At 68.4% G+C, this 44,224-nt stretch carries 37 protein-coding genes and 1 tRNA gene; 19 read left to right on the forward strand and 19 right to left on the reverse strand.

Features of this window, described 5'->3' with window-relative positions:
* Positions 1 to 214 precede the first annotated feature (214 nt).
* From ABS64_RS10700 to ABS64_RS10710, 3 genes are all read left to right on the forward strand, one after another.
* Positions 215 to 290 (forward strand) — tRNA-Val (locus tag ABS64_RS10700).
* A 79-nt stretch (positions 291 to 369) separates the two neighbouring features.
* Entirely contained in the window at positions 370 to 804 is a 435-nt protein-coding gene (locus ABS64_RS10705) for a hypothetical protein (protein ID WP_292683487.1), read from the forward strand.
* 12 nt (positions 805 to 816) lie between these two features.
* Entirely contained in the window at positions 817 to 1,164 is a 348-nt protein-coding gene (locus tag ABS64_RS10710; RefSeq protein WP_292683489.1) for a YnfA family protein, read from the forward strand.
* Between the two features lie 24 nt (positions 1,165 to 1,188).
* Here the strand turns inward: ABS64_RS10710 and ABS64_RS10715 are convergent, their stop codons facing one another.
* The 4 genes from ABS64_RS10715 to ABS64_RS10730 all read right to left on the reverse strand — a co-directional run bounded on the left by ABS64_RS10715 (position 1,189) and on the right by ABS64_RS10730 (position 5,576).
* A complete protein-coding gene (locus tag ABS64_RS10715; protein WP_292683491.1) occupies positions 1,189 to 1,755 on the reverse strand; it encodes a type II toxin-antitoxin system PemK/MazF family toxin in 567 nt (188 codons plus the stop codon).
* Positions 1,756 to 1,846: 91 nt separating this feature from the next.
* The gene (locus ABS64_RS10720) at positions 1,847 to 3,118 is read right to left on the reverse strand and encodes an ammonium transporter (RefSeq protein WP_016465228.1); all 1,272 of its coding nucleotides are present in this window, start codon (positions 3,116 to 3,118) and stop codon (positions 1,847 to 1,849) included.
* A gap of 191 nt (positions 3,119 to 3,309) precedes the next feature.
* A complete protein-coding gene (gene zapE, locus ABS64_RS10725) occupies positions 3,310 to 4,338 on the reverse strand; it encodes a cell division protein ZapE (protein WP_292683494.1) in 1,029 nt (342 codons plus the stop codon).
* A complete protein-coding gene (locus ABS64_RS10730) occupies positions 4,335 to 5,576 on the reverse strand; it encodes an alpha/beta fold hydrolase (protein ID WP_005049508.1) in 1,242 nt (413 codons plus the stop codon). Before ABS64_RS10730 ends, zapE begins: the two co-directional genes overlap by 4 nt.
* 25 nt (positions 5,577 to 5,601) lie before the next feature.
* Between ABS64_RS10730 and ABS64_RS10735 the strand changes: the two genes are divergently transcribed.
* From ABS64_RS10735 to ABS64_RS10750, 4 genes are all read left to right on the forward strand, one after another.
* Positions 5,602 to 6,207 (forward strand): DUF3000 domain-containing protein, encoded by a 606-nt coding sequence (locus ABS64_RS10735; RefSeq protein ID WP_036290729.1) that lies wholly within the window; start codon positions 5,602 to 5,604, stop codon positions 6,205 to 6,207.
* The gene (locus ABS64_RS10740; RefSeq protein ID WP_292683498.1) at positions 6,200 to 7,396 is read left to right on the forward strand and encodes an HRDC domain-containing protein; all 1,197 of its coding nucleotides are present in this window, start codon (positions 6,200 to 6,202) and stop codon (positions 7,394 to 7,396) included. Before ABS64_RS10735 ends, ABS64_RS10740 begins: the two co-directional genes overlap by 8 nt.
* 72 nt (positions 7,397 to 7,468) lie before the next feature.
* A complete protein-coding gene (locus ABS64_RS10745) occupies positions 7,469 to 8,671 on the forward strand; it encodes a thiolase family protein (RefSeq protein WP_036290650.1) in 1,203 nt (400 codons plus the stop codon).
* A gap of 13 nt (positions 8,672 to 8,684) precedes the next feature.
* The gene (locus tag ABS64_RS10750) at positions 8,685 to 10,829 is read left to right on the forward strand and encodes a 3-hydroxyacyl-CoA dehydrogenase NAD-binding domain-containing protein (RefSeq protein ID WP_292683501.1); all 2,145 of its coding nucleotides are present in this window, start codon (positions 8,685 to 8,687) and stop codon (positions 10,827 to 10,829) included.
* A gap of 115 nt (positions 10,830 to 10,944) precedes the next feature.
* Here ABS64_RS10750 and pepN read toward each other — a convergent pair whose 3' ends face one another.
* Entirely contained in the window at positions 10,945 to 13,458 is a 2,514-nt protein-coding gene (pepN, locus tag ABS64_RS10755) for an aminopeptidase N (protein ID WP_292683502.1), read from the reverse strand.
* A 42-nt stretch (positions 13,459 to 13,500) separates the two neighbouring features.
* Between pepN and ABS64_RS10760 the strand changes: the two genes are divergently transcribed.
* Both ABS64_RS10760 and ABS64_RS10765 read left to right on the forward strand, forming a co-directional pair.
* On the forward strand, positions 13,501 to 14,181 hold the full coding sequence (locus ABS64_RS10760) for a TetR family transcriptional regulator (protein ID WP_036289870.1): 681 nt from the start codon (positions 13,501 to 13,503) through the stop codon (positions 14,179 to 14,181).
* Positions 14,178 to 14,681, forward strand: coding sequence for a hypothetical protein (locus tag ABS64_RS10765; RefSeq protein WP_292683503.1), 504 nt, complete (start codon positions 14,178 to 14,180; stop codon positions 14,679 to 14,681). Before ABS64_RS10760 ends, ABS64_RS10765 begins: the two co-directional genes overlap by 4 nt.
* A gap of 6 nt (positions 14,682 to 14,687) precedes the next feature.
* On the opposite strand, the gene dxs is transcribed toward ABS64_RS10765, so the two are convergent.
* The 5 genes from dxs to dut all read right to left on the reverse strand — a co-directional run bounded on the left by dxs (position 14,688) and on the right by dut (position 21,579).
* Complete coding sequence (gene dxs, locus ABS64_RS10770) at positions 14,688 to 16,667, reverse strand: 1-deoxy-D-xylulose-5-phosphate synthase (RefSeq protein ID WP_292683504.1); 1,980 nt, start codon at positions 16,665 to 16,667, stop codon at positions 14,688 to 14,690.
* 86 nt (positions 16,668 to 16,753) lie between these two features.
* Complete coding sequence (locus ABS64_RS10775) at positions 16,754 to 19,591, reverse strand: aconitate hydratase (protein ID WP_292683506.1); 2,838 nt, start codon at positions 19,589 to 19,591, stop codon at positions 16,754 to 16,756.
* A 202-nt stretch (positions 19,592 to 19,793) separates the two neighbouring features.
* Complete coding sequence (locus tag ABS64_RS10780) at positions 19,794 to 20,552, reverse strand: DUF3159 domain-containing protein (protein WP_292683508.1); 759 nt, start codon at positions 20,550 to 20,552, stop codon at positions 19,794 to 19,796.
* Positions 20,549 to 21,133 carry a DUF3710 domain-containing protein gene (locus ABS64_RS10785; RefSeq protein WP_005049491.1) on the reverse strand — a complete coding sequence of 195 codons (585 nt, stop codon included), beginning with the start codon at positions 21,131 to 21,133 and terminating at the stop codon, positions 20,549 to 20,551. The genes ABS64_RS10780 and ABS64_RS10785 overlap by 4 nt, the downstream gene beginning before the upstream one ends.
* The gene (gene dut, locus ABS64_RS10790; RefSeq protein ID WP_292683511.1) at positions 21,130 to 21,579 is read right to left on the reverse strand and encodes a dUTP diphosphatase; all 450 of its coding nucleotides are present in this window, start codon (positions 21,577 to 21,579) and stop codon (positions 21,130 to 21,132) included. Before dut ends, ABS64_RS10785 begins: the two co-directional genes overlap by 4 nt.
* Before the next feature lie 12 nt (positions 21,580 to 21,591).
* On the opposite strand from dut, the gene ABS64_RS10795 reads away from it, so the two are divergent.
* Positions 21,592 to 22,068 (forward strand): DUF3093 domain-containing protein, encoded by a 477-nt coding sequence (locus ABS64_RS10795; protein ID WP_005049489.1) that lies wholly within the window; start codon positions 21,592 to 21,594, stop codon positions 22,066 to 22,068.
* 43 nt (positions 22,069 to 22,111) lie between these two features.
* Here ABS64_RS10795 and ABS64_RS10800 read toward each other — a convergent pair whose 3' ends face one another.
* The gene (locus tag ABS64_RS10800) at positions 22,112 to 22,402 is read right to left on the reverse strand and encodes a DUF4193 domain-containing protein (RefSeq protein ID WP_005049487.1); all 291 of its coding nucleotides are present in this window, start codon (positions 22,400 to 22,402) and stop codon (positions 22,112 to 22,114) included.
* A 247-nt stretch (positions 22,403 to 22,649) separates the two neighbouring features.
* On the opposite strand from ABS64_RS10800, the gene sepH reads away from it, so the two are divergent.
* Positions 22,650 to 23,690, forward strand: coding sequence for a septation protein SepH (gene sepH, locus ABS64_RS10805; protein ID WP_005049486.1), 1,041 nt, complete (start codon positions 22,650 to 22,652; stop codon positions 23,688 to 23,690).
* A gap of 30 nt (positions 23,691 to 23,720) precedes the next feature.
* On the opposite strand, the gene ABS64_RS10810 is transcribed toward sepH, so the two are convergent.
* The gene (locus ABS64_RS10810) at positions 23,721 to 24,857 is read right to left on the reverse strand and encodes an alkaline phosphatase family protein (RefSeq protein WP_292683515.1); all 1,137 of its coding nucleotides are present in this window, start codon (positions 24,855 to 24,857) and stop codon (positions 23,721 to 23,723) included.
* A 72-nt stretch (positions 24,858 to 24,929) separates the two neighbouring features.
* On the opposite strand from ABS64_RS10810, the gene ABS64_RS10815 reads away from it, so the two are divergent.
* Positions 24,930 to 27,374, forward strand: coding sequence for a DNA topoisomerase IV subunit A (locus ABS64_RS10815; RefSeq protein WP_292683517.1), 2,445 nt, complete (start codon positions 24,930 to 24,932; stop codon positions 27,372 to 27,374).
* Positions 27,375 to 27,380: 6 nt separating this feature from the next.
* Here ABS64_RS10815 and ABS64_RS10820 read toward each other — a convergent pair whose 3' ends face one another.
* Complete coding sequence (locus ABS64_RS10820) at positions 27,381 to 28,043, reverse strand: response regulator transcription factor (RefSeq protein ID WP_061683142.1); 663 nt, start codon at positions 28,041 to 28,043, stop codon at positions 27,381 to 27,383.
* Between the two features lie 458 nt (positions 28,044 to 28,501).
* Here ABS64_RS10820 and ABS64_RS10825 point away from each other — a divergent pair, with 458 nt between their 5' ends.
* On the forward strand, positions 28,502 to 29,425 hold the full coding sequence (locus ABS64_RS10825) for a histidine kinase (RefSeq protein ID WP_292683520.1): 924 nt from the start codon (positions 28,502 to 28,504) through the stop codon (positions 29,423 to 29,425).
* Positions 29,426 to 29,714: 289 nt separating this feature from the next.
* On the opposite strand, the gene ABS64_RS10830 is transcribed toward ABS64_RS10825, so the two are convergent.
* Positions 29,715 to 31,790, reverse strand: coding sequence for a DNA topoisomerase IV subunit B (locus ABS64_RS10830; protein WP_292683534.1), 2,076 nt, complete (start codon positions 31,788 to 31,790; stop codon positions 29,715 to 29,717).
* A gap of 189 nt (positions 31,791 to 31,979) precedes the next feature.
* On the opposite strand from ABS64_RS10830, the gene ABS64_RS10835 reads away from it, so the two are divergent.
* Positions 31,980 to 32,198: a hypothetical protein gene (locus tag ABS64_RS10835; protein ID WP_005049478.1), complete on the forward strand. Its 219-nt coding sequence runs from the start codon at positions 31,980 to 31,982 to the stop codon at positions 32,196 to 32,198.
* A gap of 168 nt (positions 32,199 to 32,366) precedes the next feature.
* Positions 32,367 to 33,284 carry a sugar-transfer associated ATP-grasp domain-containing protein gene (locus ABS64_RS10840; RefSeq protein ID WP_363331284.1) on the forward strand — a complete coding sequence of 306 codons (918 nt, stop codon included), beginning with the start codon at positions 32,367 to 32,369 and terminating at the stop codon, positions 33,282 to 33,284.
* A gap of 66 nt (positions 33,285 to 33,350) precedes the next feature.
* Here ABS64_RS10840 and ABS64_RS10845 read toward each other — a convergent pair whose 3' ends face one another.
* From ABS64_RS10845 to ABS64_RS10855, 3 genes are all read right to left on the reverse strand, one after another.
* Positions 33,351 to 34,052: a coenzyme F420-0:L-glutamate ligase gene (locus ABS64_RS10845; RefSeq protein ID WP_061683148.1), complete on the reverse strand. Its 702-nt coding sequence runs from the start codon at positions 34,050 to 34,052 to the stop codon at positions 33,351 to 33,353.
* A complete protein-coding gene (locus ABS64_RS10850; RefSeq protein WP_292683526.1) occupies positions 34,049 to 35,380 on the reverse strand; it encodes an RNA polymerase sigma factor in 1,332 nt (443 codons plus the stop codon). Before ABS64_RS10850 ends, ABS64_RS10845 begins: the two co-directional genes overlap by 4 nt.
* A 206-nt stretch (positions 35,381 to 35,586) precedes the next feature.
* Positions 35,587 to 36,555, reverse strand: a complete 969-nt coding sequence (locus ABS64_RS10855) for a PAC2 family protein (protein ID WP_204947061.1) — start codon at positions 36,553 to 36,555, stop codon at positions 35,587 to 35,589.
* Between the two features lie 124 nt (positions 36,556 to 36,679).
* Between ABS64_RS10855 and ABS64_RS10860 the strand changes: the two genes are divergently transcribed.
* The 3 genes from ABS64_RS10860 (at position 36,680) to sucB (ending at position 41,334) form a co-directional block, all read left to right on the forward strand.
* Positions 36,680 to 38,149 (forward strand): leucyl aminopeptidase, encoded by a 1,470-nt coding sequence (locus ABS64_RS10860; protein ID WP_292683529.1) that lies wholly within the window; start codon positions 36,680 to 36,682, stop codon positions 38,147 to 38,149.
* On the forward strand, positions 38,146 to 39,525 hold the full coding sequence (gene lpdA / locus ABS64_RS10865) for a dihydrolipoyl dehydrogenase (protein ID WP_005049471.1): 1,380 nt from the start codon (positions 38,146 to 38,148) through the stop codon (positions 39,523 to 39,525). Before ABS64_RS10860 ends, lpdA begins: the two co-directional genes overlap by 4 nt.
* 102 nt (positions 39,526 to 39,627) lie before the next feature.
* Positions 39,628 to 41,334 carry a 2-oxoglutarate dehydrogenase, E2 component, dihydrolipoamide succinyltransferase gene (gene sucB / locus ABS64_RS10870; RefSeq protein WP_005049469.1) on the forward strand — a complete coding sequence of 569 codons (1,707 nt, stop codon included), beginning with the start codon at positions 39,628 to 39,630 and terminating at the stop codon, positions 41,332 to 41,334.
* A 28-nt stretch (positions 41,335 to 41,362) separates the two neighbouring features.
* On the opposite strand, the gene ABS64_RS10875 is transcribed toward sucB, so the two are convergent.
* On the reverse strand, positions 41,363 to 42,721 hold the full coding sequence (locus ABS64_RS10875) for a hypothetical protein (RefSeq protein WP_005049468.1): 1,359 nt from the start codon (positions 42,719 to 42,721) through the stop codon (positions 41,363 to 41,365).
* A gap of 143 nt (positions 42,722 to 42,864) precedes the next feature.
* Between ABS64_RS10875 and ABS64_RS10880 the strand changes: the two genes are divergently transcribed.
* Positions 42,865 to 43,575, forward strand: coding sequence for a DUF4191 domain-containing protein (locus tag ABS64_RS10880; protein ID WP_005049467.1), 711 nt, complete (start codon positions 42,865 to 42,867; stop codon positions 43,573 to 43,575).
* A 3-nt stretch (positions 43,576 to 43,578) separates the two neighbouring features.
* On the opposite strand, the gene ABS64_RS10885 is transcribed toward ABS64_RS10880, so the two are convergent.
* Positions 43,579 to 44,028, reverse strand: a complete 450-nt coding sequence (locus ABS64_RS10885) for an RDD family protein (RefSeq protein WP_005049466.1) — start codon at positions 44,026 to 44,028, stop codon at positions 43,579 to 43,581.
* Between the last annotated feature and the right edge of the window lie 196 nt (positions 44,029 to 44,224).

Raw genomic sequence — 44,224 nt, forward strand, 5'->3', positions numbered from 1 at the left:
GAACTCGCGACCCTCACCTTGGCAAGGTGATGCGCTACCAACTGCGCTACATCCGCGTGCTCCCTGGTTGCCCCGGGAACTTGATCGACTTTAGCCGACTATTCCGCCATCGCAAAACTGAGCGCGCCCCGCGCGTGTCCCGGTGTCGGATGCCGGACGATTCGTGCCGGAGCCCGGCATCCGGTAGCATCGAGTCTCGGCCCGCACGGGTCTTGGGCGATTGGCGCAGTTGGTAGCGCGCTTCCTTCACACGGAAGAGGTCATCAGTTCGAGTCTGGTATCGCCCACCATCGAACCCCCGGCTCAGCCGGGGGTTTTCTATTCACGGCGAACAGTCGAACACCCGGCGGCGCTGACGCGTAGACGCTGGTGGTCGTCGCCCTCTTCAGCCTGGTCTCGGCTCCCGCCGGTTGTGTGCTCCTCGTGGTCGCGGGCGGCGACAGTGTCGGAATGCCGAACGAATGGCTCGCGCGCACGCCTTTTCCCTCCTGGGCGTGGCCGGGACTCATCCTCGGTGTCATCGTCGGCGGCACTCAGCTGGTGGCGCTCATCGCGCAGCGACGACGGCACGTGCTCGCGTGGGGGCTGCACGCGGCATCCGGTCTCGTGATGATGATCTGGATATTCGTCGAGATCGCCCTGCTGCTGGGGTGGTCGCCACTGCACGGCGTGTACTTCCTCACCGGGCTGGTGCAGACGGTGCTCGCCGTGCTGGCGCTCGGTGCGTGGCCGCAGCCCTTCTTCGCGCGGATGCCGAGACGATCGCGCACGGGAGTGGGAAACACGACCGACACGCCAGCCTGACACACTGGCGTGATGACCACCGCCCGGATCATCGTTCTGTTCGTCCTCGCGGCGATCGCCGAGATCGGCGGCGCCTGGCTCATCTGGCAATCGGTGCGCGAGAATCGCGGCTGGCTCTTCGCCGTCCTCGGCGTGATCGCCCTCGGTGGCTACGGGTTCGTCGCGGCTTTCCAGCCCGACGCACACTTCGGGCGTGTGCTCGCGGCGTACGGTGGAGTCTTCGTCGCCGGCTCCCTTGCCTGGGGAATCGTCATCGACGGCTTCAAACCCACGCTCTGGGACTACATCGGCTCGGCTGTGGCGCTCCTCGGAGCCGCGATCATCATCTTCGCCCCCGCACTCCAGCGCGGGGCGGAGTAGCCGGCACCGGGTGCGCCGGGCCGCTCAGACCTCGCTCAGCCAGCCGTAGCGACCCTGAAGTGCCGCGGCGACCCCCGCGAACCGTCGACGGTCCAGGGCTGCGGCCTCGCGTCGCATCCCGCGCACGTGCACGCTGTAGAGCAGCTCGATATCGACCCACGACGGCCGGCCCTGCGAGTCCCACGCCCCGGTGCCGATGGAGAGGTAATCACGGTCGCCGTCGTGGGCCTTGCTGGTCAAACGCACCGCGAACACCCGGTCGGCGCCGTCGTGGCCGATCACCAGGACGGGGCGGTCCTTGCCGCGCCCGTCGTTCTCCTCGTACGGCACCCAGGTCCACACGACCTCCCCGGCATCCGGAGCCCCGTCACGCTGTGGGGCGTATCTGATCGTCAGACCGCCACGCGCCGGCGGGCGGACCTCGCGTGTCGCCGTCTGTCCGTCCTGACCGGGGCTGAGCGTCGTGGGGGCGGTGGGCCGCGACGGCCCCGGCGTCCTCGCGGGCGCCGAGGGGCGGGAGCGGCCACCGAAGAGGCCGAGAATCCCCCGGACGAGCGATGTCAGAGTGCCGCGTCCGTCGCGAGATGCCATGGCTTCACGCTACCAATCGCTGTCGGATGTGTTCGCACACGCCGAAGGGGCGCCGGATCGTGAGATCCGACGCCCCTTCGAGGGATTCGTGTCAGTCGACGAGCGCGTAGCCCTCTTCACCGTGCACGACGGTGTCGATGCCGGCGATCTCGTCCTCGTTCTTGACGCGGAAGCCGATCGTCTTCTCGATGATGAAGCCGAGCACGTAGGCGACCACGAAGGAGAACACCAGCACGGTGACGGCAGCGATCGCCTGGAGGATCAGCTGGTCGGCGTTGCCGCCGAGGAACAGGCCCGTGCCCGTGGCGAAGAAGCCGAGGTACAGCGTTCCGATCAGACCACCGACGAGGTGGACGCCCACGACGTCGAGCGAGTCGTCGAAGCCGAGACGCCACTTGAGCTCCACCGCGAGGGCGCACACCGCGCCGGCGATGACACCGAGCAGCAGCGACCAGCCCGGTGCCAGGTTGGCGCAGGAGGGCGTGATGGCGACGAGACCCGCGACGGCACCCGAGGCGGCGCCCACGGCGGTCGGCTTTCCGTCCTTCAGCTTCTCGACGATCGCCCAACCGAGGATGGCGGCAGCGGTCGCGCCCAGCGTGTTCAGGACGATGAGGCCGGCAGGCGATCCGACCCCGGCGATGCCGGAGAGGATGTCTCCCGAGGTGCCCTCGGGGGCAGCGTAGAAGGCCGCGGCGCCGGCGTTGAAGCCGAACCAGCCGAACCACAGGATCGCAGCTCCCAGCATCACCAGCGGCACGTTGTGCGGCTTGTGGATGCCCTTCTGGAAGCCGACGCGCTTGCCGAGCACCAGCGCGAGAGCGAGGGCGGCGGCACCGGCGTTGATGTGGACAGCGGTTCCACCGGCGTAGTCGATCACCTCGGTCGAGAAGCCCAGCGTGGTGCCGAGGTTGAAGATCCAGCCGTTGGTGTTCCACACCCAGCCGGCGACGGCGAAGTAGTCGATCGTCGCGAAGAAGAACGCGAAGATCATCCACGAGCCGAAGCGGGCGCGGTCGGCGATGGCGCCGGAGATGAGGGCCACGGTGATGATGGCGAAGGTGGCGCCGTAGGCGACGGCCGTGAGGTTCACGGTCGCGTTCTCACCGGTCGCCATCGCGCCGAGGCCGAAGTCGGAGAAGGGGTTGCCCAGGATGCCGCCCCACCAGTCGGCGGTCTGCATGTTGTATCCGTAGAGGATCCAGAGCACCGCGACGAGACCCATCGCGCCGAAGCTCATCATCATCATGCTGATGACGCTCTTCGCCTTGACGAGGCCGCCGTAGAAGAAAGCCACGCCCGGCGTCATAAAGAGCACGAGAGCCGTAGCGGCGATATACCAAGCGAGATTTCCGCTGTCCATGAAGGTCCTCACTGATGTGTTGTGTAACTCGGACCGGGGCGTCGCGGTTTCGGGGTCGGGACGTCCCAGCGCACTCAGTGTTGCGGTACGCGGTTACCGCCGGTACCCGCGTCGTGTTTCACGCTGGTTACGGCCGACGTGCCCAGGTAAACATCACGTTTCGGCGCGGCATCCGTCGCCCGTGAGAGCGGTCAGGAATGCGTGAGTGCATTCAGGCGGGAGATCGCTCGCAGGTACTTCTTGCGGTAGCCGCCCGCGAGCATCTCCTCGTCGAAGACCTCGTCGAGCGGTCGACCGGTCGCGCGCACGGGAATCTGCGCGTCGTACGCCCGGTCCACGAAGGCGACGAATCGCAGCGCCGCGGACTGGTCCTGCAGCGTGACGACGTCGCGTAGGCCGATCGTCGACAGGTTCTCGATCAGCCGCACGTAGCGCGACGGATGCACCGTCGCGAGATGGCGGATCAGTTCGGCGAAGGCGTCGTCCGAGACGACACCGGATGCCGCGGCGCCATCGATGGCCGCGCGGTAGGCGGCGTCGTCGCACACCTCGGCGTGCCCATCGAGGGCGCGCTGACGGTAGTCGGTGCCGTCGATGCGGATGGTCTCGAAGCTCGATGCCATGGCGTGGATCTCGCGGAGGAAGTCCTGCGCGGCGAATCGCCCTTCGCCGAGCGCATTGGGCGGGGTGTTCGATGTCGCCGCGAGCCGCGTTCCGGTGGGGACCAGCTCCCCCAGCAGTCGGGTCATCACCATGGTGTCACCCGGGTCGTCGAGCTCGAACTCGTCGATGCACAGCAGGTCCGCTCCGCGGAAGAGCTCGACCGTCTTCTGGTACCCGAGTGCTCCGACCAACGCGGTGTACTCGATGAACGATCCGAAGTACTTCCGTCGCGCCGGCATCGCGTGATAGATGGCCGCGAGCAGATGGGTCTTGCCGACGCCGAACCCGCCGTCGAGATACACGCCCGGCTTCATCTCCGGCACCTTCTTCGCGCGGCGGAAGAGTCCGCCGCGCTCAGCCGGACCCCCGCCGAGGCTGAACGCGATGAGCCGTTCCTTGGCCTCCTGCTGCGAAGGAAAAGACGGATCGGCGCGATACGTGTCGAAGGTCGCGCCGTCGAACTGCGGCGGCGGCACGAGTGCGGCGACCATCTCTGCGCCGGACACCGCCGGCTGACGATCGACGAGGCGAATCGTGCCGGAGTCGGTGGATGTCATCGTTCTCCCTCGTCGACCGCCGGTGCGCCCACCAGGTCGTGTGCGCGCAGCCAGTCGCCGATCGCGTCGGTCCAGCGCTGCTGGTCGTAGTTCCAGAGCTTCGTGTGACGCGCCGTGCGGAACACCTGCAACTCGACCAGGTCGGGTCGGGCATCGGCCAGGCGGTGCGAGGCGCTGGACGGGACGAACCCGTCGTCATCGCTGTGCAGGATGAGCACGGGATGGCGCAGTTCTGCGGCACGCGCCACGATGTCGAGTCGGTCGAGCGGAATCGCTCCGTCGGCGCCGATCGCGGGCGCCGCCCATCCCGTGCGCAGTGCTCCCATCGCCAGATCGGTGACGGGCGCGGGCACGTGCAACGCCTTGGCCTGATAGGAGAGGACGGTGCGCCAGTCCACCACCGGCGAATCGAGGATGACGCCGACGATCTGCTCGCGGTGCGCGGAGCCGAGCGACGTCTGCAGCGCGATCGCGCCGCCCATCGACCAGCCCATGAGCACGATGCGGCGGGCGCCGTGTCGCAGAGCCCAGCTGACGGCGGCATCCACATCGCGCCACTCGGTCGCGCCGAGCGCGTAGGCTCCGGCACGGCTGCGCGGAGCGTCGCCGTCGTTGCGGTACGACACGACGAGCGACGTGATGCCCAGAGCATGGAACACCGGCACGGCACGCAGGCATTCGGCACGCGTCGTGCCGCGTCCATGGATCTGGATGACCCAGGTCTCGTCGTCGAGGTCGCTCGACGGCTCTGCCGGGAACAGCCACGCCGGGCAGGCGCCGATCGCCGCCGGCACGTGCTCGCGCGTGAACGGCAGATGCAGTTCCTCCGGGCGCTGGTAGTACCAGCCGCTGAACGCCGCGTCGGCATCGAGGCTCGACTGACCGCCGACCTGCGTGAGCAGCTTCCGCTTGACGGTGTCGCCGTCGCTGGCCAGCACCGAGCCCACCTTGAGATAGTCGGCGGAACCGGTCGTGAACAGGCCGTAGCGTCCGGGCAGCACCGTGTCGGGCGTGCGTGCCAACGTGATCGTCTGCGCGGACACGTCGATGTCGACGATGCGCGTGTCGGGGACGCGCGTTGACGGGGTGACCACTCGACGTGCCATGCGCAGTGCGACGGCGAAAGCCATCGCGGCCGTCGCGAACAGGGCCGCAGCGAGGGAGAGGGCTAGCATCCGCAGGGTGGCCGGAGCGCCGATTCGTGAGGCGCCGAGGGCGGCGCGCCTGGGTGCCTTCATCGTGGGCCCATCCTAGTCTGTGACCGTGGATGACACCCGTCCCGCCGCTGAGACACCGGCCTTCGCACGCGCCGCAGAGCAGCTGCGGTCCCTGACTTTCCGGTCTGACTTCTCCGTACGCGAGATCGCCGCTCCGACGAGTCTCGCCCCGGAGGCGATCGCCTTCGCGGGTGACGTCCGTCCGGATGCGGACGGGCTGGATTCGCCCTACGGCACCGGGCGCTTCGTCCTCATGCACGACCCTGCCGAACCGGACGCATGGGGTGGGCCGTGGCGTATCGTGTGTTTTGCGCAAGCTCCACTCGAAGCCGAGATCGGCGTCGACCCGCTGCTCGCGGACGTCGCCTGGTCGTGGCTCGTCGATGCGCTCGAGGCGCGCGGCGCGGCCTTCCACTCGGAGTCCGGCACGGCGACCAAGACCCTGTCGAAGGGGTTCGGTTCGCTCGCCGCCGAGGGCGACGGGGCGCAGATCGAATTGCGGTCGTCCTGGACGCCCGCCGGTGACCTGACGGCCCACATCGAGGCGTGGGCGGAGCTCGTGTGCATGTTGGCGGGATTGCCGCCGGGATCAGAGGGCATCGCCGTGTTCGGCTCGCAGCGGGGTGCATCAGGAAGGGGAACGCGTGGCTGAGTACGACGTCATCACGGATGCCGCCGGCCTCGCCGCCGCCGCCGACGCGCTCGCCGCGGGCACCGGCCCGGTGGCCGTCGACGTGGAGCGCGCATCAGGCTTCCGCTACTCGCAGCGGGCGTATCTCATCCAGGTGTACCGGCGCGGTGCCGGCGTCTTCCTCGTCGACCCTCCTGCGGTGGGCGATCTGTCGCCGCTGCAAGAGGCGATCGGAGACATCACCTGGATCCTCCACGCCGCCAGCCAGGACCTGCCCTCCCTTCGGGAGGAGAACCTCGAGCCGCCTCAGATCTTCGACACCGAACTCGCCGCCCGTCTTCTCGGGCATGAGCGCGTGGGCCTCGGCGCGGTCGTCGAGGACACGTTGGGAATCACCCTCGCGAAGGCGCATTCCGCGGCGGATTGGTCGACGCGTCCGCTGCCTCAGCCCTGGCTCGAGTACGCCGCGCTGGATGTGCTGCACCTCGTGGATGTCTTCGAGGTGCTGCGCGACGAGCTCGAGGAGCAGGGGAAGACCGACATCGCGGCTCAGGAGTTCGAGACGGTGCGTACGCGGCCCGTGAAGCCCGCTCGCGAGGAGCCCTGGCGGCGCCTCAGCGGTCTGCACACCGTCCGCGGTCGCCGAGCGCTGGCGATCGCGCGAGCCCTCTGGATCGCCCGCGAGGAGTACGCGCGTGAGCAGGACACCTCGCCCGGTCGACTCGTTCCCGATCGCGCTCTGGTGGCCGTCGTCATCGCCGACCCCAAGACGAAGCAGGATCTGGCGCGCGTCAAGGACTTCACTGGCCGCGCGAGCCGCAGTCAGCTCGACCGGTGGTGGGCCGCGATCGAGGCCGGCCGCGCCGATCCCGCCTTGCCCGCGGAGCGCGCCTCCGGCGATGGAATGCCGCCTCCGCGGGCATGGGCGGAGCGCAACCCGGCGGCGGACCTCCGGCTGAAGGCGGCGCGCCCGCTCGTGGAACAGCTTGCCGTCGACCTGCGGATGCCGACGGAGAACCTTCTGACCCCCGACACCCTGCGGCGGGTCGCGTGGGCTCCCCCGGCCGAGATCGATGCGGCATCCATCGGCGAAGCGCTCACGGCCCATGGCGCGCGTCCGTGGCAGATCGAGACGACGGCGAGGGTCATCGCCGGCGCGTTTGTCGAATCCGTGCAGACCACCGAGGCTGCCTCCGACCTCGCGTCGTAGAATCGTTCCAAGCGTTTCCGTGAGACTGAGTTTCACCGTACGCTGGACTGAATCTCAACCCTTGGAGGCAGTGTGGCCGAGCTCTCGGACGTCTACTTCGTCGATGGAATGCGCACCCCGTTCGGTCGCGCCGGCGAGAAGGGCATGTACTGGAACACCCGCGCGGACGACCTCGCCGTGAAGGCGACGATCGGACTGATGGCGCGGAACACCGCGGTTCCCGCCGACCGGGTCGACGACGTCGCGATCGCCGCGACGAGTCAGACGGGCGAACAAGGCCTCACGCTCGGGCGCTCCGTGGCCATCCTCGCAGGCCTTCCGCAGACCGTGCCGGGCTTCGCGATCGACCGGATGTGCGCCGGCGCCATGACGAGCGTCGCCATGATGGGCGCCTCGATCAGCGCCGGCATGTACGACGTCGCCCTCGCCGGCGGCGTCGAGCACATGGGCCACTACCCCATCGGCGCAAACGCCGACCCCAACCCGCGGTTCGTGGCCGAGAGGATGGTCGACCCGGGTGCGCTGAACATGGGCGTGACGGCCGAGAGAATCTTCGACCGGTTCCCGCAGCTCACCAAGGAGCGCTCCGACCGCTTCGGCATGCTCAGCCAGCACAAGGCGCAGGCGGCATACGAGGCCGGCAAGTTCCAGCCCGATCTGGTGCCCGTCGCGGTGAAGGATGCCGAGGGCAGCTGGGGCCTGGCGACGGAGGACGAGGGCCGTCGCCCGCAGACCACGATGGAAGACCTCGCCGCGTTGAAGACCCCGTTCCGTCCCCACGGGCGGGTCACCGCCGGCACGTCCTCACCGCTCACGGACGGGGCGACGATGTCGCTGCTCGCCGGGGGCGGCGCCGTCAAGGAACTCGGTCTCACCCCGAAGATGCGCATGGTCTCGTTCGCCTTCGCCGGAGTGCAACCGGAGATCATGGGCATCGGCCCGATCCCCTCCACCGAGAAGGCGCTCAAGAAGGCGGGTCTGACCATCGCCGACATCGGGCTGTTCGAGCTCAACGAGGCCTTCGCGGTGCAGGTCATCTCGCTTCTGGATCACTTCGGCATCGCCGACGACGACCCGCGCGTCAACCAGTGGGGCGGGGCGATCGCCCTCGGCCACCCGCTGGCCGCGTCGGGCGTGCGCCTGATGATCCAGCTCGCCGCGCAGTTCGCCGAACGCCCCGACGTCCGCTATGGCCTCACGGCCATGTGCGTGGGGCTCGGCCAGGGCGGGTCGGTCATCTGGGAGAACCCGCACTACAACGGTCGCAAGCGCTGAGAGGACGACGGACATGACGAACTACGACGAGATCGACTTCTCCCCGCTCACCGCACTCGCAGACGGTGAGGTCGTGACCCACTCGCGCGTGCGTGACATCACGTTGCCCTCGGGCAAAGTGCTCGCACTGATCACGCTTGACAACGGTCGCGACCACACGCGCCCCAACACCCTCGGGCCGGCGACCCTCACCCAGCTCGGAGAGACGCTGGCGGCACTCAAGGCCCGCGCAGCCGCCGGCGAGATCCAGGCCGTCGGCATCACGGGCAAGCAGTACATCCTCGCCGCCGGCGCCGATCTCTCCGACATCACTCGGGTGGGCTCGAAGGACAACGCCCGACTGGTCGCGCAGCTCGGCCACAAAGTGCTCGGCTCGCTCGGCGATCTCGGGGTGCCCTCCTTCGCCTTCGTGAACGGCCTCGCTCTCGGAGGCGGCCTGGAGATCGCGCTGAACTCGACGTACCGCACGGTCGATGCCTCGGCAGCCGCGATCGCGCTGCCCGAGGTGTTCCTGGGCATCATCCCCGGCTGGGGTGGCGCGTACCTGCTGCCCAACCTGATCGGCATCGAGAACGCGCTCGAGGTCGTCATCAGCAACCCGCTCAAGCAGAACCGCATGCTGAAGCCGCAGCAGGCGTTCGACTACGGGATCGTCGACGCGATCTTCCCCGCGGCGACCTACCTCGAGAGCTCCCTGGCCTGGGCCGACGCGGTGCTCACGGGCGCCGTCAAGGTCGAGCGCAAGAACGAGCCGGGCAAGATCGAGCGCCTCACCAAGTGGCCCATCGCCATCAAGATGGCCCGCGGCATGCTCGAATCCAAGATCGGCACCGTCCCCCGCTCCCCCTACGCCGCGCTCGAACTGCTCGACAAGGCCAAGAGCGGCACGAAGGCCGAAGGCTTCGCGCGGGAAGACGAGGCTCTGGCCGATCTCGTCACGGGCGATCAGTTCGCGGCATCCATGTACGCTTTCGACCTCGTACAGAAGCGGGCGAAGCGACCCGTCGGCGCCCCCGACAAGGCACTCGCGAAGAAGGTCACGAAGGTCGGCATCATCGGTGCCGGACTCATGGCGAGCCAGTTCGCCCTGCTGTTCGTGCGCAAGCTCCAGGTGCCGGTGCTCATCACCGACCTGGATCAGGCTCGCGTCGACAAGGGTGTCGCCTACATTCACGACGAGATCGGCAAGCTCGAGGCCAAGGGCCGCCTCGATGCCGATGCGGCGAACAAGCTGCGCGCGCTCGTGACCGGGACGACCGACAAGAGCTTGTACGCCGATTGCGACTTCGTCATCGAGGCCGTCTTCGAGGAGGTCGGCGTCAAGCAGGCCGTCTTCGGTGAGATCGAGAAGATCGTCGCCGAGGATGCGATTCTCGCGACCAACACCTCGTCGCTGTCGGTCGCGGAGATCGGCTCGAAGCTCGCGCACCCCGAGCGGCTCGTCGGATTCCACTTCTTCAACCCGGTCGCGGTCATGCCGCTGATCGAGATCGTCAAGACGTCGGACACGACGGATGCCGCGCTGTCGACCGCTTTCGTGGTGGCGAAGGGCCTCGGCAAGAACGCGGTGCTGACCGCGGATGCCCCCGGCTTCGTCGTCAACCGTCTTCTGGCCAAGGTCATGGGCGAGGCGGCCCGCGCCGTCTATGAGGGCACTCCCGTCGCGGATGTCGAGAAGGCGTTCGCGCCGCTCGGCCTGCCGATGGGGCCGTTCCAGCTGATCGATCTCGTCGGCTGGAAGGTCGCTGCGCACGTCCAAGACACGATGGTCCATGCGTTCCCCGACCGCTTCTACGCGAACGAGAACTTCCATCAGCTCGCAGAGCTGCCGGAGGTCGTCGAGAAGGACAAGGGCGGACGGGTCACCGGTTTCACCAAGGCCGCCGAGAAGGCGCTGAAGGGGCATGTTGCGTCGGCCCCGGCATCCGCCGACACGATCCTGCGCCGCGTGCAGGACGGCTTGGCCACCGAGATCAAGCTGATGCTCGACGAGGGTGTCGTGCCCGAGGTCGAAGACATCGACCTGTGCCTCATCCTGGGCGCCGGCTGGCCGTTCATCGACGGCGGCGCCTCACCCTACCTCGACCGCGAGGGCGCGTCGGAGCGGGCGTTCGGCGACACCTTCCACCACCCGCCGATTCGCGGTATCGGCGGCTGATACTGCCGGATCCGTCGTCACGGATTCGGAGGAACGCAACGGAATCGGATGCCGCACGTCGCGGCATCCGATTCCGTTCTTCATGTCCGCGTCCGGTGGCGACGCCCGGGTAGGCTCAGCGCGAGGGCTGTGCCGCCCGCACGCGCAGATCGCGCGCGAGGCCGTCGCGCTGCTCGATCACGAGACGACGGAGGGCCCCCGGCGCGTCCGGGTGATCTCGCAACCAGGCGTCGGCGGCGTCGAGCGACGGGGATGCCGGGAACAGGCCGATCACCAGACGACGGGCGATCTCGATCGACCGTGACTGCCAGGTGGGCAGGATACGTGCGAAGTAGTCGTCGTCGAAGTCGGCGACCAGGTCACGGCGTCCGCCCGCGCGCACGCCGGCGATCGTGGCATCGAGGTGATCGTTGGTCAGCGTCTCGTCGCTCCATGCCGCCTGCCACGCCGCGGCGCGGACGGATGCCGCGGGGTGAGCGGTCCGCGCGGTCCGCGCGGCCACGCGTCCCGACGCGGTGTCATCGGTGCGCAGCTCGCGTGCGATGTCTGCCTCGTCGGCGTCTCCGCTCGTGGCGAGGGCGATGAGCCACGCCCAGCGGAGCTCGGGGTCCAGCGGCAGACCCGCCGGCGGCGGGATGGCTCCGGACAGCGCTGCCCGCAGGTCGGCGGCGCGGTCGCCGCAGACCGATGTCGCGGTGCCGACCGTACGTGCCCAGATGAGCTGAGCGTCAGAGCCCGGTGTCGCGTGGCTCAGCGCATTCCACGCCGTGTCCAGCCACTGCGCGGCCAGCGGGGCGCGGTCATCATCCGCGGCGAAATGGCCGATCGTGAACGCGGCGCGGGCCGTCGCATCCGTCAGCAGCGCCGCATCCGTCTCCTCCGGCGCATGGCGCGCGACGATGTCGATGTAGCGCCGCGCGGGCAGGATGCCGTCGCGCGTCGCATTCCACAGTGCCGCCCAGATCACGGCGCGCGCGAGCGCGTCGTCGATCGTCGACAGACCGCGGGCGACGGCCGCGGTGGACGCGGCATCCAGACGGACCTTCGCATAGGTGCGATCGTCGTCGTTGGGGACGACGAGGACGACGTCATCACGCCGGGCCCCCTCGAGCGGCGTGCGCGGTGCGACGACATCGGTCGCGATCTCGCCGCGGCGCACGAGACGCCCGCCCGCGTCGCCGTACAGCCCCACGGTCACCCGGTCGGGGCGTACCGTCGAGACGTCCAGCTCCAAGCCGTCCGACGTGCGCTCGGCACTGAGCTCGGTGACACCGGTCGTCTGCAGCCACGCTGCGCTCCACGCCGCCAGATCACGCCCCGACGCCTCCTCGAGAGCCGTGAGAAGGTCGGGGAGGGTCGTGTTGCCGAAGGCGTGTCGGGCGAAGTAGCGCTGCGCTCCGCGGAAGAAGGCCTCCTCCCCCACGAAGCCGACGAGCTGCTTGAGCACCGACGCGCCCTTTGCGTACGTGATGCCGTCGAAGTTGAGCTTGGCGGCTTCCAGATCAGGGATATCGGCGACGATCGGGTGCGTGGTGGGCAGCTGGTCCTGCGTGTATGCCCATCCCTTGCGCCGGGTGGCGAAGCTGACCCACGCGTCCGGGAAGCCCCCCACGGCCGCGGCAGCATGCGTGCCCATGTAGTCGGCGAACGACTCCTTCAGCCACAGGTCATCCCACCATCGCATCGTCGCCAGATCGCCGAACCACATGTGGGCCATCTCGTGCAGGATCGTGTTCGCGCGGGCTTCGTACTGCGCGGTCGTCGACGCACCGCGGAACACGTACGCCTCGGTGAAGGTCACCAGTCCGGGGTTCTCCATGGCCCCGAGGTTGTACTCGGGGACGAAGATCTGGTCGTACTTCCCCCAGGGGTACGGGAAGTCGAACGCGTCCTCGAAGAACGACAAGCCCCGTCGGGTGATGTCGAGGATCTCGTCGGCGTCCAGGTGAGCGGCGAGCGACGCGCGGCAGAGCACACCGAGAGCGATGGGGGCCTGCGTGCCGCGATGCGTGCCGTCGACGCGATGGTAGGGACCCGCGGCGACGGCGGTGATGTAGCTCGACAGCGGCAGCGTCTCGGTGAAGTGCACGCGCACTCCCCCGGCGACCTCGTCGCGCGAAGTCTCGGCGCCGTTGGACAACACCTCCCAGCCCGTCGGGGCGGCGACGGTGAAGCGCCAGCGCGCCTTCATGTCCGGCTGCTCGAAGCACGGGTAGACGCGACGGCAGTCGGCAGGCTCGTACTGGGTGTACAGATAGGTGGCGTCATCGACGGGGTCGCGGAAGCGGTGCAGACCCTCACCGGACGTGCTGTACCGCGCCGTCGCGTGAATGCGCACCACATTCGGCGTCGTCGCGTCGACCACGAGTCCCCGCAGACGGATGCGCGCACCGTCCCACTCGACCGGTTGCGCACGGTCGTTGACGATCACCTCGATGACGCTCTCACCGATGAAGTCGACCCACGTGGTGTCGGTCACTGCCGTGAACGCGAACGTCGACCGCGTGGGAAATGTCGTCGCCGCGGCATCCGGGGCTGAACGCAGGTCGAGGTCGACCTCGACGGTGTGCAGTCGGATGCCGGCGGCGCGAGCCGCCGTCTCTTCGCGAGTGAGGTTGGCGGAACTCATTGCTCCATGCTGTCACGCCGGACGTTGTGATATTTTCCGAACATGTTCACTTCTGAAGGGCCCGCGTCTACGAAAAGCGAACGCACGCGTGCCCGGCTTCGCGAGGTGGCGCTCGCCTCGTTTCGCGAGCGCGGATACGAAGCGACGACCATGCGCCTCATCGCGCAGGAGGCGGGCGTGTCGGTGGGTAACGCCTACTACCACTTCGCCACCAAGAACGACCTGGTCCAGGAGCTGTACCTCGACGTGCAACGCCGCCATCGGGCGGCGGCCGAACCGACCCTCGCCGACACGGACGATCTCGTCGAACGCATCGCCATCGTCTACCGCACCGGGCTCGACGAGCTGACGGCGTACCACGAGCATGCGGCGGAGTTCCTCTCTGCTGCCGTCTCCCCACGCTCGGAGATCAACCCGCTCGCCGAGGCGTCCGGCCAGGCGCGCGCCATCACGGAAGCACTCTTCGGGGAAGCGGTGGACGGCGCACGTTCCGGAACCGTCCCGAGCGATCTCCGTCAGGCGCTGCCCACGGTGCTCTTCCTCGGGCATCTCCTGCTGGCGCTCTTCTGGGTCTACGACCGCTCCGACGGTCAGCAGCGGACGCGGCGCCTGCTCGATCGCGGCCTGGCACTGCTGCGGACGACGCTGCCGCTTGCACGATTGCCCATCGTGCGCGGCGTCGTCCGCGAGCTTCTGGAGCTCATCGCCGAGGCCGGGCGGTGAACCCTCCGTCGGCAGCGGGCGCGTTCACGCGCGACCAGCTGTGGCGCGGTGCGCTGCACGCCTGGCTCGGGTTCGTGACGCTGCTCACGATCGCTGCTTTCGTGTGGGCAGCGCTTGCCAGCATGAGGCCCTTCACCCCGCCAAGCGTCGGCGCGGCGGTCTACGCTGCCGGCTGGGTCGCCGCTGTCGGCGGCGTCGTCTCGATCTTCGTGACCGTCCTGGGACTGCCCGTCGCCGCGCTTGTCGGCTATGCGCTTCGCGGCGTGCGTCGCCGATGGGTTCATCTCAGTGCGTTCGCTGCCTTCGGCATCGCCATCGGTGCGACGGTGGTGAGCATCTTCACTGCGATGTCGCGACCGGCGATGCTCGATCCTGTGATGGTCGGCGTTGTCATCGCGGTGTGCGCGGGCGCGACGGTCTACGGCCGATGGCAGGCCGACCGAACGCCGAATCGACGTGATCCCCCGATCGAGGAGGAGGATCGCCCGCTCCGCGGCTGACGGGGTTCAGCCCCGCGCGTCGCCGTGGTCGGCGTGTTCGGAGCTGTCGGCGCCGCCCCGCACGGTCCAGATCGCCCCAGTATCGGTGGACGGACGGGCGATCGGAATGCGGGTGCCGAGCACCTGCGCGACGACGTCCTGCGCGATCTTCGCGGCCGACAGGCCGGCGTCTTCGAGGATCTGCTCCCGGCTTGCGTGATCGATGAAGGCATCGGGCAGGCCGAGCTCGTCGACTGCCGTGTCCACGCCCGCCTCGCGCAGCACCTGACGCACGCGCGTTCCGACACCACCCACGCGGATGCCGTCCTCGATCGTGATCACCAGGCGATGGGCGGCAGCGAGCTTCACGATCGAGGGCTGCACGGGCACGACCCAGCGCGGGTCGACGACGGTCGCTCCGATCCCCTGGGCACGGAGGCGCTCGGCGACCTCCACCGCGAGCTGCGTCATCGGGCCGATGCCGACGAGCAGAACATCCTCGGCGCCGTCCTGCCACAGCACGTCGACACCGTCGGAGAGGCGTTTGAGGGCCGGCTGATCCACCGCGACGGCGCCCTTCGGAAAGCGGATCACCGTGGGCGCGTCATCGACGGCGATCGCCTCGTCGAACTCCTCCCGCAACCGCGCCTCGTCGCGGGGCGCGGCGATGCGGATGCCGGGCACCAGCTGCAGCATCGCGAGATCCCACACACCGTGGTGGCTGGGGCCGTCGGGTCCGGTCACACCGGAGCGATCGAGAACGAACGTCACGCCCGCGCGATGCAGGGCCACATCCATCAGCACCTGGTCGAAGGCGCGGTTCATGAACGTCGCATAGATCGCGACCACCGGGTGCAGTCCGCCGAAGGCGAGGCCTGCCGCCGAGGCCACCGCGTGCTGCTCGGCGATGCCCACGTCGTAGACGCGGTCGGGGAAGTGCTGCGCGAACGGCTGCAGGCCCGTCGGACGCAGCATCGCCGCCGTGATCGCGATGACATCGTCACGTCGCTCCCCCGCCGCCACGAGGGCGTCGGCGAAAGCGTCGGTCCACGCGACGGCATCCGAGGAGCCTAGCGGCTCGCCCGTCGCCGGGTCGATCTTGCCGACGGCGTGGAACTGATCGGCCTCGTCGTTGCGTGCGGGCTCGTAGCCGCGGCCCTTCTCGGTGATGACGTGCACGATCACCGGGGCACCGTAGTCCTTGGCCAGCTGCAACGTCTCCTGCAGCGCGACCAGATCGTGCCCGTCGATGGGACCGAGGTACTTGATGTCGAGGTTCGAGTACAGCGCCTCGTTGTTCGAGAAGCGCGAGAGGAATCCATGCGTGGCGCCGCGGACACCACGGTAGACGGCGCGCCCCATGGGCCCGAGTCGACGGAAGAAGGATGCCGAACTCTTGCGCAGGCTCTCATAGCCCTCGGTGGTGCGCACCCGGTTCAGATAGCGAGCCATCCCCCCGATCGTCGGAGCGTAGGAGCGTCCGTTGTCGTTGACGACGATCACCAGATTGCGATGGTTGTCGTCGGAGATGTTGTTCAGTGCCTCCCAGGTCATCCCGCCCGTCAGCGCGCCGTCACCGACGACAGCGACGACGTGGTGATCCTTGCGGCCGGTGCGGGTCAGCGCGCGCGAGATGCCGTCCGCCCAGCTCAGCGAACTCGACGCGTGCGAGGACTCGACGACGTCGTGGACGCTCTCCGCGCGTTGCGGGTAGCCGGCGAGTCCGCCGCGCGAGCGCAGGCCGCGGAAGTCCTGGCGGCCGGTGAGCAGCTTGTGCACATACGACTGATGGCCGGTGTCGAAGACGAAGGGGTCGTCGGGTGAGTTGAAGACCCGGTGCAGCGCGATGGTGAGCTCTACGACACCGAGGTTCGGTCCGAGATGACCGCCCGTGCGCGCCACGTTCTCGACGAGGAAGTCACGGATCTCGTGCGCGAGCTGCTCGAGCTGCTCGGTGGACAGGGAGTCCAGGTCGCGCGGACCGGTGATCGAAGCGAGCAGACTCATCCTCCGAGTCTACGTCGCCCAAACGCCGACGCCCCGGCATCGGCGTCCCCTTGCGGGGACCGATGCCGGGGCGTTATAACCGGCGCTCAGACCAGCGAACGCAGCACGTACTGGAGGATGCCGCCGTTGCGGTAGTAGTCCGCCTCACCGGGGGTGTCGATGCGCACCTTGGCGTCGAAGACGATCGTCTCCTTGCCGTCCGGCGAGAACTCGCTGGGGGCCGCCGTGACCTTCACGGTCTTCGGGGTGACGCCCTCGTTGAGCTTCTCGAGGCCCTCGATCGAGACGATCTCGGTGCCGTCCAGGCCCAGCGACTTCCAGCTCTGGCCCTCGGGGAACTGCAGCGGCACGACGCCCATGCCGATGAGGTTGGAGCGGTGGATGCGCTCGAAGCTCTCGGTGATGACCGCCTTGACGCCCAGCAGCGACGTGCCCTTCGCGGCCCAGTCGCGCGATGAGCCCGAGCCGTACTCCTTGCCACCGAAGACGACGAGCGGGGTGCCTTCGGCGCGGTAGTTCTCGCACGCGTCGAAGATGTACGACTGCGGGCCGCCCTCCTGCGTGAAGTCACGGGTGAAGCCGCCCTCGACGATCTGACCGTCGTTGACCGCGGCGACCAGCTCGTTCTTGAGGCGGATGTTGGCGAACGTGCCGCGGATCATGACCTCGTGGTTGCCACGACGCGAGCCGTAGGAGTTGAAGTCCTTCTGCGCGACACCGTGCTCGGTGAGGTACTGCGCGGCGGGCGTGCCGGCCTTGATGTTCCCCGCGGGCGAGATGTGGTCGGTGGTGACCGAGTCGCCGAGGGTCGCCATCACCCGAGCGCCGTGGATGTCCGTGACCGGGGTCAGGTCCATGGACATGCCCTCGAAGTACGGCGCCTTGCGCACGTACGTCGAATCGGCATCCCACTCGAAGATGGGGCCCTCGGGGGTGGGCAGGCTCGTCCAGCGCTCGTCACCGTCGAACACGGTGGCGTACTGCTTGATGAACTGGTCGCGCGAGATCGACGAGTCGATGACCTCCTGGACCTCGTCCGGCGAGGGCCAGATGTCCTTGAGGAACACGTCGTTGCCCTCCGAGTCCTTCCCGAGCGGATCGGTCTCGAAGTCGAAGTGCATCGAGCCGGCGAGGGCATAGGCGACGACGAGGGGCGGCGAGGCGAGGTAGTTCATCTTCACGTCGGGGCTGATGCGGCCCTCGAAGTTGCGGTTGCCCGACAGCACGGCCGTGACGGCGAGATCGTTCTCGTTGATCGCCGCCGAGACCTCTTCGATGAGAGGTCCGGAGTTGCCGATGCAGATGGTGCAGCCGTAGCCGACCGTGTAGAAGCCGAGGCCTTCGAGGTCCTTGTCGAGGCCGGACTTCTCGTAGTAATCGGTGACGACCTTGGAACCGGGGCCGAGCGTCGTCTTCACCCACGGCTTCTGCTTGAGGCCCTTGTTGCGCGCCTTGCGGGCGAGAAGGCCGGCGGCGATCATCACCGACGGGTTCGACGTGTTGGTGCACGAGGTGATCGCGGCGAGTGTCACCGCGCCGTTGTCGAGCAGGTAGGAGTCGCCCGCGGGCGACGTGACCGGCACCGGGTTGGATGCCGCGGCGGGGGCGCCGCTGGAGATGCGTACGTCGCGCGTCGCGGGCTCCTCCTCGCCCGGGGTGGAGCCCGGGTCGGATGCCGGGAACGAGTGGATCGAGTCGAGGTCGACGATCGAGTTGGACACCGACGGGGTGGTGTAGTTGACGATGTCCTTCTCGAACTGCGTCTTCGCCTCGCTGAGGAGGATGCGGTCCTGGGGACGCTTCGGGCCGGCGATCGACGGCACGACCGTCGAGAGGTCGAGCTCCATGTACTCGCTGAAGACCGGCTCGCTGTCAGCGTCGTGCCAGAGCTTCTGCTCCTTGGCGTACGCCTCGACCAGGGCCACCGCCTGCTCGTCGCGTCCCGTGAGGCGCAGGTATTCCAGCGTGACGTCGTCGATGGGGAAGATCGCCGCGGTCGAGCCGAACTCCGGGCTCATGTTTCCGATGGTGGCGCGGTTGGCGAGCGGGACGGAGGCCACGCCGGCACCGTAGAACTCGACGAACTTGCCGACGACGCCGTGCTTGCGGAGCATGTCGGTGATGGTGAGCACGACGTCCGTCGCCGTCACGCCGGCGGGGATGTCGCCGGTCAGCTTGAAGCCGACGACGCGCGGGATGAGCATCGAGACGGGCTGGCCGAGCATGGCGGCCTCGGCCTCGATGCCGCCGACGCCCCAGCCGAGCACGCCGAGACCGTTGACCATGGTCGTGTGCGAGTCGGTGCCCACACAGGTGTCGGGGTAGGCGCGCAGCACGCCGTCCCTGCCCGTGCGGTCGTAGATGACCTTCGCGAGGTGCTCGATGTTCACCTGGTGGACGATGCCGGTTCCCGGCGGGACGACCTTGAAGTCGTCGAACGCGGTCTGGCCCCAGCGCAGGAACTGGTAACGCTCGCCGTTGCGCTCGTACTCGATCTCGACGTTGCGCTCGAGTGCGTTCTCGGTGCCGAAAAGGTCGGCGATGACGGAGTGGTCGATGACCATCTCGGCCGGCGACAGCGGGTTGATCTTCGCCGGGTCGCCACCGAGGGCCGTGACGGCCTCGCGCATGGTGGCGAGATCGACGATGCAGGGCACGCCGGTGAAGTCCTGCATCACGACGCGCGCCGGGGTGAACTGGATCTCGGTATCGGGCTCCGCATCGGCATCCCAGTTGCCGAGGGCCTCGATCTGCGACTTCGTGACGTTGGCGCCGTCCTCGGTGCGAAGGAGGTTCTCGAGCAGCACCTTCAGGCTGAACGGGAGCTTCTCGTACCCGGCGACGGTGTCGATCCGGTAGATCTCGTAGTCGGTGCCACCGACCGTGAGGGTGCTCCTGGCTCCGAAGCTGTCAACAGTGGACACGTCTGCTCTCCTTCGTTGGGAGTTCCTGAGGCCGCGGGCTCAGTCGGTCGGCGGGGTCAGGGTCGGGCATGGACGGCCGTCGCCTGATTCTCCATCATCCCCGCCGCCGCGGCGGCGGGCTAGTGAGGTTGTCCTTACCCGTGGATGGCGCCTCTGGCGCATCACGGGCGAAGGAATTTATCTTGATGTCAAGATAAATCTATCACGCCTCGGATGCCGCGCTGGCGTCATGGTGGCGCGGATAGACCGCCCGCACGGCCAGCCAGGTGACGGCGACGAGCGGGGCGAACAACGGCAGTCCCATCACGAGCTTCAGGGTGCCGAGCGTGGTGACATCGCCAGCGAAGTAGAAGGGAAGCTGCACCGCGAGGCGCAGGTAGAACAGTGCGGCCCAGGCGATCGCCAGCCAGAAGAACACCCGGCGCTTGCGCGGATCGCTGCGCCAGCGTGTGCTCTCGTTCATGAGGAAGCCGACGGCCAGTCCGATCAAGGACCACCCGACGAGAGCCGAGATCAGAAACGCCGTCCCGTAGGCAGCGTTGGTGATGAGGCCCGGGACGAAGTTGTCCTGTCCTCGGCCGGTCCACAGTGCGAGGGCGGCGGCGGCACCGGTGGCGATGAGTCCTCCCAGTGCGGCACTGACGGGCGAGCGCTGGATGAGGCGGACGATCGTGAAGATCGCCGCTGCGCCCACGGAGATCGCGAGCGAGAGCGTGAGGTCAGCCGTGGTCGTGAACAGGATGACGAACGCGAGTCCGGGCAGCACGCTCTCCAGCACGCCTCGCCAGCCGCCCATGGCGGCCCAGACGACGTGTCCCGTGTGCGACTGTCGGGACGGATCGAGGCCGGCCCGTCGCGCCGCATTGCCCAGTGCGCTTCCGAGAAGATCCGACGCCGACGGCGGTGGCGGCGTGAGCGGATCGGATGCCGCGTCCTCGGGCTCCTGCGCGGGCGAGCTCATGCGGTGCCGGGGGCGGCGGGCATCTTCAGCGGAATGAGGTCGCGCGGCGGCATGGGGCTGCCGCCTCGCACCACCACGATCGAGCGGAAAAGATCCTCCACACGCGCAGCCGCCTCGACGTCGGTCGTGGCCGCTCCCCCGATCACACCGCGCAGGAACCAGCGGGGTCCGTCTACGCCGACGAACCGTGCCAGGCGCTTGCCGGCCACCGCGTCGGGCCCGCTCACCACGGGAACCTCTGCGAGCAGTTCGGCGCCGAGCGGGCCGTGGCGCTCCTCCACCCGCCCGCCCTGCTGGCGGATCTGCTGGCGGATCTGGTCGCGGGTCTCCTCCCACAGTCCGCTGGAGCGCGAGGCGGCGAACGGCTGCACCTGCAGGGTCGAATCGGCGTAGTCGAGCCCGACCGCGACGATGCGCTTGGTCTGCTCCTCGACTTCGAGGCGAAGGTTCAGTCCCTCGCGCGGGAGCACCTTGATGCCACCGAGATCGATGTAGGGGCGAACGGGGTTCGCCTCCGCCTCGTCGAAGGGGCCCGTCGACGCGCGGTCGCCTGTGCCGGTGGGCTGCAGTTCATCGCTCATGCGGTGACTCCTGTCTGATAGCCCGTCGAGCCGAACCCGCCCTCGCCGCGTGCGGTGTCGGGCAAGTCGTCGACGGGGAGGAAGCGGACGCGGGGAACGGGCATCACGATCAGCTGAGCGATGCGGTCGCCGGCGGCGATGTCGTACGCCTCGCGCGTATCGGTGTTCAGGAGCGCGACCTTGATCTCACCGCGGTACCCCGCGTCGATCGTTCCGGGCGCGTTGACGATGGTGATGCCGTGCTTCGCGGCCAGACCGCTGCGGGGCACGACGAAAGCGGCGTATCCGTCCGGCAGGGCGATGCGCACGCCCGTGCCCACCAGTGCGCGGGCGCCCGGTTCGAGTCTCACGCTCTCGGAGGAGACCAGATCTGCGCCGGCGTCGCCGGGATGTGCGTAGACGGGAACCTGCGGCGCGATAATGGGAACGTCCACGGATTCGATCACTCCACGAGGGTAATGCACATCGCCGCTCCAGCCGCTCCCGTTTCCGACGTCCGCTACCGCGAACGGCTCAGTCCGTCGCTGTGGACGCTGCTCAGCTCGGCGGTGGTGGCGCCGATGGTCGCACTGGTGTTCGTCCCGCTGGATCCGACCATCGCCCTCGCCGCGGGAATCGCCGTGGGTGCGGTCCTGATCTGCCTGCTCGTCTTCGCGTCTCCGGTCGTGGAGGTGCGAGGCGGCGAGCTGCGAGTCGGTCGCGCGCATATCCCGGTCGATCAGCTGGGCACCGCCGAGCCGTTGTGGGCAGACGAGGCGCGTGCTGCGCGTGGTCCTCAGCTGTCCGCGAAGGCATGGCACATGTTCTGCGGCGGGATCGACCCCGTGGTTCGCGTTCCCGTCCTCGATCCCGGCGACCCCGTCACGGAGTGGGTGTTCGCGACGCGCACGCCTGACCGGGTGGTCGCCGCGATCACGCGTGCGCAGTCGCGCTGAGATCAGCTCGACAGCGGGATCGGCTCTGCGGGGCCGAGGGTTCTCAGGCGCACTCGATGCAGACGGCGCCGCCCGCGATCTCGTGGTCGATCTGGGTGCGGTGCTTCACGAGGAAGCACTCGACGCAGGTGAATTCGTCTTCCTGCGGCGGCAGGACGACCACGTCCAGCTCCAGGTCGGAGAGGTCGGCGCCGGGCAGCTCGAAGCCGGAGGGGTTGTCGGCATCCTCGACGTCGACGGCCCCGGACATCTTGTCGGGAACGCGCTCCTTCAGAGCCTCGATCGACTCGCTGTCGTCGTCGGTCTTACGGGGGGCGTCGTAATCGGTCGCCATGCTCTCAACTTCCAGGTGTGTTGCCAAAGTGCCGACTCGCGGCCGGGGGGACCGACGTGGGGCGGCGATAGTTTGCACGACGGGTTCGGATTTCGCAAATGATCGTCGTGTGCGTGCCCGCTTCCGGCGGGTGCGTCGCATGGAACTCGCGGCGCGCCCGCGATATTCCCGAGTGCGGCGAAGTGCTGTGACAGCATGGCCCCGGCAATCGAATCGTGCCCGAACAGGGAACGGGAGGGTGTTTCGCATGGAACAGCTCAAGGTGATCGGAACCGAGGAAGGTGTCCTCGTTCTCGCCACGGAGTCCGGCGAACGGTACGCGCTGCCGATCGACGAGACGCTGCGCAGCCAGCTGCGCCGCGCACAGCGCGACAACGAGCCGCGTGCAGCGCGACCGAGCCCTCGCGACATCCAGGCGCATATCCGTTCCGGTATGTCGGCGCAGGAGGTCGCGGAGCTGCTCGGCGCTCGTCTGGAGGACGTGCAGCGCTTCGAGCGTCCCGTTCTCGCCGAGCGTGAGCACATCGTGGGCCAGGCGTTGGCCGTCCCGGTGCTGATCGCGGGAGAGCTCGATGCCGCGGCGCAGCCGACGTTCGGTGTCGCGGTGCGGGCCAAGCTCGCCGAAGCGGGCGCGAGCGGTGAACGGTGGACCAGCTGGAAGGACGAGGACGGCTGGGTCGTCAAGCTCGAGTTCACGGCGAACGAGGTCGACCACGACGCACGGTGGGGCTTCGACCCGCGCCGCAGCAGTCTCGCTCCGCTCAACGCCGATGCGACCCAGCTCTCTCGTCAGGGGTCGCTCCCCGAAGGACTGATCCCCCGCCTGCGCGCGCTCGATGCGTCGCCGCTGAAGGATGCGTCGCGGTTCGACTCCGGTGCGTTCGTCCCGCGGCGTCTGGACGCCGATTCCCTCGCTCCCGAAGCGGACATCACGCGGCCGGACGTGCGCGTGCCCGTCGCGCCCGCGGTTCAGGATGCCGCGATCAAGCGCGCTCCCGACCACGCGGTCACATCGGCCGAGACAGCAGACCTCCTCGAGGCGCTGCGCCGCCGTCGCGGCCAGCGTGAGCCCATGCCCGCGGAGGAGTCGGCCACGGAGCGTCCGCACTCCCCCGTGGCCCTGTTCGACGCACTCGAGCCCGGCTACGACGAATCGGCGACGGATGCCGAGGACTCGGCATCCGCGATGGAAGACACCGTCATCAGCGATTCGTCTCGCCGCAAGGGGCGCACCTCGATGCCGTCGTGGGACGAGATCGTCTTCGGAGCGCGCACCGAAGACGGGTGAGTCGCGTCGAGGTCGGCGCGGGACGGATGCTCAGCCCTTCGCGAGCGCGCCGAGTCTGATGAGCGGGACGATGCGTTCCTGATCGGTCAACGATCCGTGCTGGCCGATCATCCGCTGTGGCTTCTTGTCGGCCAGGCGGTCGTCGTAGTAGGCCACCGCGCTGCGGGCCGCGACGAGCACGTCGCCGATGCGGGGGCGGACGTCGGGGTGCACCGCGGCGCCGTACAGGCCGGCATCGATCGCTTCGTCGCGCGTCATCACCCACGAGCGCGACTGCTCGGCCTCACTCCAGCGCTCCGCGACGGCGCGAGACTCGCGGTCCTCCGTGTAGAGCTGCAGCATTCGAGGCTCCCCCGCCACCAGCCGCACACCCTGGAGCAGCGGATCGCCGTCCCGCAGCAGCACCTGCCGATGAGCCGGCACGTCGACCATGCCGTGGTCAGCCGTGACGAGGGCGCCGACACCCGGGGCGAGCTGAGCGTCGAACCGGCGAAGGTCCGCGTCGAGCTCCTCCAGTCCTTGCAGCCACTGCGCGGACTCCCACCCGTAGGCGTGTCCGAGGGTATCGAGCTCCGGGATGTACACGTAGACCAGTGCGCCGGGGTGCGCGGACGCGCGCGCCGCGGCAGCGGCGAGACGCTCGGACGGCGTCGCGGCGGCGACGAACTCCGCCCCGCGCTGGATCGCCTGCGTGAAGCCGCTGTCGCGATACAGCCCCTTGGTCACCACGAAGGTGGGACGTCCGGCGTGGGCTTCCCGTTCGAGCAGGGGCGCCGAGCGCTGCCAGGTCATCGGGTCGAGTCCGTCGCTCTCCCACCCCTTGAGCTGGTTGGGCGCGATATCGGTCCCCGGGATACGGGCACGGTATCCGACGATTCCGTGGGCGCCGGCGTCGGTCGCCGTGAGAAGCCCGGTGAGGGCCGTGGCCGTCGTCGAGGGAAAAGTGCTGCGCGCGGCATCCTTCTTCGTCATCGCGCCCGTCAGAAACCGGGCGTGTCCGGCCCGGGCAGTGAGGTTCCCGCGACCGAGACCGTCGACGAGGATCAGGATCGCCGATCGGGCCGGCGCGAACCAGTCACCGTCGCCCGTCAGCGACGCAAGCAATTGCGGCACGATGGCGGTGAGGCTCCGGGCTGTGGGCGGGTCCGCGGGTAGGCTGAACGACATCGGGGCCAGTCTCGCACATGGCGCGCGGCCCCACTTCCCGGCCCACCCGAGCACCGAGGGAACCGCAGATCCATGGCAGCTTCGCGCACCGCGTCCATTCCTGAAGACCACGGCCGCATCGAGGATGTCGATGTCTCCGCCGAGATGCAGGACTCGTTCCTGGAGTACGCGTACTCGGTCATCTACTCGCGCGCTCTCCCCGATGCCCGCGACGGTCTCAAGCCGGTGCAGCGGCGCATTCTGTTCCAGATGGCGGATATGGGGCTGCGACCCGACCGGGGGCACGTCAAGAGCGCCCGCGTCGTCGGCGAGGTCATGGGAAAGCTGCACCCGCACGGCGACTCGGCGATCTACGACGCGCTCGTGCGCCTCGCTCAGCCGTTCGCGCTGCGCGTGCCCCTGGTCGACGGCCACGGCAACTTCGGTTCGCTCGACGACGGGCCCGCGGCGGCGCGGTACACGGAAGCGCGCCTGGCTCCGGCCGCGCTCGCTCTCACGGAGAACCTCGACGAGGACGTCGTGGACTTCGTGCCCAATTACGACGGGCAGTTCCAGCAGCCGGCCGTCCTCCCCGCCGCCTTCCCCAACCTGCTCGTCAACGGCGCCTCCGGCATCGCGGTGGGCATGGCGACCAACATGGCTCCGCACAACCTCAACGAGGTCGTCGCCGCTGCGATCCATCTGCTCGAGAACCCCGACGCCACCACCGCCGAGCTCATGGAGTTCGTCCCCGGACCGGACCTCCCCGGCGGCGGCATCATCGTCGGACTCGACGGCATCACCGAGGCGTACGAGACCGGACGCGGAACCTTCCGCACGCGGGCGAAGACATCGATCGAGTCGCTCGGCCCCCGCCGCACCGGCATCGTCGTGACGGAGCTGCCGTACATGGTGGGCGCCGAGCGCGTCATCGAGAAGATCAAAGACGCGGTCAACGCCAAGAAGCTCACGGGCATCGCGGACGTCAACGATCTCACCGACCGCAACCACGGCCTGCGCCTCGTCATCGGCATCAAGACCGGCTTCGATCCCGCGGCCGTCCTCGAGCAGCTCTACCGGCTCACCCCGCTGGAGGACTCCTTCGGCATCAACAACGTCGCCCTCGTGGACGGGCAGCCGCAGACCCTCGGTCTCAAGCCGCTGCTGCGGGTTTACCTCGATCACCGTATCCAGGTCGTGACGCGCCGCAGCCGCTACCGCCTCGCGCGCAAGCAGGAACGCCTCCACCTCGTCGAGGGTCTTCTCATCGCGATCCTCGACATCGACGAGGTCATCCAGGTCATCCGCACCTCCGACGACACCGAGCAGGCGCGAGCGAAGCTCATGAGCGTCTTCGACCTGTCGCAGGTACAGGCCGAGTACATCCTGGAGTTGCGCCTGCGGCGTCTCACGCGTTTCTCCCGCATCGAGCTGGAGTCCGAGCAGGACACGCTCAAGAAGGAGATCGCCGACCTCCAGGCTCTGCTGGCCAGCGATGTGCTCCTCCGGCAGCACGTCGCCCGAGAGCTGGATGCCGCGGCCGAGACCTTCGGCACACCCCGTCGCACCCTTCTGCTCAACGGCGGACCCGTCGCGCCGCGCTCACGCAGCGCCGCACCGGTAGACCTGCAGATCGCCGACTCCCCCTGCCGCGTGCTCCTGTCCGCGACCGGGCGGATGGTGCGCGCCGAACTCGGCGAGTCCGGCGAGATCGTCGCTCCGACGCGGCGGGCGAAGCACGACGGCATCCTCTCCGCTGTGGACACGACCACGAGGGGCGAGCTCGGCGCCGTGACGACGCGCGGCCGGCTGGTGCGCTTCTCGCCCATCGATCTGCCGTCGGTGCCGGCCAATGCCGTCCAGCTCGCAGCGGGCACCCGCGCCGACCAGTACCTCGGTCTGGGATCGGGTGAGCACGTCGTGGCCGTCGTGCCGTTGGGTGACGTCGTCATCGCGCTGGGCACCGCACAGGGAGTCGTCAAACGCGTCGCGACCTCGGAGCTCGCGCCCGGAAAGCACGAGGCCGAGATCATCGCGCTGAAGGACGGCGACCTCGTTGTGGGTGCGGCCGTGGCCCCCGACGGCGCTGAACTCGTCTTCGTGGCCTCCGACGCTCAGCTCCTGCGCTTCGAGGCTGCGAGCGTGCGGCCGCAGGGGCGCGCGGCGGGCGGCATGGCCGGCATCCGTTTGAGCGCGGGAGCCGCCGTCGTGGCCTTCAACGTGGTGACCGAACCGGCCGATGCCGTGGTCGTCACGATCGCCGGTTCATCCCAGGCGATCGCCGGGACCGACGCGGGCAGCGCGAAGGTGTCGATGTTCGACGAGTTCCCGCCGAAGGGTCGCGCGACCGGCGGCGTGCGCGCTCAGCGTTTTCTGAAGGGCGAGGACGTCCTCACTCTCGCCTGGATCGGTGCGCAGCCGCGGGCATTGGCGGCGGACGGCGCCGTGCGTACCCTGCCGGAGCCGGGGGCGAAGCGGGATGCCTCCGGACAGCCACTGGATGCGGTCGTCGCGGCCGTCGGCACGGCGATCGCCTGACGGTCGTCAGCCCAGAGAGACGAGACCGTACTGGGTTGCGCGGATCAGCACTTGGATGCGATCGCGCACGCCCCACTTCGCCGTGATGCGGCCGAGGTGTGACTTGACCGTCGCTTCGGACACGAACATCGCCGCGGCGATCTCCGCGTTGGACATTCCCAGCGCGAGAAGCGTGACCACTTCCAGCTCCCGTTCGGTGAGCTCCTCCTCTCGGCCCAGCTGGCGCGGCGCGGGAGGTTCGTTCTGCTGCACCGAGCTGACGAGTTCTTTCGCGACGCGTGGCGAAAGCACGTAGCCGCCCTCGTGAGCGAGGCGCGCGGCGTCGAGGATGCGGTCGGGCGACGTGTCCTTCACCAGGAAGCCCGCGGCGCCGGCACTGAGCATCGGGACGATGACCCGCTCCGAGGAGAACGTGGTCAGCGCCACGATCTTGATCCCGGGAAACTCCCGCGTGAGGCGCTGGGTCGCCTCGATGCCGTCCATCTTGGGCATCTGCACGTCCATGAGCACGACATCGGGGTGCGTGCTGCGCACCAGCGCGATGGCGTCGATGCCGTTGTCGGCCTCGCCGACGAGATCGAACCCGTCTGAAGAGTCCAGGAAGACGCGCAGTGCGGCGCGCACCAGCGACTCGTCGTCGACGATGATCACGCGAATCGGTTGGGTCACAGCACCATCTTACGAACCGCGCGATGTGCACTCTTCCGATCGATGTCGACGAAAGTCGCCATTGATGTAGCCATACGTCGGTCGTGCGAGATGACCTCCGTTTGAAGAATCGATTCGAGAGATTGCAGGAGGTGAAACACATGTGGTACTGGATCGGACAGCAGCTGGGTCTCTGGAAGTAAGTGGCGGCGCATTCGCGAGATAATCGCGATGTGACCTCCGTCCGTCAGAACCTGCTCCGTTATGTGCGGACGCCCTTTTGGGCATACGAGCCACTACGCCCGTTGGCGCGTCGGCTTGTCATTATTCTTGTCGCTGCGGCGGTTGTGATCGACTCGCTTTTCCGGGCGAGTACGGGAATCGCCACCAGCGTGGTTTCAGCAATCGTGACGACGACCATCACGTTGGCTGTCGCTATCTTCGCGTGGCGGCCGCCGGTCGCGACAGTCGTCCTCTCCGTGGCTGCTCTCATCGCCGGCATCACCGGAGTCTCCGACAGCCTCCTTGCGGGGGCAGCAGTCGTGGGGCTGGTTGCGTTCACCTGCAGCGCGATGCTCACCGCCGTGTACGTCGTGACATTGGCGGCATGGCTCGCCGCCGTTCTTGCTCGGCCCGAGACCGGGTTCCAACCCCTCGGCGCCTTCGTCATAGCCCTCCTCAGCCTCGTCAGTCTCTCGATCGGGCTGGCGATCCGGCGACAGTTCGAGAGGGCTCAATCTTTGGCATTACAACTCGAGGTGAGCGAGCGAGAGGTCGCGGAGCAGCTCAAACACGAACGAGACCTCATCGCGGACGAGCTGCACGACATCGTCGCGCACGAGATCACCATCGTCGCTCTGCACGCCGCGGTCCTGGACCGCACCGAAGACATGCTGACGCGGTCGCAGTCGCAGACGGCGATCCGCGAAGCGGCGGTGCAGGCGCTCACCGACATCCGTCGCGTGCTCGGGATGGTTCGCGGTGAAGAGAACCTCTCCCCCGAACGTGTGTCTTCGCCGGACGGGATCACGGGCACCATCGCTGCCGTCACGAAGGAACTCGGACAGGCGGGTATTGCGGTCACTGCGGACGTGCCCGCCGACCTCCGACTGCCGAGCGCATCCCTTGTTGCGCTGACCCGTGTCATCCGCGAAAGCGCGACGAACGTGCTCAAGCACGCCACCGGCGCCCACACGGTCTCCATCGTTCTCCGTGTCGAGCGCGGTTGGGTGCACCTCACCTTCGCTGACGACTCACCGCCGGCGCGCACCGCCGGACTCCCGGCGTCGGGCTACGGCATCATGCGTCTTCGAGAGCGCTTCCGACTGTTCGGCGGCACCTTCGAATCGGAACGGAAGTCCCAGGGGTGGGTCGTGAGCGCGTCACTGCCCCTTTCAGGCTGATCAGGAAAAAACTTACGCATACGCGTCGAAGTAGACGAAAGTCGCAGTCGGTTCCACCGATGGTTCACGTTGGCGCCGCCTATGCGCGCCTAACCTTTTGCTAGCCGAAGAACTGATCCCCAGTCGGTTCTTCACAGGGCACGGCGCGAGACGTCCGTGATTTCGGGGACGAAGAGACCGTTCGGGGCTCGACGTCATCCGGATGTCCCCCGTAGCCGCGGCGATGGCCCGAGACCGAATCCCCCCCAGATCGGTCTCGGGCCCCGCGTCGTTGAGGGTCCGGACGAGCTCAGGCGTCGATGGCCTCACGGTCGAGTCGGTCGCTGGAGGTGACGATGAAGTCGCGTCGCGGTGCCACATCGCTGCCCATGAGCAGTTCGAACACTCCCGAGACCGCCTCGGCATCCTGAACGCGTACGCGCCGCAGCAGTCGCCCCGCACGGTCCATCGTGGTCTCGGCGAGCTGATCGGCATCCATCTCGCCGAGTCCCTTGTAGCGCTGCACCGGCTCCTGCCAGCGCCGTCCCGACTTCTGCACCTTCGCCAGCAGCGTGTGCAGCTCCTGCTCCGAGTAGGTGTAGATCGTCTCGTTCGGCTTCGAACCGGGATTGACCACGATGACGCGGTGCAGCGGCGGGACGGCGGCATACACACGCCCCGCTTCGATGAGGGGGCGCATGTAGCGGAAGAACAGCGTCAGCAGGAGCGTGCGGATGTGCGCGCCGTCGACGTCGGCGTCGCTCATCAGGATGATCTTGCCGTAACGCGCCGCTTCGAGATCGAAGCTTCGGCCAGAGCCCGCGCCGATCGTCTGAATGATCGCCGCGCATTCCGCGTTGGAGAGCATGTCGCTGATCGAGGCCTTCTGGACGTTGAGGATCTTGCCGCGAATGGGCAGCAGCGCCTGATACTCACTGTTGCGCGCGAGCTTCGCCGTGCCGAGGGCCGAGTCGCCCTCGACGATGAACAACTCCGACTGCTCGACGTCCGAGGTCCGACAGTCGGCGAGCTTCGCGGGCAATGACGACGACTCGAGGGCGTTCTTACGGCGCTGGGTCTCTTTGTGCGTGCGGGCCGAGATTCGCGCCTTCATCTCGGACACGACCTTGTCGAGCAGCAGCGCGGTCTGTGCCTTGTCGTCGCGCTTGCTCGAGGAGAATCGCTCGGCGAGCTCCTTGGCGACCACATTCGCGACGATGGCGCGAACAGCGGGCGTGCCCAGGATCTCCTTCGTCTGGCCCTCGAACTGGGGTTCGGGCAGTCGCACAGTGAGAACGGCCGTCAGACCGGCGGTGATGTCGTCCTTCTCGAGCTTCTCCCCCGCGCCGACCTTGAGGCGTCGAGCATTCTGCTCGACCTGACTGCGGACGACCTTCATCAGGCCCTGCTCGAAGCCCGCCTGATGCGTTCCGCCCTTGGGTGTCGAGATGATGTTCACGAACGAGCGCGTGACCGTCTCGTAGCCCGTCCCCCAGCGCAGCGCGATGTCGACCTCGCATTCGCGCTCGACGTCGGTCGGTACCATCGCTCCGCCCGCCTGCAGCACGGGCACGGTCTCAGTGAACGTGCCCGACCCGGTCAGTCGCCAGGTGTCGGTGATCGCCGCATCGGGCGCGAGGAAGTCCGCGAACTCGGAGATGCCGCCGTCGTAGCGATGGGACGTTTCGACGATCTCCTCTCCGCGCTGATCGATGATCGCGATCTCCAGACCCGGGATGAGGAACGCCGTCTGACGCGCCCGCTGCTCCAGCTCCTCGGCGTGGAATGTCGCATCCTTGGTGAAGATCTGACGGTCGGCCCAGTAGCGGATGCGCGTTCCGGTGACGCCCTTGGCAGCCTTGCCGACGACCCGCAACTGCGAGGCCTTCTCGAACGGGGTGAACGGCGACTCGGGCCCGGGCCCCGCGAACTGGCCGGGCTCTCCACGACGGAACGACATCGCATAGGTCTTGCCGTCGCGATCGACTTCGACATCCAGGCGCTCGGACAAGGCATTGACGACGGAGGCGCCGACGCCGTGCAAGCCACCCGACGCCGCGTACGAGCCGCCGCCGAACTTCCCGCCGGCGTGCAGCTTGGTGAAGACGACCTCCACGCCGCTCAGCCCGGTTCGCGGCTCGACATCGACCGGGATGCCGCGCGCACGGTCGCGGACCTCGACGCTGCCATCGGAGTGCAGGACGATGTCGATTCGCGAGCCGTAGCCCGCGAGGGCTTCGTCGACCGAGTTGTCGATGATCTCCCAGACGCAATGCATGAGCCCGCGCGAGTCCGTCGAGCCGATGTACATGCCGGGACGCTTGCGGACAGCCTCCAGGCCCTCGAGCACCTGGAGGTGGTGGGCGGAATACTCGGCGGTCACAATCCTCAAGCGTATCCAGCCCCGCGGACACCTCGGCTGCGACACACAGAGGCCCCGACGACCGCGGACGATGAGCGCGGGGGCGGGGTACGCGCACAGCGAAATGTGACCGGATCGCGGCATTGCTGACCCCACGGCGTGGTTATATGTCATGACATCGCACCGCATCTCATGTACCGAGGAGGAACCGAAATGAGCATGTCGACCACCGCTGAGCCTGACGTCCTCGAGTACCGACTGACCGCGACGGACCGTTGCGACTCGTGCGGAGCCCAGGCCTACATCGCGGCCGAAGTCAACGGCAGCGAACTGCTGTTCTGCGCGCACCACGGACGCAAGTACGAAGAGAAGCTGCGCGCAATCGCGACGTCGTGGCACGACGAGACGGCTCGTCTGGCCGACGCGCGCTGAGCCCTCACACGTAGACTGGCGGAGTTCTCCTTTTCCGTCCGTCCCCGGAAGGACTCTGTCATGGCGCCTCGAGGCCTTCCTCTCCTGCATCGTTTCGAAGTGCTCTTCGAGCGTGCCCGCGGGCTCGATATCGCATCGGTGCGTGAGAGGGCGCGGTTCACTGCGCGCGTGCACGGGAAGAGCTATCCGCTGGTGTTCGTCGACATGCTCTGGTCGGCGGCGCGCCATCGCGTCGGATTCAACGACTACATGGAGTTCGATTTCGCGATCCTGACACGCGCCGAGCGGGCCACCTGGGTCACCAGTCCCCTCGCGCTGGAGCTCTCGAACCGTTACGACGATCCCGCCCAGGTGCATCGCTTCCACAACAAAGTCGACTTCAACCGCGACTTCGACCGTTTCCTGGGACGTCAGTGGCTGGAGCTCGTCGATGGCAACGCCGACGAGCTGGAGGCCTTCGCCCAGCGGCATCCCGTGTTCATCGCCAAAGTCCCCGTGAGCAAGTCCGGGCTCGGGGTTCGTCGTTACGATGCGAGCGCCGTCAGTGATTGGCCCGCGTTCCACGCCGAGCTGCTGGCGAAGGGTGAGGTGCTCATCGAGGAGCGCATCGTGCAGCACCCGGACCTGGAAGCCATCGCTCCCGGAACGGCGAACACGACCCGAGTCACGACGTTCGTCAAGGACGACGGCGCGGTCGAGATCATCAACATGGCGCAGAAGTTCGGTCGCGGTCAGGTCAGCGACCAGGCGTCGTTCGGCGGCTTCTACACCGCGCTCCACGAGGACGGGCGAGCCATGGGCATGGGCTACTCGACCGCGGGCGAACTCTTCGAGACCCACCCCGACACCGGCTTCCGCATCGCCGACTACCGGCTTCCGATGATGGAAGAGGTGCGTGCGCTCATCACCGACGTCGCACTCGTGATCCCCGAGGTGCGCTACGTCGGCTGGGACGTCGTCGTCACCCCCACCGGACCAATCCTGGTCGAGGGCAACTGGGGCGCGGGTGTCTTCGAGAACAAGCCTTCCGCGACGGGGATCCGCCACGGTCACCTTCCTCGCTACCGCGCCGCGATGGGCTTCTGATCGCCGACGCGAAACGCCGGCGCTCTCACACGAGGTCGCCGGCGTTTCGCGTCTGTCGGCGCGGTCTCACGCCGCCCGGATGATTCCGAGGGGGGTGGATTCGCGACCCTGGCCCAGAGGGTTGTCGGCAAGGATCCGCACGAGCCGACGCTCCCCTGCCCTGTCGAGTGTGGAGCCGAGAATGTTCCCGCCGATGTCGTTGATGTCGACGACCGCGACCTGCACGTTCCGGCCGAGCAGCGACTTGATGCGTGCGGCCACTTCGGCCGGGCGCGTCGGGCCCAGAACGACCGCACGGTCGTAGGGCGGGATGGTGCCGTTGGTGGGACCATCGATCGCGCGCGCCTTGTCGCCGGCGATGCGGTAGAAGTCGCCCCGGCGTCCGAACGCCTTCGTCATCGCGCTGATCGCCGCGGCGAAGAGGATGCGCGGGGTACCGCACTCCCGAAGGGCCATCTCCATCGTCTCCGGCATGCCGAGCCCGATGCCGTAGGAGGTCTTCGTCACGTACTTCGACAGGAAGCGCGCCAGGCGGCGGGGGCGGATCTCGTCCAGCGTGTACGAACGGCCCTGCGTGATCGCGACGATCTTCTCGGTGATGAACAGCAGGTCGCCGTCCGTCACCTGGTCGGCCGCGTACTCCGCGATCACCTCATCGAGGCTGTCGCCGGGCATGACGACGCGCGTGCGGATCGGAATCCGTGCGAACGTCGTCCCCTCGATGGTGACGGTGAGCGCCTTGCCGTCGTTGGGAAGCTCCCCGCTCATTCGAGGTAGTCCCGCAGCGACTGCGATCGCGAGGGGTGTCGGAGCTTCGCCATGGTCTTCGACTCGATCTGACGAATGCGCTCGCGCGTGACGCCGAAGGTATCGCCGATCTGGTCGAGCGTCTTGGGCTGTCCGTCGCCCAGGCCGAAGCGCATGCGGATCACACCCGCCTCGCGCTCGCTCAGTGAGTCCAGGAGCGACTCCAGCTGTCGCTGCAGCATGGTGAAGCCGACGGCATCCGCCGGGACGACGGCTTCGGTGTCCTCGATGAGGTCACCGAACTCGCTGTCGCCGTCCTCGCCGAGCGGGGTGTGCAGCGAGATCGGCTCGCGGCCGTACTTCTGCACCTCGATGACCTTTTCGGGGGTCATGTCCAGCTCGCGCGAGAGCTCCTCGGGCGTGGGCTCGCGTCCGAGGTCCTGCAGCATCTGCCGCTGCACACGGGCGAGCTTGTTGATGACCTCGACCATGTGCACCGGGATACGGATGGTGCGTGCCTGATCGGCCATCGCGCGCGTGATCGCCTGACGGATCCACCACGTCGCGTACGTGGAGAACTTGAAGCCCTTGGTGTAGTCGAACTTCTCGACCGCGCGGATCAGACCGAGGTTTCCTTCCTGGATCAGGTCCAGGAACTGCATGCCGCGGCCCGTGTAGCGCTTGGCGAGGGAGACGACCAGGCGCAGGTTGGCGCCGAGCAGGTGGCTCTTGGCGCGCTGGCCGTCGCGTGCGACCCACTGCAGGTCCAGGCCGAGCTGGCTGGACTTCTCCGACGCCGACATGTGTGAGAGCTTCTCTTCGGCGAACAGTCCCGCCTCGATCCGCATTGCGAGTTCGACCTCTTCGGCCGCGTTCAGCAGCGGCACCTTGCCGATCTGCTTCAGATAGTCCTTGACCGGATCGGCGGTCGCACCGGTGATCTGCGTCGAGTAGACAGGGACATCGTCTTCGTCGCTCGAGGAGATGACGATGGCGCCGGTGGGAAGGGGCTCGGAGAAGGCCGGCTTCGTGGCGCCGTCCTCATCGTCCTCGTCGTCATCGCCCTTCTTGTCGGCCCCGGTCGATGACTCGGCGGCGTCGTCGCCGGAATCGTCGTCCGATGCGTCCTCGATGTCGGTGTCGTCGAGATCGACGTCGTCGTCGATCTCCTCGTCGTCATCGGACGCCGTCTTCTTGGACGCCTTCTTCGGGGCCGCCTTCGACTTGGCCGGAGTCTTCGACGCCGCCTTCTTGGCGGCGGTCGTGGTCGTCGCCTGTTCCGTGGCGGACTCCGTGGCTTCCTCCTCCTCGACCTTGCGGGAGCGGGTGGTCTTCGTGCCTGAGGTCACGTCTTGCCTTTCACCGACGCAGGCGTCGGGTTTTCGGACAGGAGTAAGACCCTTGTCAAGTCCGTGGTCGCCTCGTCACGAGCCGACCGCGATTCGACAACGGGTCAGGGATCCATTGTCGCATACATCATCTGACAGACCGTGCGCAACAGTCCATCAGGATCCCCACAGCATCCATAACGTCGCGGGGACGGTGGGCATTCCGCTCAGCGTCGACCGCGGCGGTCGTCGCCTCGCCACTCGTCGCCGCGGCGGTCGTCGTCCCGGCGGTGATCGTCGGTGCGACGGTCGGCCAGGAAGCGCTCCAGCTCTGCGGCGAGCTCGTCCGCGCTGGGCAGATCGCCGGGGTGGATGATCGGCTGGCCGAGGTTCGATCCGGCCATGTAGGCGTCGTACCGCTCTTCGAGAGCGTGCAGCATGGAGGTCAGTTCGGCGTTGCCCTCCACCTGGTCGTCCACCTTCGCGACGTATTCCCGGTTCTCCTCGCGCACATCGTCGACGTTGAAAACGAGGCCACTGGCCACCGACAGGCTGTCCAATCCCGCCAGTGCGGCGGCGGGGTAGTCAGTGTCGGCGAGGTAATGGGGGACCAGAAGGACGAATCCTGCGACGGAGGCTCCGCTCTGCGCGAAGCGGTGCTCCAGGAGATGACCGACCGTCGCCGGCACCTGCGTGTGAGGCTGCCACACCGAGTGCGCCTGTGTCAGGTCGGCGCGCGTCCCGCTCACCGTCGTGCCGATCGGGCGCGTGTGCGGTACAGGCATGGGAATGGCGTGCACCCACGTCACCGACGACACCTGCAATCCTTCGGCCAAGCCCACGACCGTCTCGGTGAATGCTTCCCAGGCGAAGTCCGGCTCGTACCCCGCCAGCAGAACGAAGGGCTGACCGAGCGCGTCATGCGCGAGCGAGAGCTCCAGGCGCGGCGGGCGGTAGTCGGCGAGATGGTCGGCGTCGAAGGTGATCGTCGGGCGGCGCGCGCGGTAATCCAGCAGCACGTCGGCCGAGAAGGTCACGATCGGCGCGGGCTCGAGGTCGTCGCGGAACATCTCCACCATCTGCGAGACGGCGCCCCCGGCATCCGTGAACCCGGTCAGCACGATCACCAGCGGAAGGTCGGCAGGGACCGGCGGGGACGACGCCACACGCTCGTACAGGGGACCGCTCAAGGGCATGAGTCCACTGTACGAGCCTTCCCCGGGCGCTGGTCCGCGTGCCGCTGACAGCGAACACGCGGGGTGCGGCTCGCCGCCCTCGGGCGTCGCCGACCCCGGACGACGCAAACCTAGGATGGAGGTCATGGCGTTTCCCGAGCTGTCGTACACGACCGATCCGCTGCGTGAGACGAAGGCCGATGCCCTCGTGCTCGCCCTCCCTCCCCTCGATCACGATGCGGGTGCTCTCGACCAGTGGCCGGGGCTGGCCTCGGCTTTGAACGGCGTGGGTTTCTCGGGCGCGCTCGGCGCAACGGTGCGCGCGTACGCGCCGGAGGCGACGTCGCTGCCCCTGATCGTCGTCGGCACCGGGCCCGCGCCCGACACCGCGGCGCTGCGTGAAGCGGTCGGCGCCGCTCTGAGAACGACGACCGGCTTCGACACCGTGGCCGTCGAAGCCCCGGCAGTCGATGACGACGGGTGGCGAGCCGTGGCGGAGGGCGCCGTGCTCGGCGCGTATCGCTTCGATGGATACAAGTCGGTTGCCGCTGCTGCTCGCGCGTCACACGTGGTCATTCGCGGTGAGCGGCCCCCCGCCGCCTCGGCGCTGGCGCGAGCGCAGGCCGTCGGCGACGCCGCCGCGCTCGTCAAGGATCTCGTCCACACCCCGGCCGAGTGGCTGGCGCCGCAGGACGTCGCGGATGCCGCTCGGGAGGCGCTGGCGGAGCTTCCCGTGGACGTCGTCGTCCTCGATGAGAAGCAGCTCGCCGCCGACGGCTACGGGGGCATCCTCGGCGTGGGGCAGGGTTCGGACCGACCGCCCCGTCTCGTGCGACTCGACTACGCCCCTGCGGATGCCGAGCGCCATGTCGCGATCGTCGGCAAGGGCATCACGTTCGACACCGGTGGGCTCTCGCTCAAGCCGCCCGCGGGAATGGTGGGCATGAAGTACGACATGGCCGGCGCGGCGACGGTGCTGGCCGTCGTCCGTGCGGCCGCGCAGCTGCGTCTGCCGGTGCGCTTGTCGGGATGGCTCTGTCTCGCCGACAACATGCCGTCGGGACGAGCAACGCGTCCCGGAGACGTGCTGCGGATTCTGGGCGGCACCACTGTCGAGGTGCTGAACACCGACGCCGAGGGACGGCTCGTCCTGGCCGACGGTCTCGTCGCGGCCAGCCGCACGCACCCGGACGTGATCGTCGACGTCGCCACGCTCACCGGAGCCATCTCGGTGGCGCTGGGCTCTCGCCACACCGGTGTCATGGGCTCGGAGGAAGCGGTTGCCGAGTACCTGGATGCGGCGGAGTCCGCGGACGAGCTGGCCTGGCCGCTCCCGCTGCCGGCGCATATGGAAGAGGAGCTCGACTCCCCCATCGCCGACCTCGTCAACGCGAAGATCGGCGACCCGACGGGCGGTTCGCTGTTCGCCGGACTCTTCCTCCAGCGGTTCGTCGGGCGTGTCTCCGACGACGCGGACGCGCCTCGCATCCCCTGGGTGCACCTCGACATCGCCGGCAGCGGGAGCACCAAATCCGCGACCGGTGCCACGGACAAGGGCCCCACCGCGGCCACCGTCCGATCCCTGCTCGCATTCGTCGAAGGAGACGCACGATGACCGCACACCACTCCGATCTCGTCGTCCTGGGCGGCGGATCGGCCGGATACGCAGCGGCGATCCGCGCGGCCGAGCTCGGTCGCTCGGTCACCCTCGTCGAGAAGGACAAGCTCGGCGGCACGTGCCTTCATCGCGGCTGCATCCCGACCAAGGCGATCCTGCATGCGGCAGAGATCGCCGATGCCGTCCGTGACGCGTCGAGCGTCGGCGTGGCGGCGACGTTCGAGGGCATCGACGTGGCGGGGGTCACCGCTTTCCGCGAGGGCATCGTCGCCAAGAAGTTCGCGGGACTCACCGGCCTCATCAAGGCGCGCGGGATCACGGTGGTCACCGAGGAGGGACGGTTGGTCGTCGACGACGACGGTCCCGCCGTCGCGGTCGGCGAGGACACCTATCGCGGCGCCGACGTCCTTCTCGCCACCGGCTCGCACACGCGCACCCTGCCCGGCATCGAGATCGGCGGCCGGGTCCTCTCCAGCGAAGAGGCCCTCGCGCTCGCAGAGGTGCCCGCGTCGGTCATCGTCCTCGGCGGCGGGGTCATCGGCGTCGAGTTCGCGAGCGCGTGGCGATCGATGGGTGCGGAGGTCACGATCGTCGAGGCGCTCGACCACCTCCTGCCCGCGGAGGACATCTCCTCGAGCAAAGCCCTGGAGCGTGCCTTCCGCAAGCGCGGCATCGTCTCTCGACTCGGTTCCCGCTTCGCCTCCGTCTCGCAGACGGATGCCGGGGTCACGATCGTCCTGGCTGACGGCAGCGAGCTGAGCGCGGACTACCTCCTCGTGGCCGTCGGACGCGGTCCGTCGACGGCCGGGATGGGCTTCGATGAGGCGGGGGTGGCTCTCGAGCGCGGCTTCGTGAGCGTGGACGAGCGCCTGCGGACATCGGTCCCGCACGTCTGGGCGGCGGGCGACATCGTCCCCGGCTTGCAGCTGGCCCACCGTGGCTTTCAGCAGGGGATCTTCGTGGCCGAGGAGATCGCGGGCCTCGGCCCCGTCATGGTCGCGGAGCACACCATCCCGCGGGTCACGTACTCGCACCCCGAGGTGGCCTCCGTCGGCATCACCGAGGCAGCCGCGCGTGCCGCGCACGGCGACGCGGTCGCCGTCTCTGAGTACAACCTGGCCGGCAACGGCCGTAGCGAGATCATCGGCACGGGCGGCATCGTCAAGATCGTCCGCCTGGTCGACGGGCCCGTGATCGGCGTCCATCTGGTCGGCGATCGCGTCGGCGAGCTCATCAGCGAGGGCCAGCTGGCCGTCGCCTGGGAAGCGCACCCCGAAGACATCGCGCCGTACGTGCACGCGCACCCGACGCAGAGCGAGGCGCTCGGCGAGGCGTTCCTCGCCCTCGCGGGCAAGCCTCTGCACGCCCTCTGAAAACCCCCACCATTCCTCCCCCGTCCGACACGTCACCGCTTCGGCCCCGTGAGGGTCACTAAGCTAGTTGTCGGACATCGAACTTCTGAAGGAGACACAGTCATGAGCACATCCGTGGTCCTCCCCGCGCTCGGAGAGAGCGTCACCGAGGGAACGGTCACCCGTTGGCTCAAGAAGGTCGGTGACACGATCCAGGCCGACGAAGGGCTGCTCGAGATCTCGACCGACAAGGTCGACACCGAAATCCCCTCTCCCGTCAGCGGCGTGATCGAGGAGATCCTGGTCGCTGAGGACGAGACCGTCGAGGTCGGCGCCGTTCTCGCGAAGATCGGAGACGGCTCGGCTGCCGCACCGTCCGACGATGCGCCCGCCGCGGAGCAGCCCGCCGCTGAGCAGGCTCCGGCCGAAGCGGCTCCCGCCCCCGAACAGGCTCCCGCGGCTCCTGAGGCCACCGCTGCGCCGTCCGGCGATGCGAAGGACGTCGTTCTTCCCGAGCTGGGTGAGAGCGTCACCGAGGGAACGGTGACGCGTTGGCTCAAGCAGGTCGGCGAAGAGGTCGCCGTCGACGAGCCGCTCCTCGAGATCTCGACCGACAAGGTCGACACCGAGATCCCCTCTCCGATCGCCGGCACGCTGCAGGAGATCCTCGTCGCCGAGGATGAGACGGTCGCCGTCGGCGCCGTGCTCGCGCGCATCGGTTCGGGTGCCCCTGCAGCCGCTGCTCCGGCGGCAGCTGCGCCTGCTCCGGCTGCCGAAGCACCGGCCGCTCCGGCTGCCGAAGCGCCGGCCGCTCCTGCTGCCGCTGCCGCTCCTGCTCCCGCTGCGGCGCCTGCTCCCGCTGCGGCGCCTGCACCGGCCGCTGCTCCTGCTCCCGCTGCCGCGCCTGCCGACGACGCGGCGACCTACGTCACTCCCCTCGTGCGCCGACTCGCGCAGCAGCAGGGTGTGGACCTGGCGTCCGTCACCGGGACCGGTGTCGGTGGTCGCATCCGCAAGGAAGACGTGCTCAAGGCGGCCGAGGCTGCCCAGGCCGCTCCTGCAGCCGCGGCTGTTACGCCCGCTCCGGCGGCGGCCGCCCCGCTCGAGGTTTCGCCCTTGCGCGGCACGACCCAGCCGATGTCCCGTCTTCGCAAGGTGCTCGCCGAGCGCGCGGTTGCCTCGATGCAGCAGACGGCCCAGCTCACCACGGTCGTGAAGGTGGACGTCACGAAGGTCGCGTCGTACCGCACGGCGGTCCAGAAGGACTTCGTCGCGAAGACGGGCGGCAAGCTGTCGTTCCTGCCGTTCTTCGTCCTCGCTGCCGCCGAGGCGCTGCAGGCGTTCCCGGTGATCAACGCCACGGTGGACGGCACCGACATCGTCTACCCCGCCACCGAGAACATCTCGATCGCGGTCGACACCGAGCGCGGCCTGCTGACCCCCGTTCTCCGTGACGCGGGCGCCAAGACGCTGGCGGGGATCTCGTCCGAGATCGCCGACCTCGCCGCTCGCACGCGCGACAACAAGCTGAAGCCCGACGAGCTCGCCGGTGGCACGTTCACCGTGACCAACACCGGCTCCCGCGGCGCCCTCTTCGACACCCCGGTCGTCTTCCTTCCGCAGTCCGCGATCCTCGGCACAGGCGCGGTCGTGAAGGAGCCCGGTGTGGTCAAGGTCGACGGCGTCGAGGCGATCGCCGTGCGCTCCTACGTCTATCTGGCACTGTCGTACGATCACCGCATCGTCGACGGCGCCGACGCGGCCCGCTTCCTGGGTGCGGTCAAGACCCGCCTGGAGACGGCGGACTTCGAGGCCAACCTGGGGATCTGAGCGCGCGCCCGGCCAACGGGCTCGCATGTCATGGCTGATCCGCGACGTCGTACACGTCGCGGATCAGCCATTTTCCGTCGACCTGCACGAGAACGAGCACCTGGCTGGGCTGCTGTCCGCCGGAGACGCGATAGGCGGCCACGCCGCCGTACTCGTCGAGGAGGGTGACCTCGCGCAGTTCAGCGTCCTCGACGACGACGCTGTCAGGAACGCCGGCGCTCGGGTCCTCCAGAATGTCGGAGCAGTCGGCGACCTGCTCCCGGGCGCATGACGCGAGATCGGCAAGCAGGCGGCGCGCGATGTCGCCTTCGTCGGCGCTGTGCGACGGCGCAGGCGCTGCGGCATCCGACGCGCCGGAGTCGAGGGTCGCCGCCGGGGTGGACACGGCGCCGCTGTCCAGCGACGGTGTGGATGCCGCGGGCGTCGTGGATGAAGCGCTCTCGTCGACCGGCCACGCGAGACCCACGGCGATGATGATCGCGGCCGCGGCAGCGGCCACGAGCAGCGGGGATCGCCGGCGGCGGCGTGGCGCACGATCCTTGTGCGCCCGTGTGGTCGTCGCCGACAGGGCGCGGCGTCCGGCCCGGTCTCGTACCGCCGTCAGCCCGTGCCTGCGCGTCGCGCTCATCGTGCGCCTCAGCGCGGAGCGAACATCGCCCAGGACGTTCAGCGCACGAGCGGCAAGATCGCGCTCGACGAGCGGCGCGACCCAGCTCGACGCATCCGAGGCGAGATCGTCGCCGGTTCGACCGCGGTGTACGGCCCGACGCGGCGCCGGGATGGCCGCGACCCCCCTGTTCGCGTCGGCGGTCGGCAGAGGAGCCGGTTCAGCGGCGGCGAAGAGCTCATCTTCCGCACGCTCGCGCCGCCCCGGCGTGATGCGACCCTCGCTGATCAGTTCCGCGGCGTCGAGCACCGCCTGCCGCAGACCCGGCGCGGCAGCCTCGGCGAGCTCCTTCAGCAGTGCGACGGAATCGTCCCGCCAGGCCGGTCCGGTCGCAGCGAGGAGTGGACACCCGTCGGCATCCACCCACCAGGAGCCGACGGTGAACCCGCAGCGCTCTGCCTCGGCGGCGCCACGCAGCACACTGACGGCGGCGGTGACGAGCGCTCCCGCCTCCCACACACGCCCGGCGACGAGAGTGATGAGTCGGTGCGGGCAGTGCGGGAGCAGGGCGGCGTGACCGTCCGGAGTGCGCGCCAGGTCGACGGGGGCGAGCACATGCTCGCCGCCCCGTACCCGCCAGATCTCGCTCGGCAGATCCTGCAGGGGCACCCACACTCTCGGAGGCGTGCCCGCGCGCAGGTCGCCGGGAAACGGGGCGTCGGCGGCGCCCAGCGTCCTCAGCAGCGGCGGCGGGGCGAGCACACCGGAATCGATGCTCATATCGTGAGTGTCGCCGCTCGTGGACCGGGCCGGCCGCCGCGCGGGTCAACTGTGCAGACGCCAAGGGTTCGCCACGCTGGGGAGGAGTTCTCGTCGCACCGCGTGCGCGTGCGCCGTGTCGCCGCGACGGTAGGCTGTGTGCCATGGCATCCCGCAGTTCCGCACCCGACAAGGGCCCTGGCTTCTTCTCCCAGATCCGCTCGCTCTACACCTTCACGAAGGCCGAATTCTCTTGGCTGCCGTGGGTGCTGGCCGCTGTCGTGGTCGTCGGAATCGGCATCGGCGTCCTCATCGGGTTCCTCATCCCGCCTGCGGCCATCTGGAGCGTGATCCTGTGGGGTGTCACCGGCCTGCTGTTCGGTCTCTTGGGCGCCATGATCGTGCTCACACGTCTGTCCACCCGCGCGATGTACATCAAGCTCGACGGGATGCCGGGAGCTGCCGGTCACGTGCTGTCGACCTCGCTCGGCCGCAGCTGGGTGGCCTCGGAGATGCCCGTGGGGGTCAACCCGAAGACGCAGGACGCGGTCTACCGCGTGATCGGCCGCGGTGGTGTCGTGATCGTGGGCGAGGGCGCGCGGGGGCGGCTGACCCGACTCGTCAACGACGAGAAGATGAAGGTCCAGCGCGTGGCCTCGGGCGTTCCGATCAATGTGCTGTACATCGGCCACGGTGAGGGCGACGTGCCCATCTCGAAGCTCTCCGCGACCATCAAGTCGTTCCCCAAGAAGGTCGACCGTACGACGATGGCCGCTGTCGTCAAGCGCGTGGACTCGGTCTCGCAGTCCGTCACCTCGCTGCCGATCCCGAAGGGCATCGACCCGATGCGTGCGCGCGCGCCGCGCCCGCGCTGAGCCTCAACCGCGGACGAGGACCGTCCCCGCGGTCTTGTCGTGAAGGCCGCGGTGATCGCCATCCCAGATCACGGCGGGGATGATCAGGGCGAGCAGCAGTGTGCGCACCACCGGACGCCAGAGGCCGCTCCAGCCCCCGTCGACACGGACGATCCGCATGCCGAACAGTCGATGTCCCGGACTTCCCCCGAGCGTCGGGATGAACAGCACCTGCACGGCGACGAAGATCAGGTTCGACGCGACCGGATTGGCGTACCGGAACCCGGTGACCTCGTCCAGGACCGGGAAGAACGCGTAGGCGATCAATGTCGCCGTTGCCAGATCGACGGCGAGAGCGCCGACGCGTCGACCGAGTCTCGCGATGCTCCCCGAGCCCGACCGGGGCAGCCCGAGTCGCTCCCCGGGATAGGTGCTGTCGCGATGTCCCGTATTGTCGGAGGTACCTGCCGTCACCGGGTCAGCTTATCCGCGTCGCTGTAACATCCCCGAAACACGGGGGATACTGCCGGGCAACCGGTCATCGATAGCGTCGAGGCGGGCCTGATCCCGTTCAGGCGTGTTCCACACCCGATCTTGGAGACTCCATGTTCAAAGATTCATCCGAGGTTCTGAAGTTCATCAAGGACGAGGACGTCAAGTTCCTCGACAT

This window comes from Microbacterium sp. SCN 69-37, from assembly GCF_001724435.1.
Classification (GTDB): Bacteria; Actinomycetota; Actinomycetes; order Actinomycetales; family Microbacteriaceae; genus Microbacterium; species Microbacterium laevaniformans.

What these genes read in the sequence shown, in the direction of transcription:
- ABS64_RS10880 (WP_005049467.1), top strand. Translation starts at nt 42,865, where the DNA reads ATGGCATCCCGCAGTTCCGCACCCGACAAGGGCCCTGGCTTCTTCTCC.
- sucB (WP_005049469.1), top strand. Translation starts at nt 39,628, where the DNA reads ATGAGCACATCCGTGGTCCTCCCCGCGCTCGGAGAGAGCGTCACCGAG.
- ABS64_RS10800 (WP_005049487.1), bottom strand. Translation starts at nt 22,402, where the DNA reads ATGGCGACCGATTACGACGCCCCCCGTAAGACCGACGACGACAGCGAG.
- sepH (WP_005049486.1), top strand. Translation starts at nt 22,650, where the DNA reads ATGGAACAGCTCAAGGTGATCGGAACCGAGGAAGGTGTCCTCGTTCTC.
- ABS64_RS10760 (WP_036289870.1), top strand. Translation starts at nt 13,501, where the DNA reads ATGTTCACTTCTGAAGGGCCCGCGTCTACGAAAAGCGAACGCACGCGT.
- ABS64_RS10750 (WP_292683501.1), top strand. Translation starts at nt 8,685, where the DNA reads ATGACGAACTACGACGAGATCGACTTCTCCCCGCTCACCGCACTCGCA.
- ABS64_RS10795 (WP_005049489.1), top strand. Translation starts at nt 21,592, where the DNA reads ATGCACATCGCCGCTCCAGCCGCTCCCGTTTCCGACGTCCGCTACCGC.
- pepN (WP_292683502.1), bottom strand. Translation starts at nt 13,458, where the DNA reads ATGAGTTCCGCCAACCTCACTCGCGAAGAGACGGCGGCTCGCGCCGCC.
- ABS64_RS10785 (WP_005049491.1), bottom strand. Translation starts at nt 21,133, where the DNA reads ATGAGCGATGAACTGCAGCCCACCGGCACAGGCGACCGCGCGTCGACG.
- ABS64_RS10780 (WP_292683508.1), bottom strand. Translation starts at nt 20,552, where the DNA reads ATGAGCTCGCCCGCGCAGGAGCCCGAGGACGCGGCATCCGATCCGCTC.
- ABS64_RS10730 (WP_005049508.1), bottom strand. Translation starts at nt 5,576, where the DNA reads ATGAAGGCACCCAGGCGCGCCGCCCTCGGCGCCTCACGAATCGGCGCT.
- ABS64_RS10875 (WP_005049468.1), bottom strand. Translation starts at nt 42,721, where the DNA reads ATGAGCATCGATTCCGGTGTGCTCGCCCCGCCGCCGCTGCTGAGGACG.
- dxs (WP_292683504.1), bottom strand. Translation starts at nt 16,667, where the DNA reads ATGAGTCTGCTCGCTTCGATCACCGGTCCGCGCGACCTGGACTCCCTG.
- lpdA (WP_005049471.1), top strand. Translation starts at nt 38,146, where the DNA reads ATGACCGCACACCACTCCGATCTCGTCGTCCTGGGCGGCGGATCGGCC.
- ABS64_RS10815 (WP_292683517.1), top strand. Translation starts at nt 24,930, where the DNA reads ATGGCAGCTTCGCGCACCGCGTCCATTCCTGAAGACCACGGCCGCATC.
- ABS64_RS10860 (WP_292683529.1), top strand. Translation starts at nt 36,680, where the DNA reads ATGGCGTTTCCCGAGCTGTCGTACACGACCGATCCGCTGCGTGAGACG.
- zapE (WP_292683494.1), bottom strand. Translation starts at nt 4,338, where the DNA reads ATGACATCCACCGACTCCGGCACGATTCGCCTCGTCGATCGTCAGCCG.
- ABS64_RS10720 (WP_016465228.1), bottom strand. Translation starts at nt 3,118, where the DNA reads ATGGACAGCGGAAATCTCGCTTGGTATATCGCCGCTACGGCTCTCGTG.
- ABS64_RS10710 (WP_292683489.1), top strand. Translation starts at nt 817, where the DNA reads ATGACCACCGCCCGGATCATCGTTCTGTTCGTCCTCGCGGCGATCGCC.
- ABS64_RS10835 (WP_005049478.1), top strand. Translation starts at nt 31,980, where the DNA reads ATGAGCATGTCGACCACCGCTGAGCCTGACGTCCTCGAGTACCGACTG.
- ABS64_RS10855 (WP_204947061.1), bottom strand. Translation starts at nt 36,555, where the DNA reads ATGCCCTTGAGCGGTCCCCTGTACGAGCGTGTGGCGTCGTCCCCGCCG.
- ABS64_RS10845 (WP_061683148.1), bottom strand. Translation starts at nt 34,052, where the DNA reads ATGAGCGGGGAGCTTCCCAACGACGGCAAGGCGCTCACCGTCACCATC.
- ABS64_RS10715 (WP_292683491.1), bottom strand. Translation starts at nt 1,755, where the DNA reads ATGGCATCTCGCGACGGACGCGGCACTCTGACATCGCTCGTCCGGGGG.
- ABS64_RS10810 (WP_292683515.1), bottom strand. Translation starts at nt 24,857, where the DNA reads ATGTCGTTCAGCCTACCCGCGGACCCGCCCACAGCCCGGAGCCTCACC.